This window comes from Mesorhizobium sp. C268A (assembly GCF_040324475.1).
GTDB lineage: Bacteria > Pseudomonadota > Alphaproteobacteria > Rhizobiales > Rhizobiaceae > Mesorhizobium.
Genome location: NZ_JAMYVX010000001.1, coordinates 4183315 through 4237500, shown reverse-complemented (window position 1 = coordinate 4237500; position 54186 = coordinate 4183315). Strand labels below are relative to the sequence as shown.

The following is a 54186-nucleotide window of genomic DNA, read 5'->3' as shown; positions in this document are numbered from 1 at the left end:
ACCCCGGCTTTCGCCGAGGAAATCATTCCCTTCACCAGGGACCGCGACATTGCCGAGGCTTTCGCTGATTCGGGCTATACGGGCGATGACGCCACCGGCATGGCGGAGGCGATCGGCAAGCTGCTCAACGCACCGGCGCTGAAGGCCGGAACCGTGCTGCGCGTCGGGCTCGAGGTACATGGCGACGCCGCCAAGGTCGTTCGCACCAGCGTCTATGACAAGACAACGCACATCGTCACCATCGCGCTCGACGACCGCGGCCAGTACGTGCCGGCGCAGGAACCGGAGCCGAACCCCGAATTGCTGACAGCGTTCGATGATTCGTCGGCGCCGGTGGTGGTGCGCGGCAATCTGCCGAACGTCTATGACGGCATCTACCGCGCCGCCTATTCCTATGGCATGTCGAAGAAGCTGACCCAGCAATTGGTCAAGCTCCTGGCCTCCGGCGTCGACTTCCAGTCCAGGCTCAATCCATCGGACCGCATCGACGTGCTGTTCTCGCAGCCGGACGGCGACGACCAGGCCTCCGACGAATCGGAACTGCTCTATGTCTCGTCGACCTTCGGCGGCCAGACACGCAATTTCTACCGCTTCCAGATGCAGGACGGCTCGACCGACTATTTCGACGAGGACGGATCGAGCGCCGAGCAGTTCCTGCTGCGCAATCCCCTGCCGGCCGGGAAATTCCGCTCCGGCTTCGGCGCCCGCCGACATCCGATCCTCGGTTATGTCCGCATGCATACCGGCGTCGACTGGGCGGCGCCGATCGGAACGCCGATCATCGCCGCCGGCAACGGCACCATCGAAAAGGCCGGCTGGGCCGGCGGCTACGGCAAACAGATCATCATCCGCCATGCCAATGGCTACGAGACCTCCTACAATCACCAGAGCGCCTTTGCCAAAGGCATCGAACCGGGCGTTCATGTCCGCCAGGGCCAGACCATCGGCTTCCTCGGTCAGACCGGCCTCTCCACCGGCCCGCATCTTCACTACGAGCTGATCGTCAACGGCACCAAGGTCGACCCGATGCGCGTGCGCCTGCCGGTCGGCAAGGTGCTGAAGGGCGACGACCTGGTCGCTTTCAAGCGCGAGCGCGAGCGCATCGATGAACTGCTCAAGCAGGAAGACAGCAATCCGCTGAAGGTCGCGAGCGCCAAGATCGAAGGCTAATGCATGTCGCCCAGAAGTGTGCCGCGGTTCTGGGACAACGACATGCCTCAAAACAAACACTTAAAGCGCGTCGTATGAATCCGTTTCAGCGCGACGCGCTTTAAGCCGTCACACTCGACGCCGGCGAATCATAATCGCCCCATCAGAGCATTCCGAATCGGGTCGGCTCCGAATCAGGTCGACTGCTCCTCTTCGGCTCGTGACCAAGGCAGCTTTTGCCCCGAAACGGTGGCCCAGGCGATAATAGCGGCAAGCAGGCAAAGCACGGCCGTCACTGTCGACACGGCCGCGAACGCCGCATCGCTGGCGGCGAGCCGTGTTGCATCAAGGTCTGGCGCCAGGCCGGCCAATGCCGGTTCGCCGAATCCCGGAATGCCCGGCCTAGCGCTGGTATCGAGCATCGTCGAATAGACCCAGGCCGCGAGCGAGCCCATCGCCGCCACAGCAATCAGCCCGCCAATGCGCGAAACCGCATTGTTGATGCCGGAAGCGGCGCCGGTATCCTTGTCCTCGACCGCGGTCATGACCGCCGTCGACAGCGGCGACACCACCAGCGCCATGCCGAGCCCCATCACGGCCATCAGCGGAAAGATACCGGTCCAGAAATTGTGCATGCCGGCATGAGTGAGCAAAGCCAGCCCGGCAAAGGCGATGGCAACTACCAGGCAGCCGCTGGCGATCGGAAAACGCGGACCGATGCGATCCGACCACTGGCCGACGAGACCCGACAGCAGCGCGATCGACGCCGACAGCGGCAGGAAGATGAAACCGACCTCTTTGGTGCTCAGCCCCCATCCGGCGATCAACAGCATCGGCAGGTAGAACAGATTGGCCGACAGGGCGAAATACAGGAAGAAGGTGGCGAGGTTGGCGCCGGCAAAGGCGCCGATCCGAAACAGCTTGAGATCGATCATCGGCTCGCGCTGCCGAAGCTCGAAGACGATGAAGATGATAAGCAGCACGGCGCCTGCGGCGATGCTCGGCCCCGACATCAGCCCGCTGCCTTCGGCGCTCATCGAGGTCAGTCCGTAGGCAAGCGCCCCGAAGGCAAGCGTGGCGAGAGCGGCGCCGCCGAGATCGAGGCTTCGCTTCTCCGTCGGCGCGTCGGCGGGAATCTTGGCCAGCAGGAGATAGATCGAGATCAGCCCGAGCGGCAGGTTGACGGCGAAGATCGCCCGCCAGATACCGCCGCCAAAGGCCGACAGAACGAAGCCGCCGAGCACCGGACCGAGCGCAGTCGTCAGCGCCGAGGCGGCGGCCCAGATGCCGATCGCCCGGCCGCGCTCCTTCTTCGGATAGGCCTTGGCGATGATGGCGAGGCTGCCCGGCACCATGATCGCCGCACCAATGCCCTGAATGGCGCGAAAGGCGATGAGCACCAGCGCATTCGGCGCCACCGCGCAGGCCAGCGAAGCGACGATGAACAGCGCAATGCCGGCAACGAAGGCGCGCCTGAGGCCAAACCGGTCGCCGGCGGCGCCGCCGGCCAGAATCAGCGCCGACAGCGTCAGCGCATAGGCGTTGGAAATCCACTGGACCTCGGCCAGGCTGGCGCCGAGGTCGACGCGCATTGCCGGCATGGCAATGGCCAGGATCGACCCGTCGATGAAGCCGAGCGCTGACGCCAGGATCGCCGCTACCAGCACGAACTTGCGCTGCGACTGCGGGCAAAATGTACCGTTGGAAAGCGACCTGGTCAGGGGAACGGCTGCGGCTTCGCTCGGAGACTTCATGAGCGTCTGCTTAGACTTGTTGCGGGCCGGCAACAACCAGCCAGCACCCTGCGCTCATGAATCCAGCTTTGGATATCGGCCTGCCTTATGGGCAGGCCGATATCACTGCGCTGGAGCGCTCACTTGCTCCGCAACATCATCGGCCGAGGGACCGCCGACGAACTCGACGGTGACGCCCGGCGACACCAGCTTGGCCAGTTCACGCGCATCCCAATTTGTCAGGCGCACGCAGCCATGGCTTTCGGTCTTGCCGATCTTGGAGGGATCGGGCGTGCCGTGAATGCCATAGGTCGGCTTGTCCAGCGCGATCCACACCGAGCCGACCGGGCCGTTCGGACCCGGCGGGATGGTCAGGATCTTGTCGTTCTGGCCCTGCTTGAAATTGATGCTGGGGTTGTAGGTGTAGTTCGGATCGAGCGCGACGCGCGACACCGTATGGGTGCCGGTCGGCGAGGGCGTGTCGGCTGAACCGATGGTGGCCGGATAGGCCGCGACCAGCTTGCCACCGGCGTCATAGGCGAACACCTGCTTCTTGTCCTTGTCGGCGACGATGCGGGCAACCGGCATCGCCACCAGCCTGCCGAAATTGGCGACCTTGATGATGGTGCCGGGACGGCTGAAGTCGGCCTCGGGATTGAGCCCCTTCAGGTAGTTCTCGTCCATGTGGAACCGTTCGGCCAGGGCTTCGGTGACGGAGGTGTAAGCCATGCGGTCGAGCTGCGCCTTCTGGCTGTAATCCTCCGGTATCGAGGCGACATAAGGCCCGGCCGCGTCCTCGGGCGTGATCGTATAATTGGCGAAAGCATCGCCACCGGTTTGCGCCAGCGCAGCCTGGATGCCGACCGCGTCGGTCGAGCGCAGATTGCTGCCGGTGATCTGGTTATAGGCGGCAAGCGCCTTGTCGACATTGGAGCCGAAGCGCCCGTCGACGACGCCGGGTGAAGCGCCGGCGCGGTCGAGCAGCACTTGCAAGGCGGCTACATCCTGGCGTGCGCCGAGTGAAAGCGAGGGATCGACCACGGTCTTGCCACCGGCTTTCGGCGGCAGCGCGGCCTGGTCGGCGGGCGCCGCCGGTTCGGCGGGATCGATAGAGGCTTCGTTCAGCGGCTGGCGCTTGACGGGCCGCGGTTCAGCGGATTTCGGCGCTTCCGGATAGGTGTCGCTGTCATTGGCATCATCCTGCGGAGCGGCCCCCAGGAATCTGTCGCTTTCAGGATCGTATTCATCAACCGGCGGGCCGGGGATTCGTCCCTGATCGTCCAGTTGCCTGCGGCGGAAACGCGCCATGTCTTCGGGATCGTCGAGATAGTAGCGGTCGTCGTCTTCGACCGGTGCGCGTCCAAGCTCACGTGCCCGCATTTCCCGGCGCAGCGCGCGGCGGTCGAGCCTGGTCTGCGGCGGCTGGATGGCGATGACCTTGCCGGTCTCGGCATCGACGATGACGCGGTTGCCCCTGGCGTCGTAATAGATGTCGAGATTGCCGTCCTGGGCAAGCACAATGCCGCCGCTATCGGCGGCGCGGACGGCCGGCAGTGCGTTGTCCACAGTCGGCGATCCCATGGCGCTGGACGTGAGCAGCCCGGGGCGAGCACCGAAAAGGCAAGGATCGTGCGGAACATGGTGGTCAAACTCTCCGGTACTTACAGCGCCGCGCGTCCGTTTGGACGCGCAAAGGACGCTGTAACACTTCATGTCTGCGCATGATCCTTTCCGAAAATCGAATTTCGATTTTCGGGGTCATGCGTAATTGCCGCCGCCCGGCAGTGTTCCCACCAGAACGTTCTCGCCACCGTTTGGATGCGCAAGGAACGCCCTGATCGTCAAAAGCCTGCAGGCAAACCCCTTCGCCAGCAAACCACAACATAAGCTTTCCAACATGAACCGGGCATGAAGATGGCGGATTACTGGTTGCTACAGGCCCAATTCCTTGCGCGTCTGCTTCGTCAGCTTGAGGACGACGAGGCGGTGGCTTTCGCCGAGATAGTCCTTCAGCGCATCATCATCCATGCTCTGGCTTGTCTGACGCTGGATCCATTTCATGCCGCGCGAGGCGAGATAGGGCGCCGGCCGGCAGCCGGGCTGATCCTTCAGCACGTCATAAGCCATTTCAGAGCATTTGAAGGTGACGAAGACGCCACCCTCCCGGTCATGGCCGGCGATGGTGAAGACCTTGCCACCGACTTTCCAGACATCGGCCCCGCCCCACTGCACGACATGCGTCGTCTGCGGCAGCGAGGCGCAGAAGCTGTTGTAGTCGTCCAGCGTCATCTGCACCCCCGTCAAAGGATTGTTGTTTCATAAGAAAATGCCGCGCGTCCGGTCGGACGCGCGGCGTTGGATCAGGCTGCCGCGTCGGTCGGCACCACAGTGGGCCTGGACCGGAAATTCAACCGGTCGGAGCCGGCGGTGACCTTGACGGTCGAGCCGTCGAGTATCTCGCCAAGCAGGATTTTTTCCGCCAGCGGATCTTGCAGGTCCTTCTGCATCACCCGCTTCAGCGGCCGCGCGCCATAGGCCGGGTCGTAGCCCTTCGCCGCCAGCCAGTCGATCGAATCCTGGTCTAGCGACAGTGTGATCTTGCGGTCGGCGAGCAGGCTTTCCAGCCGCTTGAGCTGGATCTCGACGATGCGGCCCATATCCTGCCGGCGCAGCCGGTGGAACAGGATCACCTCGTCGACGCGGTTGAGGAACTCCGGCCTGAACGAGGCTCTCACCACGCTCATAACCTCGTCGCGCACGGCATCGACGTCCTGCTCTTCGCCGAGATTGACCAGATATTCGGCGCCGAGGTTCGACGTCATGACGATCAGCGTGTTGCGGAAGTCGACCGTGCGGCCCTGCCCGTCGGTCAGCCGCCCGTCGTCGAGCACCTGCAACAGCACGTTGAAGACATCCGGATGCGCCTTCTCGATCTCGTCGAACAGCACGACCTGATAGGGCCGGCGCCGCACCGCTTCGGTCAGCGCACCGCCTTCCTCATAGCCGACATAACCGGGAGGCGCTCCGATCAGCCGGGCGACCGAGTGCTTCTCCATGTATTCCGACATGTCGATGCGCACCATAGCGCTCTCGTCGTCGAACAGGAAATTGGCCAGCGCCTTGGTCAGTTCGGTCTTGCCGACGCCGGTCGGTCCGAGGAACATGAACGAGCCGATCGGCCGGTTCGGATCCTGCAGCCCGGCCCGGGCACGACGCACGGCCTTGGACACCGCCTGTACCGCTTCGCCCTGGCCGACGACTCGCTTGCCGATCTCGTCTTCCATGCGCAGCAGCTTGTCGCGCTCGCCCTGCAGCATCTTGTCGACCGGAATGCCGGTCCAACGCGACACGATATGGGCGACGTGGTCGGGCGTGACCACCTCTTCGACCATGCCGGCCTTGCCGTCCTGGGCTTCGGCTTCCTTCAGCTTCTTTTCCAGTTCCGGGATCTTGCCATAGGCAAGCTCGCCGGCGCGCTGGAATTCACCCTTGCGCTGGGCAATGGCGAGGTCGTTGCGGGCCGCGTCGAGCTGCTTCTTGAGGTCAGCGGCGAGGCCAAGCTTCTGCTTCTCCGACTGCCATTTGGCGGTGATCTCGGTCGATTCCTCCTCGAGGCCGACGAGTTCCTTTTCGAGACGCGCGAGCCGGTCCTTTGACGCCTCGTCCTTCTCGACCTTCAGTGCCTCGCGCTCGATCTTGAGCTGCATGATGCGGCGATCGATCTCGTCCAGCGCCTCGGGCTTGGAATCGACCTGCATCCTCAGCCGCGACGCGGCTTCGTCGACAAGGTCGATCGCCTTGTCCGGCAGGAAACGGTCGGCGATGTAGCGGTTGGACAAGGTCGCCGCCGCGACCAGCGCCGAATCCGAGATGCGCACCTTGTGGTGCTGCTCGTACTTCTCCTTCAGGCCACGCAGGATCGACACGGTATCTTCCACCGACGGCTCGTTGACGAAGACCGGCTGGAACCGGCGGGCAAGGGCCGCGTCCTTCTCGACATGCTTCCTGTATTCATCGAGCGTGGTCGCGCCGACGCAGTGCAGTTCGCCGCGCGCCAGCGCCGGCTTCAACAGGTTCGAAGCGTCCATGGCGCCATCGGCCTTGCCGGCGCCGACCAGCGTGTGCATCTCGTCGATGAACAGGATGATGCCCCCGGCCGCCGAGGTGACTTCGTTGAGCACGGCCTTCAGCCGCTCCTCGAACTCGCCGCGATATTTGGCGCCGGCAATCAGCGCGCCCATGTCGAGCGCCATCAACTGCTTGTCCTTCAGCGATTCGGGCACGTCGCCATTGACGATGCGCAGCGCCAGACCTTCGGCGATCGCCGTTTTGCCGACGCCCGGCTCGCCGATCAGCACCGGGTTGTTCTTGGTACGCCGCGACAGCACCTGGATGGTGCGGCGGATCTCGTCGTCACGGCCAATCACAGGGTCGAGCTTGCCGGCGCGGGCATCGGCGGTGAGGTCGCGCGCGTATTTCTTCAGCGCGTCATAGCCCTGCTCGGCGCTCGCCGAATCGGCGGTACGGCCCTTGCGGACGTCGTTGATCACCTGGTTCAGCGCCTGCGCTGTGACGCCGGCCTTGGACAGGATATCGGCCGTCTTGGCCGACTTCTCCATCGCCAGCGCCTGCAGCAGCCGCTCGACCGTGACAAAACTGTCGCCGGCTTTCTTGGCCAATTCCTCGGCGGTCGAAAACACCTTGGCCAGCGGCTGCGCCAGATAAAGCTGGCCGTTGCCGCCTTCCACCTTGGGCATGGCCTCAAGGGCGGTCTCGACGCCAAGCTTGACGTCGCGCACGTTGCCGCCGGCGCGCTCGATCAGCGAGGCGGCCAGCCCCTCGTCGTCATCGACGAGGACCTTCAGCATATGTTCGGGAGTGAATTGCTGGTGATTGCGCGAGAGCGCCATGGTCTGGGCGGACTGAATGAATCCGCGGACGCGCTCGGAGTATTTCTCGAGGTTCATATCTGTCTCCTTCCATCACCGGCCCGCTTTGCGGCACCGGATCAGATTGCGGTGACGGACCCGCTCATCCGAGCCGGGTCCAGTTCACGCCAGATATGGGGCGCAAGCCATTGCCGCTCAAGACGTCCGGCTGATGATATTGCATGGCCGAGCAAACGAAAACGGCGGAGATTTCTCTCCGCCGTTTCATCGACTTATGTCTTGTGGGTCAGTTGTTGGCGTCGACGGCGAACGGGTCGCCGGCAGGGCTTTCGGCCGGCGCCGCATCCACCACGTCAACAGCGGCAGCGGTCTCGCCGGCGCCATCCACCACCTGGCCACCACCAGACTGTTCGTCACCGACCTGATCGGCATTGTTGCGCGGGCGGCGCGGACGCCGCGGGCGACGGGCAGCGCCGCTCTCGGCGGCTGCCTCATTGAGTTCGGCCCGGGCGGCAAGAGCCGCCGGCGACAGGTTTTCGTACAGCGGCGCCGGCTCGGAGAAACCGCTCTCGGCTTCGGGCTCAACGGCGGAAACGGTTTCCGCCTGTGCCGGGGTTTCGGTGAAGCGCTGCTGGTCGCCGCGCTGGCCGTTCTGCTCGCCACGCTGGGCAAAGTCGCCACGCTGGTCGTTCTGGCCATAGCCGCCATTGGGGCGGCGGTCACGGTTGCGGCCATTGTTGTCGCGGCCGTTGTTGTTGCGGCCATTATTGTCACGGCCATTATTATCACGGCCACTGTTGTTCTCGCGGCCGTTTTCCTGGCCGTATGCGAGTTCGGCCGGCGTGCCCTCAATCGTCGGCTGCGGACCGTTGCCGTGGTTCGCCATCGGCGCTTGAGTCTCGCCGCCATTGCCGCTGCCGGCATTGTCAAAATCGTCGCGATCTTCATCGTCGTCGAATTCGTCGCGGTTCTGCGGGGCATTCTGGATCGGCATCTGCGCCTGTGCGGCGGCAATGATGCGGTTGTAGTGCTCGGCGTGCTGGAGGTAATTTTCCGCCATAACCCGGTCGCCGGCGCTTTGCGCATCACGGGCCAGAGTGGCGTATTTTTCGGCGATCTGCTGAGCCGATCCACGGATTTTCACGTCCGGGCCGTTGCTCTCGTAGTTGCGCGTCAGGGGATTTGGGCCCTTGCGGTTGTTGTTGTTGTTATTGTTGTTGCCACCGCCGCCGCCATTGTTGTTGCGACCGCGCATGCGCCTGTTCTGCTGTTGTGGCCTCATAAGACTCTCTTCATTTTGAAATTTTCGAAAAACGTTTCGCGAACGGAGGCGCTCATGCAGCCAGCCGTTTCGTTTCTTCACCGGCGTTCGCCCGCATCAATTGCGTTGGCGCCACGTGTCATCCTGTTCCGGTTACATCACTTGCCGGACGATTCCCGCACGAAGCTTGGGCGTCGTTTGCGCAAGAAGGCAGCTATTTCCAAGGAAAACCGAATCGCTAAGAGCACTGCCTGCTTCGTCTCATCCGGTTAGGGCGGACCCTAGCCGCATTCCCCGGCATTGCCAAGCGCTTTTTTGCACTGCGTCAAGGCTTTCCCTGTTCAAACATAAGAACCCTGTCGTTTCCGCCAAGATCGACAAATGCCCCGGCCAGCCTGTAGCCGGCTGCCGCGAATATGTCTTTGACCTCATTGCGCTGCGTGTGGCCGATCTCGACCGCTATCTTGCCTTCTGCTTCCAGAAACTTTGCCGCCTCGGCGGCGATGATCCTGTAGGGGCCAAGACCGTCCACACCGCCATCAAGGGCTCTGTGCGGATCGAAATCGCGGACCTCGTCCTGCAGATTTCCAATGTCTCCAGACGATATATAGGGAGGGTTTGCGGCAATTACATGGTATCGGCCCGAAACTTTTTCGAACCAGTCGGACTGCAGCCCCACGAACCGGCCGGCGAGTCCGAGTTGCTCGGCATTGCGTATCGCGGTTGCCAGCGCGTCTTGTGAAATATCGACCCCGGTGGCGGTCGCGGCCGGAACCGCGCTGAGCAGCGCCAGCGCAATCGCGCCGGTACCGGTGCCGAGATCGAGGATACGGCATTCCCCCAGCCTTTTGGCCGTCGCGCCGGCAAAAGGCAGGATCGCCTCGACCAGCGTTTCGGTGTCCGGCCGCGGCTCCAGCGTTTCCGGCGACAGCGACAGCCGCAGGCCGTAAAACTCGCGAAACCCGAGGATGCGGTGCACCGGTTCGCAGGCCATGCGGCGCTGCAGAGCAGCGCCGATTGCGGCAACCGCACCCGCATCGACCGTCCGTTGCGGGTCGGCGATCGCCTGCGTACGGTCCGTGCCGGAAAAATGTTCGACGATCAGCCTGGCATCCAGCGCCGGGTCGGAAAGGCCGGCCGCGGCAAGCCGCTCCCGCGCCGCCCGCAACAACGGCCCGAGCGCGCCGGGCAACATGTCAGCCATCGAGGCCGATATCGGCGAGCAGCTTCGACTGATGGTCGGCGATCAGCGCATTGATGACCTCGTCGAGCTCGCCCATCATCACCCGGTCGAGCTTGTAGAGCGTCAGGTTGATACGATGGTCGGTAAGGCGGCCCTGCGGGAAATTGTAGGTGCGGATGCGCTCCGAACGGTCGCCCGAACCAACCTGCGATTTGCGTGACTCCGAGCGCTCCTCGTCTGCCTTGCTGCGCTCGAGGTCGTAAAGCCGCGCACGCAGGATCTGCATGGCTTTCGCCCGGTTCTGATGCTGCGACTTCTCCGCCTGCACCACCATGATACCGGTCGGCAAATGGGTGATGCGCACCGCAGAATCGGTGGTGTTGACGTGCTGGCCGCCCGAACCCGAGGCGCGCATCGTGTCGATCCGGATGTCTTCGGCGCGAATGTCGATGTCGACCTCTTCGGCCTCCGGCAGTACGGCCACCGTCGCCGCCGAAGTGTGGATGCGCCCGCTGGCCTCGGTCGCCGGCACGCGCTGCACGCGGTGCACGCCGGATTCAAATTTCAGATGGGCAAAGACTCCCCTACCGGAAATGGTGGCGATGATTTCCTTGAAGCCGCCGGCATCGCCGTCGCTGGCCGACACCGTCTCGAAGCGCCAGCCGCGTTCGGCGGCATAGCGCTCATACATGCGAAAAAGGTCGCCGGCGAACAATGCCGCCTCGTCGCCGCCGGTGCCGGCGCGGATTTCAAGGATGGCGTTCTTGTCGTCGGCCGCATCCTTGGGCAACAACAGGATCTGGATGTCCTTCTGCAGCTCTTCGATACGCGCTTCGACGCCGGGCAGATCTGCCTCCGCCAGGGCCCGCATCTCGGCATCGGTGCCCTTGTCGGCAAGCATCGCCTCGAGGTCGGCTTGCTCGCGCTCGACTGAGCGCAGTTCCCTGACCTTGGCCACCATGTCCTGCAGCTCGGCATATTCCGAGGCCATCTTCACATAGGCATCGGCCGCCGGGCCGGCCGACATCTGCGCTTCGAGCATCTCGAAACGCTTGACGACCTGATCCATACGCTCGCGGGGAAGATTGACCATGGCTAATGCTATAGCGGGATGGAGCGGTCGTCGGCGAAGGCCTGCAGCAGCGCCCGCATCGGCAGCCCTTGAGCTGGCGCCATCAGATTGTCGGCAAAGAAAGCCTCCAATTCTTCCAGTGGCAGTTCGGTCAACATCGCCTTGACCGGGCCGATCGAGGCTGGAGACATCGAGATCGAGCGGTAGCCAAGGCCGATCAGCGCCATGGCGGAAATGGGTTTTCCGGCAAGCTCGCCGCACAGCGTCACCGGCGTGTGGTTGCGAACCCCGGCGTCGGCGATCTGCTTCAGAACCCGCAGGAAAGGCGTCGAAAGCGTGTCGAAGCGGTCGGAGAGCTGCGTGTTCCCCCGATCGACCGCCATGACGAACTGGAACAGGTCGTTGGAGCCGACCGAGACGAAATCGACCGCCTTCATCAACTCGTCGAGCTGGAACAGCAGCGACGGCACTTCCAGCATGGCGCCCACCTTGAGGCTGGTCGGCAGATGGTGGGCAAAGCGGGAGAGATGCCGCACTTCGCGGTCGATGATCTCGCGCGCCTGGGCGATTTCGCCGAGTTCGGTCACCATCGGCAGCATCAGCTTCAGTTCGCGCCCGCCGCAGGCCTTCAGCAGAGCGCGGATCTGAGTCCTGAGCAGACCCGGCCGGTCGAGCGTCAGCCGGATCGCGCGCCAGCCGAGCGCAGGGTTTTCTTCCTGGATGGCGCCCTTGAAGTAGGGCAGCACCTTGTCGCCGCCGATGTCGATGGTGCGGAAGGTGACCGGCTTGCCGCGCGCCGCGTCCAGCACGTCGCGGTAGAGCCGCTCCTGCGCCTCGGCGCGCGGGAAGGTCGAGGCGACCATGAACTGCAATTCGGTGCGGAACAGGCCGATGCCGGCGGCACCCGCCTCGGCCAGCTGCGGCAGGTCGACCGCCAGGCCCGCATTCATCAGCAGGTCGACCTGGACGCCGTCCTTGGTCACCGACGGCTTCTTGCGCAGTTCCCGGTAGACTTCCTGCCGGCGCGCCCGGAAGCGCACTTTTTCGGCATAGGCGGCTTCGAGGTCCGGCTGCGGCCGCAGATGGATGGTGCCTTCCTCGCCGTCGACGATGATGGCATCGCCGTTTTCCGCCATGGAAACGGCGCCCTTCATCTGGCCGGCGACCGGAATGCCCATGGCGCGCGCGACGATGACGACATGGCTGGTGGCAGCGCCGTCTTCCAGCACCACGCCGCGCAGCTTGTCCCTGGGATAATCAAGCAGTTCGGCCGCGCCCATCGAGCGCGCGACCAGGATGGCATCCTTCGGCAGTGACGCCGCTACGTCGTCAGGCCCGCGCCCCATCAGCTGGCGCAGCAGCCGGTTGGCGAGATCGTCGAAGTCGCTCATCCTCTCGCGCAAATAAGGATCGGTCATGTGCAGCATGCGGGCGCGCATGTCGCTTTGGACCTTTTCCACCGCCGCTTCCGCTGTCAGGCCGTTGCGGATCGCCTCTTCCAGCCGACGCACCCAGCCGCGGTCGTTGGCAAACATGCGATACGCTTCGAGCACCTCGCGATGTTCGCCCTCGAAGGCGACATCGCGCCGCTCCAGCATGTCGTCGATGGAAAGCCTGAGCGAACCGAGCGACGTCTCCAGCCGGCGCACCTCTTCCTCACTGTCCTCGTTGAACAGATTGGTGACGACGATGCGTGGCTCATGCAGCACGACATGGCCGAGGCCGACGCCCTCGTTGAAGGACAGGCCGGTAAAGCTGACGGGACGGCGCAGGTCGAGTTCGAGGCCGGGCCGGGTCAGGCGCGCGAGATCCCCGGTGGCGATCATCTCGGCGATCACCATGGCGGTCGTTTCCAACGCCTCGACCTCGTCGTCGCGGTAGTGGCGCATGGTCTTGTTCTGCACCACCAGCACGCCCAGCGTGCGCCCTGCCCTGAGTACGGGCACGCCGAGGAAGGAATTGTAGATCTCTTCGCCCGTCTCCGGCAGGTAGGCGAAGGCCGGATGTTCCTGCGCATTGGAGAGGTTGAGCGGCCGCGCGCTCGCAGCAATGGTGCCGACGAGGCCCTGCCCCAGCCGCAGTTGCGCCAAATGGACGGCGTTCGGGTTCAGACCTTCGGTGGCATAGAGTTCGAGCACCGAATCGGCGCGCAGCACATAGAGCGAGCAGACCTCGGCGACCATGTTGGAGGCGATGTCGCGCACGATCCGGTCGAGCCGCTCCTGCGGCTCCAGCGGCTCCTGCATGAGCTCGCGGAGCCGTTTCAGCAGAACGCGCGGGCCACTGGCCGTATCACGCATCGCGGCTTCTTCTCCAATGGGCATTTTGCCCGCCGCAGTTTCCACTGCGACCGGCGCACACGCAACAACTCAAATCGCTCTCGCTACTGCTTATCCAGACCGTACACGGAATGCAAAGTACGAACCGCGAGTTCCGTGTAGGGACCGTCGATCAGTATCGAAATCTTGATCTCGGAGGTGGTGATGGCGCGGATGTTGATCGCCTTGTCGGCCAGCGCCTTGAAAGCGGTGGCGGCCACACCGGCATGGCTGCGCATGCCGATGCCGATGACCGAAACCTTCGACATGCCGGCTTCCGACTGCACCACGTCATAGCCGATCGAAGCCTTCAGACGCTCCAGCACGGCCAACGCCTTGTCCACGTCGCCGGACGGCACGGTGAAGGTCATGTCGGTGAACTTGCCGTCCTCTGAGATGTTCTGGACGATCATGTCGACATTGATGTTGGCCTCGGCCAGCGGGCCGAAAATGCCGGCGGCAACGCCCGGGCGGTCGCCGACGCGACGCAGAGAAATCTGCGCTTCGTCCTTGGCGTAGGCAATTCCGGTGACGACCTGCTGTTCCACGATCTCTTCCTCGTCGCAAATGAGCGTTCCCGGAGGATTGAGCAAATCCCCCATTCCGGGCGCATCGGGGTCGTCGAAGGACGACCGCACGAACGTACGCACCCTGTGCACCATGGCAAGCTCGACCGAGCGCACCTGCAAGACCTTGGCGCCGAGCGACGCCATTTCGAGCATTTCCTCGAACGAAATCTTGTTGAGCCGCCGCGCCTTCGGCTCGATGCGCGGATCGGTGGTGTAGACGCCGTCGACATCGGTGTAGATGTCGCAACGGTCGGCCTTGACCGCCGCGGCAATGGCCACCGCGCTTGTGTCGGAGCCGCCGCGGCCGAGCGTGGCGATGCGGTTGTCCGGGCCGATGCCCTGGAAGCCGGCGACGACAGCCACCTGGCCCTCGCCGAAGCGCTTGATCAGGAACGCGCCGTCAATGTCGAGGATGCGCGCCGCGCCATGCGCGTTGTCGGTCTTGATCGGGATCTGCCAGCCCTGCCAGGAGCGGGCATGGACGCCCATATTCTGCAGTGTGATCGCCAGCAGGCCGGCAGTCACCTGCTCGCCCGAGGCGACCACGGCGTCATACTCGCGCGCGTCGTGCATGGGCGAGGCTTCGCGCGTCCAGCCAACCAGTTCGTTGGTCTTGCCCGCCATCGCCGAAACCACGACAGCGACCTCATGGCCGGCATCGACCTCGCGTTTGACGTGACGCGCCACATTGCGGATGCGGGCGATGTCGGCGACGGAGGTTCCGCCGAATTTCATCACGATGCGCGCCATGGAAGCGAAATGCCTTTGACTGAAGCCGGCCCAGGACCGAAAGGGGAAGTAAGCGCTCGACAGAAGCCGGCCGCTGAATGCGCGCCTCCTTAGCCAAATGATCACGGTTTCGCAAGGCTGGCGGCGGATGCCGGCTTCAGGATCGCGGCATATTGCGTTCGGCCCCGCCGCCGCTTACCAAATGCTGCCCGCGGGAAACTCCTTTTGGTCCGGCATATCGAATGATTGTTCGCCTTCGACGCGCCATGCGGTGGCAATCGCTGCCGCTGTTCATCGGCTTCGCCGTGCTGGCGTTGATCGTCGGCACACGCGCCGTGCTGGTCGAGACCCAGAGAGCCAATCGTGAGGCCGCGCGCGAGGCGGTCGAGTATCAGGAATTGCTTTCCGGTTTGCTTGCGATGGCTCAGGAGGCCGAGACCAGCCAGCGCGGCTATCTCCTGACCGGCGAGAAATCCTACCTCCAGCCTTATCGGCAGGCGGTCGACGCCATTCCGGGCCAGCTTGCCCGCATCGACGGCATGACCGCGCCGGACGACGAACTCGTGCAGCAGATCAACCACGTCAAGGACGCGCTTTCACAAAACCAGGCCGAATTGGCTGAGACGATTGCACTCTACGATCGCGGCGATGCGGCAAAAGCTCTGGAACTGGTCCGCAGCGGCCAGGGCAAGGCCGCCATGGACCAGATCCGGGCCAGCATGGACACGATCCGGCGCATTGGCGGCGCAGCCATCGCCGCGCGCGACGCTCATACCGACCGGGTCGAAAACTGGCTGCGAATCGGCTCGATAGCGGCGCTGCTGGCGATCTTCCTGCTTGGCGCCTACACGGTTCGCCTTTCGCGCCGCCGGTTCCGCGCAGTGGCGATCGCCCAGGAAGAGCTGATGCGCAAGAACATCGAGCTCGGCAACGAAATCCAGACGCGTGAAAAGGCCGAATCGCAGATCCGCCAGATGCAGAAGATGGAGGCTGTGGGCCAGCTGACCGGCGGTATCGCCCACGATTTCAACAACATGCTGGCGGTGATCATCAGCGCCATGAACCTCGCCCAGCGCAAGCTGACGCGGGGCGAGCACGACATCATGAAATTCATCGAAGCGGCGACCGATGCGGCGACCCGGGCCGCAAACTTGACGTCACGGCTGCTTGCCTTCTCGCGCCAGCAGCCGCTCGCGCCTCAGGTTGTAGACGCCAATCGTCTGGTCGCCGGCATGTCGGACCTGCTTCGGCGGGCGCTCGGCGAAACCATCCGCATCGAAACCGTGCTGGCTGGCGGCCTGTGGAAGACCCATGCCGATTCGAGCCAGCTCGAAAATGCCATTCTCAACCTGGCGGTCAATGCGCGCGACGCCATGGGCGAGGACGGCAAGATGACCATCGAGACCGCCAACAGCCACCTCGACGAGGGCTACGCCGCCACCCATGCCGAGGTCAAAGCCGGCCAGTATGTAATGATTGCGGTCAGCGACACCGGCGCCGGCATGCCGGCGGACGTCATGGAGCGGGCTTTCGAGCCATTTTTCACCACCAAGCCGGTCGACAAGGGCACCGGCCTCGGGCTGAGCCAAGTGTTCGGCTTCGTCAAACAGTCCGGCGGACACGTCAAGATTTACTCGGAACCCGGCCAAGGCACCACGATCAGGATCTACCTGCCGCGCTTCTTCGGCCCGGAAGAGGCCGCCATATCTTCGGAACGAGCCGGAAATCCTGCCGTGCCGGTCACCGAAACCATCCTTGTCGTGGAGGACGATCCACGCGTGCGGGCTTCCACCACGGATGCCATGCGCGAACTCGGCTACACCGTCATTCATGCCGCAAGCGGCCAGGAAGCGCTGGAAAAGCTGGGCGACAACCCTGGTGTGGCGCTCATGTTCACCGATATCGTCATGCCGGTGATGAATGGCCGCAAGCTCGCGGAGGAGGCGCTGGCGCGCATGCCGAAGCTGAAGGTGATCTTCACCACCGGCTTCACCAGGAACGCCGTCGTCCACAATGGCGTGCTCGACCATGACGTGCATTTCCTGGCCAAGCCCTTCACCATCGAGCAGCTGGCGGCGAAATTGCGCGACGTGCTGGACGCAAAATGACCGAGACCCTGGAAATCGTCACCTTTCGCCTCAAGCCTGGAGCGGAAGCGGGCTTTGCCGCCGCCAACGACCTGGTCGCCGACTGGCTGGCGCGGCAACCTGGTTTCGTAAACCGCTGCCTGGCGCGGCGGGACGATGGCGGATGGGTCGATGTGGTGCGCTGGCGAAGTCGCGAGCAGGCTCTCGCCGCCGCAGGCCGGATCATGGCCGAGATCGGCGATTGCGAAGCGATGCGGGCCATCGATCCCGCAAGTGTTGCGATGGAACATGCGGCGATTGTGATCTCGAGGCCATAGGTCGACTAGCCAGCAGTCGCAAAAACGGGCCTTGACTTTCTTGCCCCGGCACCCGACTTCCTAGCGTCCGAGGAGACCCGCCCTATGCCAGAGGCCCGACGATCGACAATCGATGCCGGAGAAGTGGAACGCTTTTCCGCGCTTGCCGCCGAATGGTGGAACCCGAACGGCAAATTCCGTCCGCTGCACAAATTCAACCCGGTCCGGCTTGCCTATATCCGGGACCAGGTGGCGGCGCGCTTCGGCCGCGATCCGCGGGCGGCGCGGCCGTTCGAAGGCCTGCGTTTCCTCGATATCGGCTGCGGCGGTGGGTTGTTGTGCGAGCCGATGGCAAGGCTTGGCGCCGAAGTGGTCGGCGCCGACGCCTCGGCAACCAACATCGAGGTGGCGAAGCTGCACGCGGCCGAAGGCGGCGTGACGGTGGATTATCGCGCTACGACCGCTGAGGATTTGGCCGATTCCGGCGAGAAATTCGACGTCGTCCTCAACATGGAAGTCGTCGAGCATGTTGCCGATGTCGACCTGTTCATCGGTAAGTGCGGCGAGATGGTCAAGCCCGGCGGCATCATGTTCGTGGCCACCATCAACCGCACGCTGAAGGCACTGGGCCTGGCCATCATCGGCGCCGAATATGTGCTGCGCTGGCTGCCGCGCGGCACCCACCAGTTCGGCAAGCTGGTGCGGCCCGAAGAGCTTGAAAAGGCGCTTGGCAGCGCCGCCATGACCATCATCGACCGCACCGGCGTGACCTACAATCCTCTCGCCGACCGCTGGGCACGCTCCAAGGACATGGACGTCAACTATATGGTGCTGGCGGAAAAACGATCGGTCTGAACGAAAGGGGGCGGCCGTGGACACTATGAGGGCCCGAGAGCTGGCGCTCGATCTTCCCGAAACGGTCGAGCAATCGCATTTCGGCAAGGCTGACTTCCGCGTCCGCAACCGTATCTTCGTCTCTCTGCCCGAAGCCGACCGTGCTGTCGTCAAGCTCGACCGCGACCAGCAAGAGATGATGGCCGCGGCTGAGCCATCGGTTTTCAGGCCCGTGACAGGCGGCTGGGGCCAAAAGGGATGGACGTCGATCATGCTCGAAGCCTGCGACGAACAGACATTCCGCAGCGCCGTTCGGACGGCCTGGCGAAACGTCGTCCCGCCGGCGCTACGGAAGCGCCTCGACGCGAGCCAAATTTAAGCTTGAGCAGTTCGAGCAAAGTGTGAAGCGGTTTTCCCGGGAAAAGCGCATAGCGCTTTGCCTAGGGAATTGCGTAAACCAAAGACCCTATGCCTTCTGGCTCTGCGCCTTGGTGGTGATGATCACGCCGATGGTGATGATCACCGCGCCGGCCCAGGTCAGCAACTGGTAGTGCTCGCCGAGGAAGATGGTTCCGGCAAACAGGCCGACGGCCGCCGCCACATAGCCGATCTGGCTGAGATACACCGGACCGCCCACGGCCTGCAGCCGGAAGAAGAAGGCAAACATCGCCGAGGCCGAAGCGACTTGCGCCACGACAACCAGCGGCACGGCCCTGAGCGGGGCGAAAGCGCCGACGCCGAACAGCGCGAGAATGCCGATCAGCAGCAGCGTCGCCGAGGCCAGGTGGCTGCCGACGGCCAGTTCGATCGGACCGGTGCCTTCGGGCCAGTCGACGGTGCGATAGATATTGCCGGCGGCAAGGCTGACCGGGATCAAAAGTCCGACCAGCACCCAGTAGACATCGGCCGGCTGGCCGGCCTCGCCGCGCGTCACTGCCACCATGACGGCGCCGATGAAGCCGACGGCGATACCGATACTGCCGAGCGTATTTGGCCGTCGAACGCCGAGCAGGATCGAAAACACCAGTGTGATGACCGGCGACAGCGTGAACATGATGCCGGTATAGCCGGCGCCGAGATGCGGGATAGCCGAAAACATCAGCAGATTGGGCACGGCGTAGGACACGGCGGCGGTGATGAAGAAATAGCGCAGTCTGTGCGAGGTGAGCCGCATGCGCTCGCCGTTCGCGAGCAACGCGCACAGCAGCACGCCCCCGGCGCCGAACGAGATGACGAAGGCCCAGACCATGGCCGGAACGCCGGCAGCCGTCGCCAGCTTGCCGAACGGCAAGGTCAGGCCGAGCAGGCCGCCGGTGACGACCAGCAGGCCAAGCGCCGATTCCCAGAGAAATTTCATCGGATGGTCCCGTCACTCACTTGCGGCACTGGGTCGAAACTGTATCTTGAGGTAGCATACCACAAAGATTCTTAACGTCAAGATACTTAGCGGTGAGACAAATGGATCGCGCGGCAAAGGCGGTGGAGCAATGGAAGCGGGAACGGCCGGACCTGGAGGTGTCGCCAATGCTGGTGCTTGGGCGGCTGAACGAAGCCTCGTCGCTAATCGCCCGCGAGCGCCTCGCCCCGCTGTTTGCCCGTTTCGGACTGCAGGCCGGCGAATTCGATGTGCTGGCGACGCTGCGCCGCTCCGGCCAGCCCTACGCGCTGACACCGACCGCTCTATACGAGGCGACGATGGTGACCTCTGGGGCCATGACCAACCGGCTCGACCGGCTTGAGAAGGCCGGACTGATCCTGCGCGGCCCGCACCCCAACGACCGGCGTGGCATTGTCGTGCAACTGACCGAAAAAGGTCTGGCCTTGATCGACGAAGCCCTGACCGCCCACGTCGCCAACGAGCATGAAATCCTCGCCGGGCTCACCGGCACGGAGCGGGGGGCACTGGCTCAGTTGCTTGGCAAATTGATCGATAGCGCCAGCTGATCGCTCAATTGCGCTCCTCGGGAAAACTCGGGATCGGCATGAAATCGATGCCATCCTCGGCCAAGCTCTTGGCTTCGTCCAACGTCGCCTCGCCATAGATGCCGCGCGCATCGCTCTCGCCGAAATGGATCTTGCGCGCTTCCTCGGCAAACTTGTCGCCGACATAGTCGGCATTCTCGCGCACCTTCTCGGCCATCGCCTTCAGTTGCGCCAAAGCCTGCTTCTGGGTTTCGCCCATGGCCAGCGCAATTGTTTCCTGCTTCCGCGCGGTGGAGACGGCTGGCGCCATCAGCGCCTTTTGCACCTTGTGCGAGCCGCAGCTCGGGCAATCGACGAAGCCGCGCTTCTTCTGCGTGTCGAAATCGTCATTGCTGCGAAACCAGCCCTCGAATTCGTGCTCGTGCTCGCAGATCAGGGCAAAGCGGATCACGAAGCCGCGCCCCTGAGCCGCGGCGCTTCCACTGCGCCGGCATTGACGGCAAAATCACGCGCGTTCTTGAGATTGGGGATTTTCTTACGCGCGGCCGACGACTGCGCCGTGTCGATCTCGGCGATGATCACCTCCGGATCGTCATGGTCGGCCTCGGCGATGATGCGACCCCATGGGTCGACGATCAGCGAATGGCCATAGGTTTCGCGGCCATCCTCATGCAGGCCACCTTGTGCTGCAGCAACCACATAGGCGCCGTTCTCGATGGCACGGGCTCGCAGCAGCACATGCCAGTGCGCTTCGCCGGTCTGGCGAGTGAAGGCGGCAGGCACCGACAAGAGGTCGGCGCCGGCCATCGCCTCGGCGCGGAACAGCTGTGGAAAGCGTAGATCGTAGCAGACGGCAAAGCCCAGCCTGGCGCCGTCGATCTCGGTGACGACCGCTTCGGTGCCCGGCTCATAGGCGGCGGATTCGCGCCAGCTTTCGCCATTGTCGAGATCGACGTCGAACATGTGGATCTTGTCGTAGGTGGCGAGCGTCGCGCCGTCCGGCCCAAACAGCAGCGCCCGGTTGGCGAGCTTGCCGTCGGCGCGCAGGATGGCGGTAGAGCCAATATGCAAGAAGACGCCGAGTTCGCTGGCGAGCTTGCGCGCGGTCGCCACGACGATGTCCTTGTCTTCCGAGGTGAAGGAAGCAGCCCTGGCTTCCTTGTCGCGGATCAGCGCACCGGTCATTTCCGGGGTCTGGATGTAGGTTGCACCGAGGCCTGCGGCCTCGCGCACCAGCCGTTCGAGATCGATCGCGTTGCGCTCAGGGCTCTCGCCCGAACGCATCTGGATCGCCGCCGCCTTGAAAACACCCATCGTCACGTCCTCTTTGAGCAATTCCAGGAAAAGTGTGTAACGGTTTTCCGTCCGGAATTGCGTAAAAACAAAGACATAGAGCGGCGCTACGAACCGCTCTTTGTCGTCGAGCCGTTGGCAAGCAGCCTATCCAGCTGCCCCCGTGCCTCCAATTCGTGGAGGTCGTCGGAGCCGCCGACATGCGTGTCGCCGATGAAAATCTGCGGAAAGGTCGAGCGGCCATGCGCCCGCGAAATCATTTCCTGGCGCAATTCCGGCGAAAACGAAGCGTCATGCTCGGTGTAGGCGACGCCCTTGCGGTCGAGCAACCGCTTGGCCGCCGCGCAATAGCCGCACATCATACGGGTGTAAATCGTCACATCGAGCATCGGTCCTTGCCTTTCCTTGACCTTATATAGTCGCGGACTCGTCGGCCCGAAAGTCCCCCGGCAGGACACGCGCAAAGGTCAGCACATCGACCGCTCCGGCGCCGCCCTTCTTCAGCGCCTTGGCGACCGAGCGCACGGTAGCGCCGGTGGTGTAGACATCGTCGACCAGAAGCACGCGGCGCCCAGTGATCTCGATTTCGGCTTCCGCAGGCACACGGAAGGCGGCGCGCACATTGTCCTCTCGCTCCTGCCGCTCCAGCCCGACCTGCTGGCGCGTGAGCTTGACGCGCCGGACCGCCGAGGGCGAGAAAGGCAGCCCGCTAAGCTGCGCAACCGCCCTTGCCAACTCCGCCGACTGGTTGAACTGCCGTCGAAAGAAGCGCCGCCAGTGCAGCGGCACCGGCACGACGACATCGGCGTCTGCAACTAGCTCGGCCCCGGCGCGCAGCATCCAGCGCGCCATCCATGGCGCCAGATCGGTGCGGTCCTGGTATTTCAGCCCTTGCACCATCTGGCGGGCGACACCGGAATAGGCCACGGCCGCCCGCGCCCGCTCGAACGGCGGCGGATCGGCGATCGCCTCGGCCGACAGGAACCCCTCGCCCATATCGTGGGTGAATGGCGTGCCCATCACCGCGCACCATGGCCGCTCCAGCAGCCTCAGCTTCGGCCAGCAGGCACCGCACAAAACGCCGGGTTGCGAGACGTGCCTGCGACAGCCGGCACAGACCGGCGGGAACAGCATCCGCGCCGGCCAGTCCAACATGGCCAGTTTCAACATGATTTGAGCGAGGCTCTTGATCTCCATCACCGGATCGGCCACGTGGTTTTGTCGTCCGCGCCAGGATATCACTAGACAGACGAACAGGGATGTCTACCGTTGCAGCCGATCATCGATACTGAACTTTGGCTGGTGCGCAAGCGCAGGGCGCTGGCCCACCCCGTAGCCGGCGCGGATTTTCTGATGCGGCGGGCGGCGGAAGACCTTGCCGACCGGCTCGGCGCGGTCGAGCGGAAATTCGGCAAGGCCGCGGTGCTGTTTTGCCAGACGCCGGACGCAACGGACGTGGTCGCTGCAAGCGGCAAGGCAGCGGAGATCGTGCGCGTCGAGGCAGATCCAGCGTTTCTGGACGGCCGGCCAGGGCTGATAGCACCGCTGGAAACAGTGCCGTTCCAGCCGGAAAGCCTCGACCTCGTCGTTTCACTTCTGTCGTTGCAGGCGATGAACGACATTCCCGGCATGCTGGTGCAGATCCGCCGCGCTCTGCGGCCCGACGGGCTTTTCCTCGGCGCCTTTGCCGGCGCCGGCACGCTTTCCGAATTGCGCGAAAGCCTGCTCGCCGCCGAGACCGAACTCTATGGCGGCGCCAGCCCGCGTGTCATCCCCTTCACCGATGTTCGCGACGCCGGCGCACTGCTGCAGCGCGCCGGACTGGCGCTGCCGGTGGCCGACGTCGAAACGGTGACCGTCCGCTACGATACCCTCTTCGACCTCATTGCCGATCTCAGGGCGATGGGCGAAACCAGCGCGCTGACCGATCGCAGCCGGCGACCGGGAGCGCGAAAGCATTTTACCCGTGCCGCCGAAATCTATGCCGAACGCTTTTCGGACGCTGATGGCCGCATCAGGGCAAGCTTTTCCATCGTCTGGATGTCGGGCTGGGCGCCCGATGCCTCGCAGCAAAAGCCCTTGAAACCGGGTTCGGCGAAGGTCTCGCTGAAGACGATACTGGAAAACCCCGGCGGGCGGTGACGGCGCTCCGGATCAGTGCTCGGCGAAGGCGTTTGCGAGCCTGCTGTTGTTGTCGCTGAACAGAAACTGGATCGCATTGCTGGCCTTGCCGACACCCCCGACGATGGCAAGCGACAGCACCGCAACGATCAGGCCATATTCAATGGCCGTGGCGCCTGTTTCGTCCTGCAAAAATCGGCGCAGCAATGGCTTCATGATCGTCGATCCCTCTCATCCCCGACCATATCGCCGACCTGTTAAGAAAGGTTAACGGCACAAGCTTAACAGGCTGTGAAATGGGCCTGCGTTGAGGAAGTTCTCAAGCTGGTGTCGACCTTGTTGGTCAGCAGTCGCCGCTGCGTTGGCCGTCGGCGCGGATGATGCAGACTGAGCTCGGTGAGGGCTGCAGCACGCTTCTGCGCAGCGTATAGGTGGCCCGCGAGCCGATCGAACCCGTGCTCATCGGGTCGAGACCGCCTGCAAGAGCATCGCGGCTGGATGATCGCGTCTGGTTGTCCAGCACGGGGACCGCGATCAGCGCCAGCGCCACTGCGGCAGAGCCGAACAACAGCGTGACGCGCAATAAGCCGACGCCGGCGGCGCGAAAGCTGCGATCTGGCCGGATCGAGTCCCATTCCCTGTCGAGGCTCATGCAATCGCTCCCCGCGAACCCGCTTTGCCGCAATTTTTCACGACGAGATAAATCTTCCATTAACGCTGGCTAGATCAGACCGCGAAATGGCTTTGTATCACAACAGGTCGATGAGGAACTGGATCAGCGGCGCGTCGGCCGGCGGCATGGGATAGTCGCGCATCTGCTTTGGCCGCACCCATTTCAACGCCTGCCCTTCCCTGGGCTGCGCGATGCCGCGGAAGCGGCGGCAGACGAACAGGGGCATCAGGAGATGGAAATCATCATAGGAATGGCTGGCGAAGGTGAGCGGCGCCAGGCAAGGAATGTCAGTCTCGATGCCGATTTCTTCCTGCAGTTCGCGGATCAGGCATTGTTCCGGCGTCTCGCCTGGCTCTACCTTGCCGCCGGGAAATTCCCACAGGCCGGCAAGCTGTTTGCCCTCGGGCCGCTGCGCCAGAAGCACCCGCCCATCGGTATCGACCAGCGCGCACGCGGCGACCAGCAGCAGGCGTTTGCCGGTGATCTCGCTCATGCGCCCGGCGGCCGGCGATAGTGGTAGCGATAGACTTCGTCGAAGCCCAGCGAGCGATAGAGCGCCAGCGCCGGCGCATTGCCGGCCTCGACCTGCAGCCAGGCTTCGCGAGCGCCACGCAGCCTCGCCCACTTAAGCGCCGACAGGATCAGGTTGCGGCCATGGCCCTGATTGCGCGCCGACTTGGCGGTGGCGATCTCGAACAGGCCGGCAAGATCGCCGTCATGGACGCAGATCAGCACCGCCAGAGGGTCGGCCCCTTCCTCCAGCGCAAACAGCCCGACTTCGGGTTGGATGGCGCCGATGATTTCCGAAAGACCGGGCCGCAGCGATGCATCCGAGCCGCTAACCTTGAGCGACGCGCCGAGAAAGCGGCTGATATCCTTCAGCGGAATCTGGTCCATGGCCGGCGCCAGTTGCGCGTCCGCCAGCGGCAGCCGCATCACCAGGGATTCGTCGAATGTGCTCCAGCCCTCATTGTCGAGATGCTTGGCTAGGTCCGGCCCCGACAGCGGCGAGATGCGGAAGGTCAGCGGCCTGCCATAGGCGTCGAAGCGCCGGCTGGCGCGGCCGATGCGCTCGGCAATGTGCTGGGTGTCGCCGGGATCGAGCGGGTTGACCGAGTTCAGCCGCTTGGCCGGATGGCCGGCTGTCAGCCGCACCACCCAGGTGCCGTCATAATGCACGGCCGCCGCCGGCCAGGCGCGAAACCCCGCAGCCTCGTAGCGGCGCACGATGGCGAGCATGCTTGCCGGATGCCTGGAAGCCAACTCCATCAGCTCCGGTAATCGCCATTGATGGCGACATATTCCTTGGTGAGGTCGCAGGTCCACACCGTCGCCTTGCCGCGGCCGATACCGATATCGGCGCGGATGCGAATGTCGTCGCGCTTCATATAGGCCGAGGTCGCTTCCTCGGAGTAGCCCGGGTCGCGTTCGCCCTCATGCGCCAGACGGTTGTCGCCGAACCAGATCGACAGCCGGTCGCGATCGGCCGGCTCGCCGGCCTTGCCGACGGCCATGACGACGCGGCCCCAATTGGCGTCCTCGCCGGCAACCGCCGTCTTGACCAGCGGCGAATTGGCGATGGACAGCGCGATGCGCTTGGCCGAGCGCGCCGATTTGGCGCCGGTAACGGTGACTTCGACCTGCTTGCGGGCGCCCTCGCCGTCGCGCACCACTTGCAGCGCCAGCGATTTGAGCACCTTGCCCAGCGCCCGGCGGAACGCGCCGAGACGCGCATCCTTGGGATCGCTGATGGCGGGCGCGCCGCGCTCGGCAGCGGCTCCGGTGGCGAACAACAGCAGCGTGTCGCTGGTCGAGGTGTCGCTGTCGACGGTGACGGCGTTGAAGGTCTTGGCCGTGCCGCGCGACAACAAGTCCTGCAGCACGGGGGCGGCGATCGGCGCATCGGTGGCGATGAAGGACAGCATAGTCGCCATATCGGGCGCGATCATGCCGGCGCCCTTGGAGATGCCATTGATGATGACGTCGGTGTCGCCGAGCTTGACCGTCGCTGTCGCCACTTTCGGATAGGTGTCGGTGGTCATGATGGCCTTTGCGGCCTCGGTCCACAGATCCGGCTTGCCGTCCTTGACCAGTCCGGCGAGCAAATGGCTGAATTTGGTGGTGTCGAGCGGCTCGCCGATTACCCCGGTAGAAGCGAGGAACACTTCGCCTGGCGTGCAGCCTGCGGCCTTGGCCGCGGCCTCGCCGGTCAGTTCGGTGGAGGCGCGGCCCTTCTTGCCGGTGAAGGCGTTGGCGTTGCCGGAATTGACGACCAGCACCCGCGCCTTGCCGGCGCCAAGGTTCTCGCGGCAGAAGTCGACCGGCGCCGAGGGGCATTTCGACTTCGTGAACACGCCGGCAACCGCTGTGCCGGCATCGAAGACCATGGCCAAGAGGTCGGTACGGTTCTTGTACTTGATCCCGGCCTCTGCGGTGGCGATGCGCACGCCCTCAATGGCAGGCATTTTGGGATATTTCTTCGGCGCGAGCGGCGAAATCGTTGCGGACATTGGGGACCTCGGGCGACGGAAAAACGCTAGGCGAAGGCCGGTTTGCCCGATAGCACGGCCCGGCGCAAGGGCGTTTTCTTGGCCGCCGCTGTCGGCAAGCCACCAGGGATTAAGCTTGCATTTCAAATCCGTTGGCGTCACCGGGGCCTCTGGCGTTATGATATCGGCCATGGGCAGGCTGGTGATCTTGGCGGTGGCGTGTATGGGGCTTTTGCTCCTGAGCGCCGATGCGCAGCCGGAACGGCGCGTGGCGCTGGTCATCGGCAATGGCACCTATGCCGAAGCCGGCACGCTCACCAATCCGGTCAACGATGCCCTCGATATTGCCGGCAAGCTGCGCTCGATCGGCTTCGACGTCATCGAGGGCAACGATCTCGGCAAGCGCGAACTCGAGCGCAAGATCGGCGAATTTTCCGATGCGCTGGAAGGTGCGGGCGTCGGGCTTTTCTATTACGCCGGCCACGGCCTGCAGGTGGAAGGGCGCAACTACATCGTGCCGGTCGACGCCCAGCTCGACATGCCGGTCAAGCTGCAGCTCGAAGCCGTGCCGATCGACGAAGTCCTCGACATCATGGAGCAGCAGACCAAGGTCAGCCTGGTCTTTCTCGATGCCTGCCGCAACAATCCCTTTGCCCGCAGCCTGAGCCGCACCGCCACCACGCGCTCGGCAACGGCGCTTGCCGGTCTGGCGCAGTTCGATTCGACGCGCGGCTCCTTCATCGCCTTCTCGACGGCGCCAGGCGCTGTCGCCATGGACGGCACCGGACGCAATTCGCCGTTCGCCGCCGCCCTGCTGCGGCACATGGCCGAGCCCGGCCAGAGCATCAACGACATGATGATCGCGGTGCGCCGCGACGTGGTCTCCGAAACCCGCGAGGGACAGCGCCCATGGGAACAGGGTTCGCTGCTCGAACGGTTTGAGTTTGTGCCCGGCGGCGAAACGGTTGCACAGCCGAAGCCCGCCGTCCCCCCGGCGCCCGAAACAAAGGTTGCGGCACTCGAACGGTCTGTAGGCGACGACAAGACCGCAATCGAGAAATTCCTGCGCGACGACTATCTTGCGCCCGATGCCGCGGCGATCGGCGAGACCGTCAAGCGGCTCTATGCGCCTTCCGCTACCATCTTCGGCACGCGCTATGACAGCGACGCTGTCGTCAAGCTCAAGACGGACTGGTTCGCGCAATTTGCATCCTGGTCGTTCAGTCTCGAGCCCGGCAGCCTCGAGGTGACGCCGCAGGGCGAGAACCGCGCCGAAGCCGTGTTCGCGATGAGCTACGACTATATGTCGAAAGACAAATCGGCGGCGCGCATGACCGGCAAGGCACGAGTCACGCTTGGGCTGGTGAAGAGCGACGGCCAGTGGCGTATCGCCTCGGAAACCTCGCAAGCGATGAACTGAAAATCCCCGCGCAGGGCGAATGTGAGGCCTGCTTCTACAAGCGCTGGAAACGGGCCGTTTCGTTTGCCTGCCAGCTCACCTATATTGCCGGCGAGATTGTTGGCCAGGATTGCCGGCGAGATTGTTGGCGAGGACAGACATGGGCGAGGATCCGGCGCGCAGATCGATCGGGGCGCGGCGCAACCCAGACAGCGCCGAGGCCATTCTCGAGGCCGCGGAGGCGGTGCTGGTCGAGGCCGGCTATGCCGGCTTCTCCATAGAGGCCGTGGCGCGGCGGGCGCGCGCCGGCAAACCCACGATCTATCGCTGGTGGCCGAGCAAGGCGGCCTTGCTGTTAGAGGTCTACAAGCGGCAAAAGCGTGTCGACGTCCCCGATACCGGCAGTCTCGAAGACGACCTCGTCGGTTTCCTGAGGAACCTCTTCGCGCATTGGCGCGACACATCCTCGGGCAGCGTATTCCGCTCGCTGATCGCCGAGGCCCAGTCGGACGAAGCGGCGGCCGCGGCCCTGACTGGCTATGCCGATGGGCGCGTGTCCCACACCGCTCGGATCATCGAGCGCGCCAAGGCGCGCGGCGAGGTTGCGGCCGATATCGACGCAGCGCTGGTCGCCGACCTCATCGCTTCCTATGCCTGGAAACACCTTTTGACCAACCGGCTGGACGAAGATGAGGCGACAATCCGTGCCACTGTCCGCTATGTGATGTCAGGCATCTCCCGCAATTGAAAAGGGCGCCGAACGGCGCCCTTTGCATGTTTTTTCGGTGCCGGCCTTACTTGCCGGCTTCCATCGTGTCGACGGCCTTCTTCAGATTGGCGTCGGGGATTTCGACCTTGGCGGCGCCGCGCAACTGCTTGACCAGTGCGAAATACTTGTCGCGGATCACCGCCTGCTTGGCCTGGTCCTTGACGTCGTCGAAGGCCGGCGGCTGTTTGGTGCGCTTGTCCTCGAGCTTGATGACGTGCCAGCCGAATTGCGTCTGCACCGGCTCCTTGGTGTATTTGCCGATTTCGAGCGCAACTGCCGCCTTGTCGAATTCCGGCACCATCTGCCCCGGGCCGAACCAGCCGAGATCGCCGCCATTGGTTTTGCCCGAGGGATCGCTGGTGTGCTCGTTGGCGAGCTTCTGGAAGTCGGCGCCGCCATCGAGCTGCTTGATGATCGCCTCGGCCTCCTCCTTCGTCTTCACGAGGATGTGACGGGCATGAATCTCATTGACCGGCGGCGTGCTGGCGATTTCCTGATCGTAGCGGGCGCGCACCTCGGCATCGGTAACCTTGTCGACGACGCCCTTCTCGACCATCTCGCCATGCAGCGCGCGCTGCTGCAGGAACGCCATGCGGCGCTGGAATTCGGGATCCTTGTCGAGCCCAGTAGCGACCGCCTGGGCGGCCATGACGCGGATTTCGATGGCCGCCGAAAGGGCGGCGGCGCGGCGCTGCTCGGGTGGCAACTGCGAGAACTGCTGCGACAGCTCGCCCTCGGCAAGCCCAAGGTCCGCCTCGGTCAGCTTCTGGCCATTGACGGTAGCGATGACGGCGTTCGGATCGACGGGGGCTGCCGCCGGCGCTGCTGCGGCATCGGCCGGGGCGGGAGCGGCTTCCTGGGCCATCAGCGGAGACAGCGACAGGGCCGACAGGCCGAAAGCCAGGCCAAGGCTGGCGAGCGACGCACGGCGAAACAGTAAGGACATCAAGATTAACTCCAAGGGGGGATTGGTAGGGCTTGCAGATCAGCCGGATTGTGGCGGAATTTGGCGCTGCCCATAGGGCTAACGCGGCGTTGACATCAGTTGAGCCCCCTCTTATCTGTCCAACGACTTTGCGTCCAGAACCGTTTTCCGGGCGCTTTTTGTGTTTGTCCGCGTTTCACGCGGAATTGATGGGGCCGGCCGGCGCTCATCTCAAAATTGAGAATTCTATCGAAAGGACCATCGGATGGTCAGTCTCGGCGGTCTCGCCCGTAAGGTTTTCGGTTCCTCCAACGATCGTCGCGTAAAATCGACCCGGCCGCGTGTCGAGGCGATCAACGCCATGGAAAACGAGATGCAGGCGCTGTCCGACGCCGAGCTTCAGGCCCGCACGGAAAAATTCCGCCAGGATATCGCCAACGGCGCTACGCTCGATGACCTGCTGGTGCCGGCCTTCGCCACCGTCCGCGAGGCATCCCGCCGCGTGCTCGGCATGCGCCCGTTCGACGTGCAGCTGATCGGCGGCATGGTGCTGCACAATGGCGGCATCGCCGAAATGCGTACCGGCGAGGGCAAGACCCTGGTCGCCACCCTGCCCGTTTATCTCAACGCGCTTGCCGGCAAGGGCGTCCATGTCGTCACCGTCAACGACTACCTTGCCACCCGCGACTCCGAATGGATGGGCCGCGTCTACAAATTCCTCGGCCTCTCGGTTGGCGTCATCGTCCATGGCCTGTCCGACGAGGAACGCCGCGTCGCCTACGCGTCCGACGTTACCTATGCCACCAACAACGAGCTCGGCTTCGACTATCTGCGCGACAACATGAAGTATGAGCGCGCGCAGATGGTGCAGCGCGGCCACAATTACGCGATCGTCGACGAAGTCGATTCCATCCTGGTCGACGAGGCGCGCACGCCGCTGATTATTTCCGGTCCGCTTGAGGACCGTTCGGAAATGTACAACACCATCGATGCCTTCATGCTGCAGCTCGGCCCAGCCGACTACGAGATCGACGAGAAGCAGAAGACCTCGATCTTCACCGAGGAAGGCACCGAGAAGCTGGAAAACCTGCTGCGCGCGGCCGGCCTGCTCAAGGGCGAGTCGCTCTATGACGTCGAGAACGTCGCCATCGTCCACCACGTCAACAACGCGCTGAAGGCGCACCGGCTGTTCCAGAAGGACAAGGACTACATCGTCCGCAACGACGAGATCGTCATCATCGACGAATTCACCGGCCGCATGATGCCGGGCCGCCGCTATTCGGAAGGCCTGCACCAGGCGCTCGAAGCCAAGGAGCATGTGGCGATCCAGCCGGAAAACCAGACGCTGGCCTCCGTCACCTTCCAGAACTACTTCCGCCTCTACAAGAAGCTTTCCGGCATGACCGGCACGGCGCTGACCGAGGCCGAGGAGTTCGGCAACATTTACGGCCTCGAAGTCACCGAGATCCCGACCAATCTGCCGGTCATCCGCAAGGACGAGGACGACGAGGTCTACCGGACGGTCGAGGAGAAGTACAAGGCGATCGTCAAGGAGATCAAGGAAGCGCGCGCCAAGGGCCAGCCGACGCTGGTCGGCACCACCTCCATTGAAAAATCCGAGCAACTGGCCGAGCGCCTGCGCAAGGAAGGGTTCAAGGATTTCGAGGTGTTGAACGCCCGCCACCACGAGCGCGAGGCCGCCATCGTCGCCCAGGCTGGCAAACCCGGCGCCATCACCATCGCCACCAACATGGCGGGACGCGGCACCGACATCAAGCTCGGCGGCAACGCCGAGATGCGCATCGAGGACGAACTGGGCGACATGCCTGCTGGTCCCGAGCGAGAGGCGCGCGAAAAGGAAATCATTGCCGATGTCGAGCGCCTGAAGGAAAAGGCGCTAGCCGCCGGCGGCCTCTACGTGCTCGCCACCGAGCGCCATGAATCGCGCCGCATCGACAACCAGCTCCGCGGCCGCTCCGGCCGCCAGGGCGACCCCGGCCGTTCGAAATTCTTCCTGTCGCTGCAGGACGATCTGATGCGCATCTTCGGCTCCGAGCGCATGGACGGCATGCTGCAGAAGCTTGGCCTCAAGGAAGACGAGGCCATCATCCATCCGTGGATCAACAAGGCGCTGGAAAAGGCGCAGAAGAAGGTCGAAGCGCGCAACTTCGACATCCGCAAGAACCTGTTGAAATACGACGACGTCTCGAACGACCAGCGCAAGGTGGTGTTCGAGCAGCGCATCGAATTGATGGACGGCGAAGGCCTGTCCGAGACGATCGCCGAGATGCGCGAAGGCGTCATCGAGGAGATCGTCACCAAGAACATCCCCGAAAACGCCTATGCCGAGCAGTGGAACGTCGCCGGCCTCAAGGCCGAGGTCGCCGAATTCCTCAATCTCGACCTGCCGGTCGAGGACTGGGTCAAGGAAGAAGGCATTGCCGAGGACGACATCCGCGAGCGCCTGACCAAGGCCGCCGACGACGCCGCCAAGGAGCGCGCCGAGCGCTTCGGCCCAGACGTGATGAGCTATGTCGAACGCTCGGTGGTGTTGCAGACGCTCGATCATCTGTGGCGCGAGCACATCGTCAACCTCGACCATCTGCGTTCGGTCGTCGGCTTCCGCGGCTACGCCCAGCGCGACCCGCTGCAGGAATACAAGAGCGAGGCGTTCGAGCTGTTCCAGGCGCTGCTCGGCAATCTGCGCCAGGCCGTCACCGCGCAATTGATGCGCGTCGAACTGGTCCGCCAGGCCGCCGAAGCGCCGCCGCCCGAAGCGCCTGAAATGTTCGGCAGCCACATTGACGGCACCACGGGCGAGGACGATTTCGAGGGTGGCGAGACCGCACTTCTGGTCCGCCAGGAGAGCAACGCCATCGTCGCTCCAGAAGACCGCGATCCGAACAACCAGGCGACCTGGGGCAAGATCGGCCGCAACGAAGCCTGCCCCTGCGGCTCCGGCAAGAAATACAAGCACTGCCACGGCGCGTTTGCCTGATTTCGAAGGCTAGGTCGGCGGGACAGCACCCCCCTCTGGCCTGCCGGCCTCCCCCTCAAGGGGGGAGATCAGCAGCTTCGGCGCCGTAACTTCTTTCAATTTCGACAATTGGCGAAAGCCACAGTGACAGCCAATCTCCCCCCTTGAGGGGGAGATGTCCGGCAGGACAGAGGGGGGTGCGAAGGATCGCGACCTCTCGGTCCAACCCTCGTCAAAACCTCACAACAACCCCGAATCGCGCGCGGTCGCTGTCGCCTCGCCGCGCGACACCGCATCCAGCTTGCCCAGCACCGCCGAGACATGGTGATCGACCGTCTTTGGCGAAATCGTCAATTGCTCGGCGATCCGCTTGTTGGAGAGGCCGCGTTCGATCAGCTGCAGCACCTGCATCTGGCGCAAGGTGAGGCCGGCGAGGTTGGCGCGCGTCGAGCGGCGCGGGCCGCGGGCGATGCCGCCAACGCCGTTCTTGCGCATGATATCGCGCAGGCGCTGGGCTGCCGGCCTTGCCCCCAGGCCGTCAAAAATATCCAATGCCAGCCGCTGCCCCTCGTCGTCGCCGAGGATGAGCGCCAGTCCGCGCTCGTATGGCGCATTCAATTCGGCCCAGAGTGCCGAAGCCGAACGCCAGTCGCCGGTTAGAAGCAGCCGGTATGGTGTCGCCATGTCGGCGGTGTCGCCGGCCGGCATATCGGGAGAGAGCAATGTTCGCCACAGCGCCAGCTCCCCGACATGGGCACGCGAGCGCACCGGCGTTTCGGCGCGGGTGATCAGCGCCAACGCCTCTTGCCTGTCGGCCAGGCCCAGCCATGCCTGCTCCGCCATCAGCGCCGCGTAAGAGCTCAGCATCTGCAGGTCGCCGCCGCTTCCGACCAGGCGCGCCATTTCGGCGAACAGCGGCTCGGCCGAGGGATCGCCGCGCCTCAGGCGCAGTTTCGCCAATGCCAGCAGCGCCGGAAACCGGCCCACGGTGGTTGTCCGCTCATTGTCGATGACATCGCTTGCCGTCGCGGCGGCCTCATCCCATTGGCCCTGGCGCAGCTGCACATCGGCCAGCATGCCCCTGAGATAGTCGCGCCAGGTGCCGAGGTCGTTTTCGGTGCAATAGTGGATCCCGCTCTCGAGCACCGGACGCGCCGCGTCGTAGCTCATCTGGGTGATCTCGAAACAGGCGCGGTTGGTGAAGGCGCGCGCGGCATGTTCCTGGAAATTGCCTTGGAGCGCAATTTCAAGGCTTTGGTCGAGGCGCAGGCGTCCGGCATCCGGGTTGAGCCACTGCTCGACGCAGCCGACATTGTTGAGGGCATGCGAGGCGATGTCGGGACGGTTCATGCGCGCAGCCAGCGCCGCTGCCTTCTCGCCATAGAACAGCGTGTCCTCCACCCTCTCCGACAGCATCGCCAGATGTGAAAGGTTCGAATAGGCCATGGCGAGTTCCGGACCGGCGGGCGCCGCTTCCAGCATCGCCACCGCCTCGGCGCCGAAGGCGGCCGCCGCCTCGCGGTCATCGCCCATTTCGCTCAGCCGGGAGAGCCATCTCAGGCTGTCGCCCTCCTTCAGCCTGTTGCCGTCGGCCTGATGCAACCGGCGCGCCTCGCCCTGCGCCGCAAGCGCGTCGTCGATCTTGCCGATGAGATGGCACTCGAAGGCATGGCTTTCGTAGAGCGCGGCGCGCTCGATCACCGGCAGGCTGTCGGCCTGCTGCAAGGCGATCTCGTAATAGCCGGCGGCATCGCGATGGGCGCCGACGCGCGACGCCTCGCGCGCGGCGATTGGCGCAAGTTCGCGCACCGCCGCCAGATTGTGCGCCTCGACCGCATGATGCACCAGGCGGCCTGTGGAGACGTCGCCATTTTCGAGCAGTGCCGCCAGCGCACGCTGGTTGAACTGCCGCCTGTGCGACGTCGTCAGCATCATTTCGATGGCGCGTCGCGCGATGTCGTGGCGGAAGGCGTAGCCGTCGCCCAGATCGTCAAGCAGGCCGTTGGCGACACACTCGGCCAACTGGCCGGCGCTGGCGACGCCGCACAGGCCTTGCAAGGCCCAGGCGTCGGCGCGGCGCGGAAACACCGACACCGCGTCGAGCATTGCGCGGGCGCCTGGCGACAGCCGTTCAGCCCGCGCCAACACGGCGTCGCGCACGCTTGCCGGCAGCGCCGTTTCGTTTTCCGCCGACAGCAATTCGGTGACGAAGAAGGCATTGCCGGCGGTCGCCCGGTAGATGGCGTCGCCGTCGCGTCCGGCCGCATCGGCGAGCGACAGCACGGCCGCCTCGCTGAGCAGCGGCACGTCCATGCGCGCCACGCTGCCGGTCGGGATTTCGCCAAGGGCGCGGCGCACGCGCATCTGTCCTTCGCTGCGGTCGGTGCGCGCCGTGAGCAACAGCAGGATGTGGGTGTTGGTGATACGCCGGCCGAGGAAGCGCACGAAATCGAGCGTCGCATCGTCGGCCCAGTGCAGGTCTTCGATCACCAGCAGGCTCGGTCCCTTGGCCGCAAAGGCGTCGAGCGCATCGGAAAACAGCGGCAGTCTCTGCCCATGCCGGGCGTCGATTGCGCGCGGCAGCGCCCATTGCGCCTCACGGGCCAGATCGTAGAGCGGCCCCAGCGGATCTGGGATCGACAGGTCCTCGCAAGCGCTGCGCAACATTGCCGCGCTTTGCCCGACACGGGCCGCGAATGCCTCAACAAGCGCCGTCTTGCCGGCGCCGGCCTCCCCGGCCAGCACGGCGATGCGGCCATGGCCGCGTATTGCATCGCCAAGCAGTGTCTCCAGCTGCTGCAGCTGCATCTGCCGTTCCAGAAGCATCATTGTCATCGTCTCACAGGATCGGAGTTTTCCCACCATGGCGGGCCGCTCACGATTAGCCCGTGAAGAAAGCGCCGCAATGTGACTTTGCACACATTGCCGTGCCTCTTTCCACAAAGAACGACGCCAATATAGGGAATCGTCCCGCCAAATATGGGGAATCGTTCCGATGCGCGGGCCGGGCCGGCGTGGTCAACGTCCAGCAGCGCTCCGATCGAGCGTGAACCAATGGAAAAGGAAACCTTCCATGCCTCGCTACCTGATTGAACGCACATTTCCGGACGGCCTCAACATTCCGATGACCGACATCGGCGCCAGCGCGGTGGGCGGCGTCGTCATGCGCAATGCCGAAAAGGGCGTCACCTGGATCCAGTCCTTCGTCACGCCCGACAAGAAGCACAGCTTCTGCATCTACGACGCGCCGACGCCCGAAGCGATCCGCAGCACCGCTCAGAAAAACTCGCTGCCGGTCGACAAGATCACGGAGGTGCGGGTTCTTGACCCTTACTTTTACCTCTGATCCTGCGTTCGGTCGCCACGATGATGAGCATCAAACTGTCCTTCGCGGCCATGGCGAACTGCCTGATGGCCTGCCGCTCGGTGGAATCGGGCCTGTCCTGGGAAAGACCGGCCGGCCAACCTCCGTGCTCGGCCGTCTATGGCGGTTCGCGTCGAAGCTGCCTGCGTATCTGTCTGAAAGGCGGCGCCTGCCGCCGGAAGGCGACTATCTGAGGCGCGACATCGGGCTCTCGGAGCGAGAGATCCCGCATGAGTATTGGCAATACTATTTTTGGGATCGTTGATTTTGCACGGTTTTTAAGGGCTGCGGCCAAAGCCCGGCAACGGAAGCCGCATCGCATGAACCGGGACGGACAAACCAAATCCTAAACCAACGCCGCAGCGTTTCGGGCAGCCTGATCGGCCGCCGTCGCCTTAAGCGTCAACAAACGGACGGAAGACCATGACCATAACTCTTTGGACGACACGCTTCGCGGCTTTCGCCGCCATCTCGATCGCGGCGGGTGCGGCCGCCCAGGCGCACGACGCCAATCCGCTGGCCGAAAAGGTGCGCGCCGCCAACAGCCGCTTCGAAAATGTGGCAGCCGCCACTGCCGAAGGCTATGCCCCCATCCCTTGCGCCAGCGGCATCACCGGCGGCGCCATGGGCATCCACTATGTCAACGGCGCCTATCTCAAGGACGATGCCGTCGATGTCGCCAAGCCCGAAGCGGTGATGTACGAGCCGACGGCCGACGGCAGCCTGAAGCTGATAGCGGTCGAATACATCACCTCGAAGGGCCCGGCCTCGCTCGAAGGCCAGCTGTTCAACTTCAACAGCGCCCCCAATCGCTACGGCCTCGGCCCGTTCTACGAACTGCACGTCTGGGCATGGAAACAGAACCCGACGGGCGCCTTTGCCGACATGAACCCGAACGTGTCGTGCGACGCCATGAAGGGGATGTAACGCCTCACATGTGACACCTCGGGCACCGGACATCCGGTGCCTGGCCATCCCCCTTGGCGGGGGAGGGGCGAGCGAAACGCCGACCGGCTCCCCAGTCTTCCCCGGCGTTCGCTCGCCTTTTATTATGCCCCGGCATACGATGACGCACCTTGCACACGCGGCCGTCCTTGGCCCCTCGGCGCACCCGCACCTGCCCACCCTTTCTTAAGGTGTTTCGGATACATCGAAAGCTTGGAAACAGGCGGAAAACGGAGAGACATCGGGGTGCGCTTTTCCGCGGCGACGACGGCCGGGCGGTTCTTGCCGCAGCGCTTGGCGTTGCGCATGGGGCCGCTGCTTGGCCGGATCGATGCGGTGCTGTTCACCGCCGACGAGCGCGGCGAAGCCGGGCGCATGTCGCTGATCGCCTTTGCCATCCGCATCGTCAGCGCCGTCATCGCCTTCATCAGCCAGGTGCTGATGGCGCGCTGGATGGGCTCGTTCGAATACGGAATCTTCGTCCTCGTCTGGGTGACGATGGTCATCGTCGGCAACCTCGCCTGCCTCGGCTTCCACACTTCGGTGATCCGCTTCATCCCCGAATACCGCGAACGCAACATGCTCGCCGAACTGCGCGGCATCGTGGTCGCCAGCCGCCTGTTCGTGCTGATTGCCTCGACCGCGATCGCCGGGCTTGGCGCACTGGGCGTCTGGCTGTGCGCGAACTGGATCGAGAGCTACTATGTAATGCCCTTCATCCTCGGCCTGTTCTGCCTGCCGATGATCGCCATGGGCGATCTGCTGCAAGGCCAGTCACGCGCCAATTCCTGGGCGTTGTTTGCGTTGTCGCCGACCTATCTGGTGCGGCCGGTGCTGATCCTGGCGCTGATGGCGCTGATGCTGGCAATGGGCTATGCGCCCGACGCCAGGACAGCGATCTTCGCCTCGATCGCCGCCACCTACGCCACCACGCTCGGCCAGCTCATCGGCGTGACCACGCGCATGGGCAGGAATATCCCGTCCGGGCCGATGAACGTGCATTTCGCCGAGTGGTTCATCGTCTCGCTGCCGATCTTCCTGGTCGAAAGCTTCTTCTTCCTGCTCACCAACGCCGACGTGCTGATGGTCGGCGCCTATCTCCAGCCCAATGACGTCGCCGTCTATTTCGCCACCGTCAAAACGCTGGCGCTGGTGCATTTCGTTTATTTCTCCGTCAAGGCCGGCGTCGCCCAGCGTTATGCGCAGTTCACCCATGGCGAACCGGAAAAGCTCGCCGCCTTCGCCCGCGAGACCGTGTCGTGGACGTTCTGGCCGTCGCTGCTGATGGCGCTGCTGGTGCTGGCGCTCGGCGAACCGATGCTGGTGCTGTTCGGGCCCGAATTCACCGACGGCTATCCGCTGCTGTTCCTGCTGGTGTTCGGCGTCGTGGCGCGCGCCGCCGTCGGCCCTTGCGAAAGCCTGTTGACGATGAGCGGCAACCAGAACATCTGCGCCGCCGTCTATGCCATGACGCTGGCCTTCAACATCGGCCTCAACGTGGTGCTGATCCCGCTCTTTGGCCTGTGGGGGGCGGCGATCGCCACCAGCCTCGCCATGGTCTTCGAGGCCAGCGCCCTGTCCTTCACCGTCTGGCGCAAGCTCGGCATCGTCATGCTGATCTTCGTGCCCGCTGCCGAGGAAGCCGCCTGATGGCCGCCATCCCGCTGATCGAGGAAACCAGCGGCGGCCCGGCCGGCGCCATGGTGTCCGGCCTTGCCGGCCTGGCGCGCGACGCCGATCCGGCGCACCTTGAGATCCTCGCCAACAACCGGCCGCTGCGCAAGCTGGCGATCTATCCGGCTTCGGCCGGCTTCGAACTGGTCGAGGAACTCGACTATCTGTGCACCCGCACGATCGAGCCCAACGTTTTCTTCAACCCGCGCTTTCTGGCGCCGGCCATGCCCAGGCTGGAAGATCGCGAGGTCAAGCTGGCGGTGATCCGCGACGGCGACGAATACCGCAACCGGCTGCGCCTGCTGGTGCCGTTCTCGGTCGAACGGCCGGCCGTGCCGCTCGGCGTTCCGGTGATGCGCACCTGGTCGAGCCCGTTCGGCCCGATCGGCACGCCGCTGGTCGACCATGACGACCCGATCGGCGTCGTCGAGGATTTCTTCGGCATGCTGTCGCGGCCGCATCTGAAGCTGCCGAAGGTCTTCGTGCTGCCCGACATGCGCCTCGACGGCCCGTTGGCCAGCGTGCTGGCCACCGTTGCCGAGACGCGCGGCCTGACAATGGTCACCACCGGCAAGGCGGACCGGCCGGTGCTCGAAAGCACCCTCGACGGCGAGGCCTATTTGAAAGCATCGCTGCGCGCGCACCACTACCGCGAATTCCGCCGCCTGAAACGGCGCCTGGGGGATCTCGGCAGGCTGGAACATATCGTGGCGCGGGGACCGGACGAAATCCGCCACGCCATCGAAAGTTTCCTGACGCTGGAGGCGGCCGGCTGGAAGGGCCGCGAGCGCACCGCCATGGCCATCGACCGCTACCGCGCCGCCTTTGCCCGCGAAGCCGTGCACCGGCTGGCCGAGCACGACATGTGCCGCATCCATTCGCTGACGCTGGACGGCCGCACGATCGCCTGCCTGGTCGTCTTCGTCGAAGCCGGCGTCGCCTACACCTGGAAGACCGCCTATGACGAGACGCTGGCGACCTATTCGCCGGGCACGCTGCTGATGATCGAGGTGACCAGGCAGCATCTCGACGACCCCAACATCATGATGACGGATTCCTGCGCCGTGCCCGACCACCCGGTGATGAGCCGGCTGTGGAGCGAGCGCAAGCCGATGGGCTCGCTGGTGATCGGACTGACGCCGGATGCCGACCGCCTCGCCCGCCAGGCCGCCTCGCAGCTGCATCTCTACCGCGAGACCCGCAACATGGCCCGTCTGCTGCGCAACCGCGTGAAGAGTTTGCTGGGACGGCGATAGCCACTGGATCAACGGCAAGACACCAGCTATGGCTCCGGCGGCAATTTCGGCCGGCCTTCACGACAAGCCATCCTGATGATCAGAACCTTTTTGCGTCACGCCGGTCCCCGTGCGGCCTTTTTGCTGCTTGCGCTGCTGCCTGTCCGCGCCTGGGCCGATAGCTGTCCCGAGGATTGCAGCGAGCCCGCGCCGTCCATCAACATCTACAGCCACACCGCCGCCAGCCATCTCAGCCCGGCCACGCTGGGTGCACTGCCGCGCGTCTATGTGCCGAACCGCTCCTCCAACAGCGTCACGGTGATCGACACCATGACACTCAAGGAAGTCGACAGGTTCCCGGTCGGCAGCAAACCGCAGCACGTCGTGCCGTCCTGGGACCTGAAGACGCTCTGGGTCGCCAACAATGGCACCGGCAAGAACGGCAGCCTGACGCCGATCGACCCGATGACCGGCAAGCCCGGCCCGCAGATCGCCGTGGACGATCCCTACAATTTGTATTTCATGCCGGGCGCGGCCATCGTCGTCGACGAAGCCCTGGAGCGGCTCGATTTCCGCGATCCTCACACCATGGCGCTAATGTCGAGCCTGCCGACGCCCACTTGCCCCGGCATCAACCACGCCGAATTCTCGGTCGACGGGGCCTACGCGATCTTCACCTGCGAATACGGCAATGGCGGATTGGCAAAGATCGACCTGAAGAACCAGAAGGTGCTTGGCCATCTCGACTTCTCGAAAATGGGCATGCCGCAGGACATCCGCCTCTCGCCCGACGGCAAGGTTTTTTACGTCGCCGACATGATGAATGACGGCGTGTTCCTCGTCGATGGCGACAGTTTCAAGGAAATCGGCTTCATCCCGACCGGCATCGGCGCCCATGGCTTCGTCGTCAGCCGCGACGGCAAGCGGCTCTATGTCTCGAACCGGGGCTCGCACAAGATGGAGCAGGGCCAGGCAAAGGGACCGGGCAGCGTGACGGTGATCGACTTCGCTACCCGCGCGGTCGTCACGCAATGGCCGATCCCCGGCGGCGGCAGCCCCGACATGGGCAACGTCAGCGCCGACGGCAAACAACTATGGCTGTCCGGCCGCTTCGACAGTGCCGCCTACATGATCGACACGACATCAGGCGCGGTGACCAAGTTTCGGGTTGGCTCAGAGCCGCACGGCCTGACGGTGTGGCCACAGCCGGGGCGGTATTCGCAAGGGCATACGGGGAATATGCGCTAAGTCCGTGTTCGAGGCGCGGCTCGAACGCAAAAGGTCGCAAGGGCAACCGCCCATCGGCCGGGACCCGGAACGAGCAGGGGCTTTCCTTGGAAACCGCGAAGCTGTAGCTCCACACACTGGTTTCGGATACTGCCAGAAGATGAACCTTCGCCGCATCGTCCTCATCGTCGCGCTTCTCAATCTTGCCTATTTCGGGATCGAGTTCGCTGTGGCGCTCGCCATTGGATCAGTGTCCCTGTTCGCCGACAGCATCGACTTTCTTGAAGATGCTTCCGTGAACCTCCTTATCCTGCTCGCACTTGGGTGGTCTGTGCGCTCCCGTGCGCGGGTGGGGATGGCATTGGCGCTCATCCTTCTCATGCCGGGTCTGGCAACGCTCTGGACGGCTTGGGAGAAGTTCAACGTGCCGGTGCCGCCGCAGCCCATCGCCTTGACCTTGGCGGGACTTGGCGCTCTCGCCGTCAACCTGTCCTGTGCCTACATGCTGGCCGCGCACCGGCATCGTGGCGGCAGCCTCACAAAGGCGGCCTTCCTGTCGGCCCGCAACGACGCCTTGGCCAACATCGCCATTATTGCCGCAGGGTTGGTCACGGCCTTGCTCTGGCATTCCGCGTGGCCCGATTTGGCGGTGGGATTGGGGATCGCGGTCATGAACGCCGACGCGGCCCGCGAAGTGTGGGAAGCTGCCCGTGAAGAACACCGTGCGGCGGCCTGAGAGCACGTAGAGCGGGGCTACCGGCCGCCGCTGATTGGCGCTATCGCTGTCATCCTCAGCAGCCGCGGTTGGCTCTGTGTTCGAGGCACTGTTCGAACCCGGAGGGTTCGCAAGGGCGACCGCCCGTCGGCCGGTCAGGCCGCCCCATCGGAGCCCGTGAGCGAAGCGAACTGGCGTGAGATAAAAAATGGTGCCCCTAGCCGGAATCGAACCAGCACTCCTTGCGGAACTCGATTTTGAGTCGAGCGCGTCTACCAATTCCGCCATAGGGGCTCAGGCCCAAAGGCCTGGATGGGCGCGGACTATACGGTTGGAGGCCTGTTCGTCAACTGGCCAAATGCGCCGCCGTGCCCTGCTTGCGGCAAAAGCCCGCCTTTCTGTTTCATGAAGCTCCTGCCATTGTGCGGCGCGGGAAATCTTTCTAGACAGACGCGCATCAACGCGCGTTGCGTGTGGCAACCTGCATCCAGGAGAGCCGATGCTTCGCGGACTTTACGACTGGACCTTGTCGCTGGCGGCCCGCAAATCCGCCGAATGGTGGCTGGCCTTCATCGCTTTCGTCGAAAGCTCGGTGTTTTTCATACCTGCCGACGTCTTGTACCTGCCCATGGCGTTGGCGCGGCCCGAACGCGCCTATCGCTACGCGCTGACCGCTACTGTCGCGTCGGTGCTGGGCGGCATTGCCGGCTGGCTGATCGGTTACTATGCCTACGACACGATAGCACGGCCGATGCTGGAGCACTTTGGCGGCCTTGACGCGTTCGAGAGGTGGCAGTCAGCCGGCACCGGGCTGATGCTGGTGCTGCTCGTCACATCGGGTGCCGCCCACCTGCCGCCGATCAAGGTGGTCACCATTCTGGCAGGCGCCCTCCACGTCAATCTTTTCGTCTTCATCGTCTCCGCCATCCTGGCGCGTGGCGCTCGTTTCCTGCTTCTTGCCTGGCTGCTGCGCCGCTATGGCGAAGAGATCAAGGAATTCATCGAGAAGCGTTTGGGATTGATCGTCGGCGCCGGCGCCGCCGCCCTGATTTTGCTCTATATCGTCGTCAAATACGCCTTCTGACCGCCCAAGGCGGGCGGTGGGTCAGGACTATGCCGGCGGACGGCGAATTCAACGGACGAAACATGACAGCCACGATGACAGCCGATACCGGACGCCAGCGGACGCGCACCGCTTTGTTTCTCGCCGTCGCCATGGCCGCCACGGTCGGCTCCGCGCTCGCCTTCCAGCACATAGGCGGCTACATCCCCTGCCATCTGTGCCTGGAGCAGCGCACGCCCTATTATATCGGCGCCCCGCTGATGCTGCTGGCGGTGATCGCCTCGATGTTCAGCGCACCCGCATGGCTGACGCGCGGCCTGCTTGCCGTCGGCGGCCTGCTGATGCTCTACGGGCTCTATCTCGGCGTCTATCATTCGGGCGTCGAATGGGCCTGGTGGCAGGGCCCGGCCGATTGCACGGCCGGCGCCGGCCCGGTCGACACCGGCGGCAAGGGCGTGCTCGACGCACTCGACAAATTCGTGCCGCCATCCTGCGACAAGGCAGCCCTTCGTATCCTCGGCCTGTCGCTGGCCGGCTGGAACGCCATCGCCAGCTTCATCCTCGCCGCCGTCGCCTTTCGCGGCGCGCTGGCCCGCGATTAATCAAGTGCGAGGTCGCGCCATGCGGCCAGTCTCTAAATGTTGGCACCGCCCCTCATTGCCCTGCCGGGCATTTCTCCCCGTATAGTGACGGGGAGAAAGACGCAGTCATCAATGGTTTCGCCAATCCCGAACGCTGAAAGAAGGGCGCCAAATTTGCAGCCAATTCCCTTCTCCCCGTCACTATACGGGGAGAAGGTGGCGGCAGCCGGATGAGGGGCAGCACCTGACATCGGCGATTGCCCTGGCAAGGCCGATCGCGCCAATCCCTACGGCTCCAACTCCACATCCCAGTAGAGATAATCCATCCAGCTTTCATGCAGATGGTTGGGCGGGAACAGCCGGCCATTGTTGTGCAGGTCGTGCACGGTCGGCTGGTATGGCTTCTGCAGCGGCCACATCTTGGCGTGCGCCGGCATCATGCCGCCCTTCCTCAGATTGCAGGGTGAACAGGCGGCCACGACATTCTCCCACGTCGTGGCCCCGCCGCGATGGCGCGGGATGACGTGGTCGAAGGTCAGATCCTCGGGCGTGCCGCAATACTGGCACTGGAAGCGGTCGCGCAGGAACACGTTGAAGCGGGTGAATGCCGGGTGCCTCGACGGCTTCACATAGGCCTTCAGGCTGACGACGCTGGGCAGCTTCATCGAAAAGGTCGGCGAAGACACCGCATGCTCGTATTCGGCGACGATGTTGACCCGGTCGAGGAACACCGCCTTGATGGCGTCCTGCCAGGACCAGAGCGACAAGGGGTAATAGCTGAGCGGACGGTAATCCGCATTCAGCACCAGCGCAGGAAGCCCATCCGGAGATACGGCAACCGTCACCTTGTTGACCTCCTCGTTCTAGAACCGATCGGCGCGGATACTGTAAGCCCGACATGACAGGGATGTGAAGCGGATTGTCATCAGCCAAAAGCGGCAAAAATGCAGGATTTTCATGCTTTTTTACGGTTTCAGGCCGGAGGTGCTGCGTCCCGGCCCCTGGTTTCGCGATAATAGGACCAGAAAAGCCGCGATGCGACGCCTCGCCACGGGCTCCATGATTCGGCCAGAGCGATCAGCGTTTTCTCCGGCGGACGCGGCTCTATGCCGAGCGCGTGGCCAACCGCGCTCTGCAGCGCGACGTCGCGCGCGGGGAAAATATCGGGGTGGCCGGCGGCAAACAGGAGATAGACTTCCGCCGTCCACGGGCCGATGCCCGGCACCGCGATCATAGCCGCGATCGCCTCTTCGGCGTCGAGCGAACAGAGGTGATGCAGGTCGAGCCCCTCAACCACGGCCTGCGCAACCGCGATCAGACCGCGCTGCTTCGGCCGCGACAGCCCAGCCTCACGAAACATGTCCTCGCCGGCGGCAAGGATCGCCTGCGGCGTTAGCGGATCGACCAGTTTCACCAGCCGGCCGAAAATGGCATCGGCGCTCGCACGGGATACTTGTTGCGAAACGATAATGGAGGCCAGGCTTCGAAAGCCGGGCTCCGACAGCCGCAGCGGCACCTCGCCGGCCATGCCGCGCACCTTTTCCAGGCGCGGATCGATTGCGCAAAGCGCATCCAGCCCGCGCGCAATATCGTCCAGTGTCGCGATGCGTTGCATGTTTTCTTGTTCCTGAACCGACCTCACGGTAGCAATTGGCAAAACCGCTGCACAACCCGATTGCCGCTTGTGAGATGACGCTCCTGACATTCCGCTTCGCGCCGAGCCCGAATGGCGAACTGCATCTCGGCCATGCCTATTCGGCACTGCTCAACCAGCAACTGGCGCGTGCGGCCGGCGGCCGCCTGCTGCTGCGCATCGAGGACATCGACACGATCCGCTGCACGCCTGAATTCGAGGCCGGCATCTTTCGCGACCTCGGATGGTTAGGTCTCGAATGGGAACAGCCGGTGCGGCGCCAGGCCGAGCATTTCACCGACTATCAGGCCGTGCTCGACCGGCTGGTCCGCGAAGAACTCGTCTACCCTGCCTTTATGAGCCGTGGCGAGATCAGGGCCTTCATCGCCGACAGCGAAAAGCGCGGCCGCGACTGGCCGCGCGACCCGGACGGCGTGCCGCTTTATCCCGGCGCCGACAAGGCGCTGCCGATCAGCGAACGCAACCGCCGCATCGCCGAAAATGCGCCCTTCGCCTGGCGCCTCGACATTGATGCAGCGCTGGCGCGCGTCGGCACGGATTTGTCCTGGCGCGAATTCACCAACGAGACGCTTTCGGCGACGCAGCGCGTCGAGGCGCGTCCGCAGGACTGGGGCGACGTCATTCTGGCGCGCCGCGACATCCCGACCAGCTATCACTTGGCCGTCGTCGTCGACGACGCTCTGCAAGGCGTCAGCCATGTCGTGCGTGGCCGCGACCTTTATTCCGCGACCGGCATCCAGCGCCTGCTGCAGGAACTGCTCGGCCTCGGCCAGCCGCAGTATTTCCACCACCGTCTCATACTCGGACCGGATGGGCGCAAACTGTCGAAGAGTTTTGCTGATACCGGCCTTGCCGCGCTGAGGCAGGCAGGCATGTTGCCGGACGATGTCAGGCGGCTGGTCGGGCTCTGACTAAAGCCGGGCCAGCCCCGCCTTGAGCAGCGCCAACGCGCCTATAAACGCGAAGGCGCCGCCCAGTCCCCAGGCAACCGCGAGCTTCAGATCTCTCAGGACGATGCCATGTTCGTTCGCGGCCATGACCGCGGCGAAAAAGCCGAGCGTGAACAGCAATGTGTTGCCGGTCGACCCAAAACCGTCCTCCTGCATGATGGCGTCGAGCGCTGAACCGAAGAAGAAGCCAAACACGGCCACACTGGCCACCGTCATCAAAGCCAGCTTGTATCGAGATGCAACAGCATGCGCGCTCCCTGTCGAAGCCAAAACGCCATGTCGCCGGATCGATCGACAGAAGTCGATTGCCCTGACGCCGCCCTTTGAATTCGGCCACCTCCTACATCAGGATGAGCTTATGTACCAATTGTTTCACTTTGCTTGCCGGATTGAACCGCATTAGAGCAATTGCCGTATTTGTCTCTTCACCGAATCGGACCTCTCCACCGGAAACGGCTTCCCCGAAATGCACAGTCTCAAGCGGTTCATCCCCGCCTCGTTTGTCGTCCTGTGGGCGACAGGTTTCATCGGCGCGCGCTACGCCATGCCCTGGGCGGAGCCCTTCACCTTTCTGGCAGCCCGCTTTGTCATCGCCGCCTTGCTGCTTGCCGGGCTGATGCTCGTGCTTGGCTCGAAGCGAGCCACAAGGGCAGAAGCGCTTCACGCCACGGTCGCCGGCATCCTCATGCATGGCATCTATCTCGGCGCCGTGTTCTGGGCGATCCACAGGGGCATGCCCGCCGGGCTTTCGGCGCTGATCGTCGGCCTGCAACCGCTGATCACCGCCGTGCTTGCCGGCCGGTTCCTCGGCGAGGACATCCTGCCGCGCCACTGGGCCGGCCTTGCCGTCGGCCTTGTGGGAGTGATCATCGTGCTGTGGCCGAAGCTCGGCGCTCTCGGCGGCGGCGTTACGCCCGAAACCCTGACGGCGTCGCTGGTCTCGGTGCTGGGCATGAGCGCCGGGACCATCTGGCAGAAGCGCTATGCCTCGGGTGGCGACCTGGTGGCGGCGACGATGTGGCAATATATCGGCGGCGGCTCGCTGATGATCCTGGCTTCGCTGGCACTGGAGACCCACACGGTGATCATCAACGGCGAACTGATCTTCGCCATGGCCTGGCTGGTCCTGGTGCTGTCGATCGGCGCCATCTTCCTGCTGATGGTGATGATCCGCGACGGCGAGATGTCGAAGGTCGCGTCGCTGTTCTACCTGGTGCCGGCCGTCACCGCTGTCATCGCCTGGGCGCTGTTCGGCGAACAGCTCAGCCTCGTGCAGATCGTCGGCATGGCAATCGCGACGCTCGGCGTCGGGCTGGCCACGGCTCGGCCAGCCAAAACCTAGCTGCCGACCCGTGCGCGCGCTTCGAGAAAGCGGCTGATCGCCGCATTGAGTTCGCCGCCGAGGATGAAGATCGCCGACAGCATATAGAGGAAAACCACGGCGATCATGATCGAGGCGAGGCCGGCATAGGTCGTCACATAGGACGAGAAATGGTCGAGGTAGGTCGCGAACATCGTCGAGCCGACAAGCCACGCAGCCAGAGTGAAGATGATGCCAGGCACCAGCGAGACAAAGCGGCGCTTGCCCGCCGGCAGCCAGTAGTGGACGGCAAACAAGCCACCAATGATGACGGTTGAGGCGATGACGTAGCGCCACAGCGTGATCGTGCCCGTATAGGGTTTGATCCACTCGAAATGAGCTTCCGCCAGCCGCGCCAGCAAAGGCGCAAAGACCAGGAGCACGCTGATCGCCAGGAAACCGGCCGTCGCGATCAGCACGAAGAAAATGCTCTGCACCCGGCGGTAGATGATGCCGCGCGTTTCGGCGACGCGGTAGGCGCGGTTGAGCGAGGTGCGCAGCGCCTCGATGCCGTTGGAGGCGAAATAGGCCGCCAGAAGCACGCCGTAGGTCAAAAGATCGGTGCGCCGCACGGTCAGCACGTTGAGCACCTCGCGCGCGATAGGCTTGGCGATCTGTTCGGGCCAGGTGTCGAAGACCAGGTGCACGGCAGTATCGGCGAACGCCTGCGCGCCGAGGAAGCTCGCCAGCGTGGTGGCGAAGATCAGGAACGGGAACAGCGCCATGAGCGAAGTGATCGCCAGATGGCTGGCCATGGCCCAGCCGTCATCGGTGTTGAAATGGCCAAGCGCGTCATAGAGCACGCGGCGCAGCACGACGATATTCCGCATCAAGAGCCGCGTTCCCTTCGATTGTCTCGACGCCGCGAATATGGGAAGGGATTGTGGCAAATGGCAACCCTTGCTCAAACCACGATGCCGCCTGCCAAAGAGTTGCGCACCATCATCGTCACCGGCGCCTCGTCCGGGATAGGCGCCCACTGCGCCCGTGCGCTGAAGGCGGATGGCTGGCGCGTGTTTGCAACGGCGCGCAAGCCGGATGACATAGCCGCACTTGAAGCCGACGGCATCGAGGCCTTTTATCTCGACTACCGTGAGCCGGATTCCATCGCAGCACTTGCGGCATCGGTGCTGGAGCGGACAGGCGGGCGCCTCGACGCCCTGTTCAACAACGGCGCCCATGCACAGCCCGGCGCCGTGGAAGACCTGCCGGTTGCGGCATTGCGCGAGCAGTTCGAGGCCAATTTCTTCGGCTGGCACGACCTCACCCGACGCATCGTACCGGTAATGCATCGCCAGGGACATGGCCGCCTCGTTCATTGTTCCTCGATCCTTGGGCTAGCGCCGGTGCCTTTTCGCGGCGCCTACTCAGCCTCCAAGCACGCGCTCGAAGGCCTGATGCTGTGCATGCAGCAGGAACTCAGGGGCAGCGGCATCCATGTCTCGCTGATCGAACCGGGGCCGGTGACCTCGAAAATCGCCAGCAACGGGCTGTTCTGGTTCCTGAAAAACATCGACCACGAGAATTCCGTCCACCACGTCGCCTATGCCGCGCAGCTGGCGCGGCTTCGGGCCGGCGGCAGCTCATCACGGCTGAAAAAGGGGCCGGAGGTGGTCTATGCGGCCTTGCGCCATGCACTTCTGTCGCGGCGCCCGCGCCCGCACTATGTGGTAACAGTGCCGGCCAGGATTGGCGTGATGCTCAAGCGCATCCTGCCGGCATCGATGCTCTACCGCGTTCTGGCCGGACGCGCCTGATCGCAACAGAACTGGGAACAGATCATGGCAACCGTCATCAAAGTCCTCCTCGTCCTCGTCATGGTCGCCGTGGTGATCGTGCTTGTCCGCGGCCTCATCAACATGATGCGCGGCGGCTCCGGTGTGAGCTCGAACAAGCTGATGCAGGCACGCGTGCTGCTACAGGCGCTGGCGTTGGCACTGATCCTGCTGGTGGTGTATTTCACCCGCAAGTGACGGCCGTTCGGGAGGCGACGTGGTCAAGCTCAACAAGATCTACACCCGCACCGGCGATGACGGCACCACTGGCCTCGGCACCGGTGAACGCAGGCTGAAATCCGACCTGCGCGTCGATGCCTACGGCACCGTCGATGAAGCCAATGCCTGCATCGGCATCGCCCGCCTGCACACAGCGGCAAGTTATCCCGCCATCGACGCCATGCTGTCCCGCATCCAGAACGATCTGTTCGACCTCGGCGCCGATCTCGCCGTGCCCGACGACGGCAAGCCGCTCGGCTACGAGCCGCTGCGCATCATCGCCTCGCAGACCGACCGCGTCGAAAAGGATATCGACCTTCTCAACAAGGATCTGCAGCCGCTCAAATCCTTCGTGCTCAATGGCGGCACGCCGGCGGCGGCAGCACTTCATCTTGCCCGCACCGTGGCGCGACGGGCCGAGCGGATCATGGTGGCGCTGGCGCAGGACCCGGCCGAACATGTCAATCGCGAGGGGCTGAAATACATAAACCGCGTCTCCGACTTTCTGTTCGTCGCCGCCCGTGCGGTCAATGACAACGGAAATGCCGACGTGTTATGGGTGCCCGGCAAGAACCGCTGAATTTTCTCGAAGGCGGGAAAGGGCTTGGGGCATGTTCATCCCGCTTTACGACTCCAACAGGTTGCGCCACATCCGGCTGCAATATGTGACGATCGGCCTGATCGCGGCCAACGCGTTGGTCTTTCTCATCACCACGATCGGCGGCGAAAATTTCAACAATGCCGCCGTGCTCGGCCTCGGCTTTATTCCTTCCGTTGTCCACGATACGGCAGAACTCTCGCCCCAATTCGTCGTCATTCCGGAGAGCCTGAGTTACCTCACCTATGCCTTCCTGCATGCCGATATCTTTCATCTCGGCGGCAACATGCTGTTCCTGTGGGTGTTCGGCGATAATGTCGAGGACGCACTCGGCCACATCCGCTACCTCATCTTCTACCTGCTTTGCGCCATCGCCGGCGCCTTCTTGCAGGGGCTCGTCGCCTGGAGTTCGGAGGTTCCGCTGATCGGCGCCTCCGGCGCCATTGCCGGCGTCGTCGCCGCCTATCTGGTCCTCTACCCCCGGGTGAAAGTGTGGGTGCTGGTCTTTGCCCGGATTCCGCTGCGTATCCCGGCCTTCATCCCGCTGATCCTGTGGATCGGCTTCCAGGTGGTGATGTTTGCCGCCGGCGGCGAAAACCAGATATCCTGGGCCTGCCATATTGGCGGCATCATTGCCGGTGGCGTGCTGGTGCTCATCATGCGCAGCCGCGGCGTGCCGCTGCTCGCCGGTGGCGACGGCGAGCCGCAACCCGCCGATCAGCCAGCCGCTTCTACTGGGCCGGCGCCAGCCGGTCCCGCTCCCGTGCAACCTGAGACGCGTTGGGGCCGGGGTGGCGCTTCCGGTCACAAGTGAACCGATTTGGGTGGTTTGGCCGCTGCCGTGGCATATTGACGTGTTGCGTCGCCACAACTACGGAGAGCGCCACCGCTAGGCGGCAGAAGACCAGAATTCGTCCGGCCAGGATTCCGTTTGGCCGGAATTCAGTCAGGAATGTCGGCTTTCGACAACTCTGCGGAGGCGCACGCTGCTATAGCGCGCCCGGATATCTCAGGAGAGGTGACAGACAATGAAGATCCTTGTGCCCGTGAAGCGGGTTGTGGATGCGAACGTCAAGGTTCGCGTCAAGGCCGATGGTTCGGCGGTGGAACTCGCCAACGTCAAGATGGCGATGAACCCGTTCGACGAGATCGCGGTGGAAGAGGCGCTCCGGCTGAAGGAAGCCGGCAAGGCCGAAGAGATCATCGTCGTTTCGGTCGGCCCGCAGCAGGCGCAGGAAACGCTCCGCACCGCGCTCGCCATGGGCGCCGACCGCGCCATCCTGGTCAAGACCGACGAGCAGACCGAGCCGCTCGGCGTCGCCAAGGTGCTGAAGGGCGTCGTTGACGCCGAACAGCCCGGTCTCGTGATCCTCGGCAAGCAGGCGATCGATGATGACTCGAACCAGACCGGCCAGATGCTGGCCGCCCTGCTCGGCTGGGCACAGGGCACTTTCGCCTCCAAGGTCGTGCTCGACGGCGACAAGGCCAAGGTGACGCGCGAAGTCGACGGCGGCCTGCAGACGGTGGAACTGAAGATGCCGGCGATCATCACCGCCGATCTTCGCCTCAACCAGCCGCGCTATGCCTCGCTGCCCAACATCATGAAGGCCAAGAAGAAGCCGCTCGACGAAAAGAGCCCGGCCGATTACGGCGCCGACGTCAGGCCGCGCCTGAAGGTGCTCAAGACCGAGGAGCCCAGCGGCCGCAAGGCAGGCGTGAAGGTCAACAGTGTCGCCGAACTGGTCGACAAGCTCAAGAACGAAGCCGGCGTGCTCTGAGACTGGAAGGAACAGATAAAATGACCATTCTCCTCATCGCAGAACACGACAACGCCAGCCTTTCCGACCAGACCGCGAAGGCGCTCTCGGCGGCGCTGCAGATCGGTTCGGACGTGCATGTGCTGGTCGCCGGCAAAGGCGCCAAGGGCGCGGCCGACGCCGCTGCCAAGCTCGAGGGCGTGAGCAAGGTGCTGCTGGCCGAGGCCGACGAACTGGCCGAGCGCCTCGCCGAACCGCTCGCCGCACTCGTTGTCTCGCTGGCCGGCGCCTACGACACCATAATCGCGCCGGCGACCTCGTCGGGCAAGAATGTCGCGCCGCGCGTGGCGGCCCTGCTCGATGTCGCGCAAGTCTCCGAGATCATCGAAGTGGTTTCACCAGACACGTTCAAACGGCCGATCTATGCCGGCAACGCCATCCAGACGGTGCAGTCGAGCGACGCCAAGAAGGTCATCACTGTGCGCACCGCCTCCTTCCAGGCTGCCCCGGAGGGCGGCTCGGCAGCTGTCGAGACGGTCAAGGCCGCGGCCAATCCCGGCCTCTCCACTTTCGTCGAGAACAAACTCTCGGAAACCGACCGTCCGGAGCTGACCTCGGCCAAGATCATCATTTCGGGCGGCCGCGCGCTCGGTTCCTCGGAAAAGTTCCAGGAAGTCATCCTGCCGGTCGCCGACAAGCTCGGTGCAGCCGTCGGCGCCTCGCGCGCTGCCGTCGACGCCGGCTACGCCCCGAATGACTGGCAGGTCGGCCAGACCGGCAAGGTCGTGGCGCCTGACCTCTATATTGCCGTCGGCATTTCCGGCGCCATCCAGCACCTTGCCGGCATGAAGGATTCGAAGGTCATCGTCGCCATCAACAAGGACGAAGAGGCGCCGATCTTCCAGGTTGCCGATTATGGCCTGGTCGGCGACCTGTTCGTCATCCTGCCGGAACTGCAAAAGGCGCTTTGACGCTTTCTGCCAAAGCGTATTAAATTGTGAAAGGGTGGGGTAGACGAAGCTGCCCCACCCTTTTAGTTTGCACTGCACAAAAAGCAGGCCGCAAAGGCCTTTTCGACGGGATCGCTGCAAATGGCCAAGATCGAGACGATCGGCATCATCGGCGCCGGCCAGATGGGCGGCGGCATCGCGCATGTATCAGCACTTTCGGGTTTCAAGGTGCTGATCTACGACGTCTCGCCCGACCGTATCGAGAAGGGCATTGCCACGGTCAGCGGCAACATGGCCCGCCAGGTCGGCTCCGGCAAGCTTGAGGAAAAGCTGCGTAACGAAGCGATGGCGCGCATTTCCGCAGCCCCCACCATGGCTGATCTCGCCGGTGCCGATCTGGTTATCGAGGCGGCGACCGAGGACGAGACGGTCAAGCGCAAGATTTACGCGCAGCTCTGTCCCCAGCTCAACCCGGAAGCCATTCTGGCGACCAACACCTCGTCGATTTCGATCACCCGGCTTGCCGCGCAGACCGACCGTCCTGAGCGTTTCATCGGCATACATTTCATGAACCCCGTGCCGCTGATGAAGCTGGTCGAACTGGTGCGCGGCATCGCTACCGAGGATCAGACCTTCGAGGCGGCCAAGGCCTATGTGAAACAGCTCGACAAGACCATCACCGTCTCTGAAGATTTTCCGGCCTTCATCGTCAACCGCATTCTGTTGCCGATGATCAACGAGGCGATCTACACGCTCTATGAGGGGGTCGGCTCGGTCGATGCCATCGACACCGCCATGCGGCTCGGCGCCAACCATCCGATGGGACCGCTGCAGCTCGCCGATTTCATCGGCCTCGACACCTGCCTGTCGATTATGCAGGTGCTGCATGACGGCCTGTCGGATTCGAAATATCGCCCCTGCCCGCTGCTGGTGAAATATGTCGAGGCCGGCTGGCTCGGCCGCAAGACCGGGCGCGGCTTCTACGACTATCGCGGCGAGCATCCGGTTCCGACGCGCTAACCACCAGAACGAAAGTTCCGTGCTCCCTCAGGACGCCGCTGCAAGCGGCGGCTCTGCTTGGCCTCTTGACCCGGTATCGTCAGGCGCCACGGAAACACAGCCGCGGCCGGCGGCCTTGGCCGCATAGCAGGCAGCATCGGCCCGGGCGATGATCTCGTCGACTTCACCGCTGTTGCTGTGGATTGGCGCCAGCCCGATGCTGGCATCGATCGCATGCGGCCGGCCGTCCCAGCTGAACTGCAGGCCGCGGATGGCGTCGATGACAGAGCGTGCGGCAATCCTGGCGCCGGCGCTCGGCCCGGCTTTCAGGATGACCGCGAATTCGTCGCCGCCGAGGCGGGCCACGATATCCTCCGGCCCAAGCGCACCGCGAATGGCCTCGGCAACCCGCTTCAGCAAGGCGTCGCCGG

At 64.0% G+C, this 54186-nt stretch carries 53 protein-coding genes, 1 tRNA gene and 1 pseudogene (2 of these 55 cut by a window edge); 28 read left to right on the top strand and 27 right to left on the bottom strand.

The features are described 5' to 3' along the window. A protein-coding gene (locus tag NKL06_RS20705) for a M23 family metallopeptidase (RefSeq protein ID WP_023693987.1) crosses the window boundary here: on the top strand, positions 1–1170 show its 3' portion. The gene continues 801 nt to the left of window position 1, outside the view; the window shows 1170 of its 1971 coding nt (coding positions 802–1971); its start codon lies beyond the left edge, outside the window; it ends in the stop codon at positions 1168–1170. A 173-nt stretch (positions 1171–1343) separates the two neighbouring features. Here NKL06_RS20705 and NKL06_RS20700 read toward each other — a convergent pair whose 3' ends face one another. The 9 genes and pseudogenes from NKL06_RS20700 to NKL06_RS20660 form a co-directional block, all read right to left on the bottom strand. Further along, positions 1344–2903, bottom strand: a complete 1560-nt coding sequence (locus NKL06_RS20700) for an MFS transporter (RefSeq protein ID WP_023693988.1) — start codon at positions 2901–2903, stop codon at positions 1344–1346. A 102-nt stretch (positions 2904–3005) separates the two neighbouring features. Beyond that, positions 3006–4522, bottom strand: a pseudogene (locus NKL06_RS20695) (L,D-transpeptidase family protein). Positions 4523–4814: 292 nt separating this feature from the next. After that, on the bottom strand, positions 4815–5171 hold the full coding sequence (locus NKL06_RS20690; protein ID WP_023685771.1) for an MmcQ/YjbR family DNA-binding protein: 357 nt from the start codon (positions 5169–5171) through the stop codon (positions 4815–4817). Positions 5172–5242: 71 nt separating this feature from the next. Next, a complete protein-coding gene (clpB, locus tag NKL06_RS20685) occupies positions 5243–7849 on the bottom strand; it encodes an ATP-dependent chaperone ClpB (RefSeq protein WP_023672968.1) in 2607 nt (868 codons plus the stop codon). 208 nt (positions 7850–8057) lie between these two features. Beyond that, positions 8058–9053 (bottom strand): DUF4167 domain-containing protein, encoded by a 996-nt coding sequence (locus NKL06_RS20680; protein WP_023693990.1) that lies wholly within the window; start codon positions 9051–9053, stop codon positions 8058–8060. 304 nt (positions 9054–9357) lie between these two features. Beyond that, entirely contained in the window at positions 9358–10236 is an 879-nt protein-coding gene (prmC, locus tag NKL06_RS20675; protein WP_023693991.1) for a peptide chain release factor N(5)-glutamine methyltransferase, read from the bottom strand. Next, the gene (gene prfA / locus NKL06_RS20670) at positions 10229–11308 is read right to left on the bottom strand and encodes a peptide chain release factor 1 (RefSeq protein ID WP_023672971.1); all 1080 of its coding nucleotides are present in this window, start codon (positions 11306–11308) and stop codon (positions 10229–10231) included. The genes prmC and prfA overlap by 8 nt, the downstream gene beginning before the upstream one ends. 8 nt (positions 11309–11316) lie before the next feature. Further along, complete coding sequence (ptsP, locus tag NKL06_RS20665) at positions 11317–13587, bottom strand: phosphoenolpyruvate--protein phosphotransferase (protein WP_023693992.1); 2271 nt, start codon at positions 13585–13587, stop codon at positions 11317–11319. An 83-nt stretch (positions 13588–13670) separates the two neighbouring features. Continuing rightward, a complete protein-coding gene (locus tag NKL06_RS20660; protein WP_023685777.1) occupies positions 13671–14924 on the bottom strand; it encodes an aspartate kinase in 1254 nt (417 codons plus the stop codon). Positions 14925–15169: 245 nt separating this feature from the next. Between NKL06_RS20660 and NKL06_RS20655 the strand changes: the two genes are divergently transcribed. From NKL06_RS20655 to NKL06_RS20640, 4 genes are all read left to right on the top strand, one after another. Beyond that, on the top strand, positions 15170–17011 hold the full coding sequence (locus NKL06_RS20655; protein ID WP_023693993.1) for a CHASE3 domain-containing protein: 1842 nt from the start codon (positions 15170–15172) through the stop codon (positions 17009–17011). Next, positions 17008–17307 carry an antibiotic biosynthesis monooxygenase family protein gene (locus NKL06_RS20650; protein ID WP_023693994.1) on the top strand — a complete coding sequence of 100 codons (300 nt, stop codon included), beginning with the start codon at positions 17008–17010 and terminating at the stop codon, positions 17305–17307. The genes NKL06_RS20655 and NKL06_RS20650 overlap by 4 nt, the downstream gene beginning before the upstream one ends. Positions 17308–17391: 84 nt before the next feature. Continuing rightward, positions 17392–18141, top strand: a complete 750-nt coding sequence (gene ubiG, locus NKL06_RS20645; protein ID WP_023672976.1) for a bifunctional 2-polyprenyl-6-hydroxyphenol methylase/3-demethylubiquinol 3-O-methyltransferase UbiG — start codon at positions 17392–17394, stop codon at positions 18139–18141. A 25-nt stretch (positions 18142–18166) separates the two neighbouring features. Continuing rightward, positions 18167–18499, top strand: coding sequence for an MmcQ/YjbR family DNA-binding protein (locus NKL06_RS20640; protein WP_023693995.1), 333 nt, complete (start codon positions 18167–18169; stop codon positions 18497–18499). 87 nt (positions 18500–18586) lie between these two features. Here NKL06_RS20640 and NKL06_RS20635 read toward each other — a convergent pair whose 3' ends face one another. Beyond that, positions 18587–19477, bottom strand: coding sequence for a DMT family transporter (locus NKL06_RS20635; protein ID WP_023693996.1), 891 nt, complete (start codon positions 19475–19477; stop codon positions 18587–18589). 101 nt (positions 19478–19578) lie between these two features. On the opposite strand from NKL06_RS20635, the gene NKL06_RS20630 reads away from it, so the two are divergent. After that, positions 19579–20064, top strand: a complete 486-nt coding sequence (locus tag NKL06_RS20630) for a MarR family winged helix-turn-helix transcriptional regulator (RefSeq protein WP_023672979.1) — start codon at positions 19579–19581, stop codon at positions 20062–20064. Between the two features lie 4 nt (positions 20065–20068). On the opposite strand, the gene NKL06_RS20625 is transcribed toward NKL06_RS20630, so the two are convergent. The 4 genes from NKL06_RS20625 to NKL06_RS20610 all read right to left on the bottom strand — a co-directional run bounded on the left by NKL06_RS20625 (position 20069) and on the right by NKL06_RS20610 (position 22533). Continuing rightward, positions 20069–20494 (bottom strand): DUF1178 family protein, encoded by a 426-nt coding sequence (locus NKL06_RS20625; RefSeq protein WP_023672980.1) that lies wholly within the window; start codon positions 20492–20494, stop codon positions 20069–20071. Further along, positions 20491–21357 carry a carbon-nitrogen hydrolase family protein gene (locus tag NKL06_RS20620; protein WP_023693997.1) on the bottom strand — a complete coding sequence of 289 codons (867 nt, stop codon included), beginning with the start codon at positions 21355–21357 and terminating at the stop codon, positions 20491–20493. Before NKL06_RS20620 ends, NKL06_RS20625 begins: the two co-directional genes overlap by 4 nt. Before the next feature lie 86 nt (positions 21358–21443). Continuing rightward, positions 21444–21725 (bottom strand): glutaredoxin 3, encoded by a 282-nt coding sequence (gene grxC, locus NKL06_RS20615; protein WP_023672982.1) that lies wholly within the window; start codon positions 21723–21725, stop codon positions 21444–21446. Positions 21726–21747: 22 nt separating this feature from the next. Continuing rightward, entirely contained in the window at positions 21748–22533 is a 786-nt protein-coding gene (locus NKL06_RS20610; protein ID WP_196814130.1) for a ComF family protein, read from the bottom strand. 72 nt (positions 22534–22605) lie between these two features. Between NKL06_RS20610 and NKL06_RS20605 the strand changes: the two genes are divergently transcribed. Beyond that, complete coding sequence (locus tag NKL06_RS20605; protein ID WP_023693999.1) at positions 22606–23478, top strand: methyltransferase domain-containing protein; 873 nt, start codon at positions 22606–22608, stop codon at positions 23476–23478. A 12-nt stretch (positions 23479–23490) separates the two neighbouring features. On the opposite strand, the gene NKL06_RS20600 is transcribed toward NKL06_RS20605, so the two are convergent. The 5 genes from NKL06_RS20600 to argJ all read right to left on the bottom strand — a co-directional run bounded on the left by NKL06_RS20600 (position 23491) and on the right by argJ (position 26640). Next, entirely contained in the window at positions 23491–23673 is a 183-nt protein-coding gene (locus NKL06_RS20600) for a Flp family type IVb pilin (RefSeq protein ID WP_023672984.1), read from the bottom strand. 127 nt (positions 23674–23800) lie between these two features. Further along, positions 23801–24109, bottom strand: coding sequence for a hypothetical protein (locus NKL06_RS20595; protein ID WP_023694000.1), 309 nt, complete (start codon positions 24107–24109; stop codon positions 23801–23803). Between the two features lie 97 nt (positions 24110–24206). Continuing rightward, positions 24207–24623, bottom strand: coding sequence for an 8-oxo-dGTP diphosphatase MutT (gene mutT / locus NKL06_RS20590; RefSeq protein ID WP_023685791.1), 417 nt, complete (start codon positions 24621–24623; stop codon positions 24207–24209). Continuing rightward, positions 24620–25369 carry a GNAT family N-acetyltransferase gene (locus NKL06_RS20585; RefSeq protein WP_023713717.1) on the bottom strand — a complete coding sequence of 250 codons (750 nt, stop codon included), beginning with the start codon at positions 25367–25369 and terminating at the stop codon, positions 24620–24622. The genes mutT and NKL06_RS20585 overlap by 4 nt, the downstream gene beginning before the upstream one ends. 29 nt (positions 25370–25398) lie before the next feature. Next, a complete protein-coding gene (argJ, locus tag NKL06_RS20580; RefSeq protein WP_023694001.1) occupies positions 25399–26640 on the bottom strand; it encodes a bifunctional glutamate N-acetyltransferase/amino-acid acetyltransferase ArgJ in 1242 nt (413 codons plus the stop codon). A gap of 169 nt (positions 26641–26809) precedes the next feature. Here argJ and NKL06_RS20575 point away from each other — a divergent pair, with 169 nt between their 5' ends. Further along, entirely contained in the window at positions 26810–28039 is a 1230-nt protein-coding gene (locus NKL06_RS20575) for a caspase family protein (RefSeq protein ID WP_023694002.1), read from the top strand. Positions 28040–28178: 139 nt separating this feature from the next. Beyond that, positions 28179–28766, top strand: a complete 588-nt coding sequence (locus NKL06_RS20570; RefSeq protein WP_023694003.1) for a TetR/AcrR family transcriptional regulator — start codon at positions 28179–28181, stop codon at positions 28764–28766. Between the two features lie 46 nt (positions 28767–28812). On the opposite strand, the gene NKL06_RS20565 is transcribed toward NKL06_RS20570, so the two are convergent. Beyond that, a complete protein-coding gene (locus NKL06_RS20565) occupies positions 28813–29733 on the bottom strand; it encodes a peptidylprolyl isomerase (protein WP_023686683.1) in 921 nt (306 codons plus the stop codon). A 244-nt stretch (positions 29734–29977) separates the two neighbouring features. Between NKL06_RS20565 and secA the strand changes: the two genes are divergently transcribed. Then, complete coding sequence (gene secA, locus NKL06_RS20560) at positions 29978–32710, top strand: preprotein translocase subunit SecA (protein WP_023694004.1); 2733 nt, start codon at positions 29978–29980, stop codon at positions 32708–32710. 219 nt (positions 32711–32929) lie between these two features. On the opposite strand, the gene NKL06_RS20555 is transcribed toward secA, so the two are convergent. Beyond that, positions 32930–35518, bottom strand: coding sequence for a helix-turn-helix transcriptional regulator (locus tag NKL06_RS20555; protein ID WP_031208853.1), 2589 nt, complete (start codon positions 35516–35518; stop codon positions 32930–32932). Between the two features lie 244 nt (positions 35519–35762). On the opposite strand from NKL06_RS20555, the gene NKL06_RS20550 reads away from it, so the two are divergent. The 7 genes from NKL06_RS20550 (at position 35763) to NKL06_RS20520 (ending at position 41870) form a co-directional block, all read left to right on the top strand. Beyond that, complete coding sequence (locus NKL06_RS20550) at positions 35763–36035, top strand: DUF4242 domain-containing protein (protein ID WP_023673765.1); 273 nt, start codon at positions 35763–35765, stop codon at positions 36033–36035. Continuing rightward, positions 36013–36318, top strand: coding sequence for a hypothetical protein (locus NKL06_RS20545; protein ID WP_081725564.1), 306 nt, complete (start codon positions 36013–36015; stop codon positions 36316–36318). The genes NKL06_RS20550 and NKL06_RS20545 overlap by 23 nt, the downstream gene beginning before the upstream one ends. Positions 36319–36476: 158 nt before the next feature. Beyond that, the gene (locus tag NKL06_RS20540; protein ID WP_023694007.1) at positions 36477–36980 is read left to right on the top strand and encodes a hypothetical protein; all 504 of its coding nucleotides are present in this window, start codon (positions 36477–36479) and stop codon (positions 36978–36980) included. A gap of 264 nt (positions 36981–37244) precedes the next feature. After that, a complete protein-coding gene (locus tag NKL06_RS20535) occupies positions 37245–38648 on the top strand; it encodes a lipopolysaccharide biosynthesis protein (protein WP_023694008.1) in 1404 nt (467 codons plus the stop codon). Then, positions 38648–39928: a GNAT family N-acetyltransferase gene (locus NKL06_RS20530; RefSeq protein WP_023673759.1), complete on the top strand. Its 1281-nt coding sequence runs from the start codon at positions 38648–38650 to the stop codon at positions 39926–39928. Before NKL06_RS20535 ends, NKL06_RS20530 begins: the two co-directional genes overlap by 1 nt. A gap of 75 nt (positions 39929–40003) precedes the next feature. Beyond that, the gene (locus tag NKL06_RS20525) at positions 40004–41155 is read left to right on the top strand and encodes a YncE family protein (RefSeq protein ID WP_023694009.1); all 1152 of its coding nucleotides are present in this window, start codon (positions 40004–40006) and stop codon (positions 41153–41155) included. A gap of 139 nt (positions 41156–41294) precedes the next feature. After that, positions 41295–41870 carry a cation efflux transmembrane domain-containing protein gene (locus NKL06_RS20520; RefSeq protein ID WP_023673757.1) on the top strand — a complete coding sequence of 192 codons (576 nt, stop codon included), beginning with the start codon at positions 41295–41297 and terminating at the stop codon, positions 41868–41870. A gap of 188 nt (positions 41871–42058) precedes the next feature. Here NKL06_RS20520 and NKL06_RS20515 read toward each other — a convergent pair. Continuing rightward, positions 42059–42143, bottom strand: a tRNA-Leu gene (locus tag NKL06_RS20515). A 205-nt stretch (positions 42144–42348) separates the two neighbouring features. On the opposite strand from NKL06_RS20515, the gene NKL06_RS20510 reads away from it, so the two are divergent. Both NKL06_RS20510 and NKL06_RS20505 read left to right on the top strand, forming a co-directional pair. Continuing rightward, entirely contained in the window at positions 42349–42933 is a 585-nt protein-coding gene (locus tag NKL06_RS20510; RefSeq protein ID WP_023673756.1) for a YqaA family protein, read from the top strand. Positions 42934–42995: 62 nt separating this feature from the next. Next, the gene (locus tag NKL06_RS20505; protein ID WP_023686688.1) at positions 42996–43514 is read left to right on the top strand and encodes a disulfide bond formation protein B; all 519 of its coding nucleotides are present in this window, start codon (positions 42996–42998) and stop codon (positions 43512–43514) included. 266 nt (positions 43515–43780) lie between these two features. Here the strand turns inward: NKL06_RS20505 and NKL06_RS20500 are convergent, their stop codons facing one another. Next, positions 43781–44338 carry an HNH endonuclease gene (locus NKL06_RS20500; RefSeq protein ID WP_008874122.1) on the bottom strand — a complete coding sequence of 186 codons (558 nt, stop codon included), beginning with the start codon at positions 44336–44338 and terminating at the stop codon, positions 43781–43783. Positions 44339–44466: 128 nt separating this feature from the next. Beyond that, entirely contained in the window at positions 44467–45108 is a 642-nt protein-coding gene (locus NKL06_RS20495; RefSeq protein ID WP_023685318.1) for a DNA-3-methyladenine glycosylase family protein, read from the bottom strand. 74 nt (positions 45109–45182) lie between these two features. Here NKL06_RS20495 and gluQRS point away from each other — a divergent pair, with 74 nt between their 5' ends. Continuing rightward, positions 45183–46058 (top strand): tRNA glutamyl-Q(34) synthetase GluQRS, encoded by an 876-nt coding sequence (gene gluQRS / locus NKL06_RS20490; protein WP_023694010.1) that lies wholly within the window; start codon positions 45183–45185, stop codon positions 46056–46058. Here gluQRS and NKL06_RS20485 read toward each other — a convergent pair whose 3' ends face one another. Next, entirely contained in the window at positions 46059–46316 is a 258-nt protein-coding gene (locus NKL06_RS20485) for a hypothetical protein (RefSeq protein ID WP_352580822.1), read from the bottom strand. Between the two features lie 247 nt (positions 46317–46563). Here NKL06_RS20485 and NKL06_RS20480 point away from each other — a divergent pair, with 247 nt between their 5' ends. After that, positions 46564–47439, top strand: coding sequence for a DMT family transporter (locus tag NKL06_RS20480; RefSeq protein ID WP_031195766.1), 876 nt, complete (start codon positions 46564–46566; stop codon positions 47437–47439). Here NKL06_RS20480 and NKL06_RS20475 read toward each other — a convergent pair. Then, the gene (locus tag NKL06_RS20475) at positions 47436–48287 is read right to left on the bottom strand and encodes a YihY/virulence factor BrkB family protein (protein ID WP_023671675.1); all 852 of its coding nucleotides are present in this window, start codon (positions 48285–48287) and stop codon (positions 47436–47438) included. The two genes, NKL06_RS20480 and NKL06_RS20475, sit on opposite strands and share 4 nt — an antisense overlap. A gap of 60 nt (positions 48288–48347) precedes the next feature. On the opposite strand from NKL06_RS20475, the gene NKL06_RS20470 reads away from it, so the two are divergent. The 7 genes from NKL06_RS20470 (at position 48348) to NKL06_RS20440 (ending at position 53776) form a co-directional block, all read left to right on the top strand. Next, entirely contained in the window at positions 48348–49214 is an 867-nt protein-coding gene (locus NKL06_RS20470; protein ID WP_081725566.1) for an SDR family oxidoreductase, read from the top strand. Positions 49215–49238: 24 nt separating this feature from the next. Next, positions 49239–49430: a twin transmembrane helix small protein gene (locus NKL06_RS20465; protein WP_023671673.1), complete on the top strand. Its 192-nt coding sequence runs from the start codon at positions 49239–49241 to the stop codon at positions 49428–49430. A 19-nt stretch (positions 49431–49449) separates the two neighbouring features. Continuing rightward, positions 49450–50031 (top strand): cob(I)yrinic acid a,c-diamide adenosyltransferase, encoded by a 582-nt coding sequence (locus NKL06_RS20460; RefSeq protein ID WP_023671672.1) that lies wholly within the window; start codon positions 49450–49452, stop codon positions 50029–50031. A 31-nt stretch (positions 50032–50062) separates the two neighbouring features. After that, the gene (locus NKL06_RS20455; protein ID WP_023694012.1) at positions 50063–50863 is read left to right on the top strand and encodes a rhomboid family intramembrane serine protease; all 801 of its coding nucleotides are present in this window, start codon (positions 50063–50065) and stop codon (positions 50861–50863) included. A 214-nt stretch (positions 50864–51077) separates the two neighbouring features. Further along, a complete protein-coding gene (locus NKL06_RS20450) occupies positions 51078–51827 on the top strand; it encodes an electron transfer flavoprotein subunit beta/FixA family protein (RefSeq protein ID WP_023694013.1) in 750 nt (249 codons plus the stop codon). A 20-nt stretch (positions 51828–51847) separates the two neighbouring features. Further along, positions 51848–52777, top strand: a complete 930-nt coding sequence (locus NKL06_RS20445; protein WP_023685323.1) for an electron transfer flavoprotein subunit alpha/FixB family protein — start codon at positions 51848–51850, stop codon at positions 52775–52777. 120 nt (positions 52778–52897) lie between these two features. Further along, positions 52898–53776: a 3-hydroxybutyryl-CoA dehydrogenase gene (locus tag NKL06_RS20440; RefSeq protein WP_023671668.1), complete on the top strand. Its 879-nt coding sequence runs from the start codon at positions 52898–52900 to the stop codon at positions 53774–53776. A gap of 27 nt (positions 53777–53803) precedes the next feature. Here the strand turns inward: NKL06_RS20440 and NKL06_RS20435 are convergent, their stop codons facing one another. Further along, positions 53804–54186, bottom strand: partial view of a PAS domain S-box protein gene (locus tag NKL06_RS20435; RefSeq protein WP_050587141.1) — the 3' end only. 1552 nt of this gene lie beyond the right edge of the window; only the last 383 of its 1935 coding nucleotides appear in the window; the start codon falls outside the window, past its right edge; the stop codon is at positions 53804–53806.

What these genes read in the sequence shown, in the direction of transcription:
- NKL06_RS20610 (WP_196814130.1), bottom strand. Translation starts at nt 22,533, where the DNA reads ATGGAGATCAAGAGCCTCGCTCAAATCATGTTGAAACTGGCCATGTTG.
- NKL06_RS20495 (WP_023685318.1), bottom strand. Translation starts at nt 45,108, where the DNA reads ATGCAACGCATCGCGACACTGGACGATATTGCGCGCGGGCTGGATGCG.
- NKL06_RS20700 (WP_023693988.1), bottom strand. Translation starts at nt 2,903, where the DNA reads ATGAAGTCTCCGAGCGAAGCCGCAGCCGTTCCCCTGACCAGGTCGCTT.
- NKL06_RS20550 (WP_023673765.1), top strand. Translation starts at nt 35,763, where the DNA reads ATGCCTCGCTACCTGATTGAACGCACATTTCCGGACGGCCTCAACATT.
- gluQRS (WP_023694010.1), top strand. Translation starts at nt 45,183, where the DNA reads ATGACGCTCCTGACATTCCGCTTCGCGCCGAGCCCGAATGGCGAACTG.
- NKL06_RS20680 (WP_023693990.1), bottom strand. Translation starts at nt 9,053, where the DNA reads ATGAGGCCACAACAGCAGAACAGGCGCATGCGCGGTCGCAACAACAAT.
- NKL06_RS20630 (WP_023672979.1), top strand. Translation starts at nt 19,579, where the DNA reads ATGGATCGCGCGGCAAAGGCGGTGGAGCAATGGAAGCGGGAACGGCCG.
- NKL06_RS20510 (WP_023673756.1), top strand. Translation starts at nt 42,349, where the DNA reads ATGCTTCGCGGACTTTACGACTGGACCTTGTCGCTGGCGGCCCGCAAA.
- argJ (WP_023694001.1), bottom strand. Translation starts at nt 26,640, where the DNA reads ATGTCCGCAACGATTTCGCCGCTCGCGCCGAAGAAATATCCCAAAATG.
- NKL06_RS20540 (WP_023694007.1), top strand. Translation starts at nt 36,477, where the DNA reads ATGACCATAACTCTTTGGACGACACGCTTCGCGGCTTTCGCCGCCATC.
- NKL06_RS20570 (WP_023694003.1), top strand. Translation starts at nt 28,179, where the DNA reads ATGGGCGAGGATCCGGCGCGCAGATCGATCGGGGCGCGGCGCAACCCA.
- NKL06_RS20455 (WP_023694012.1), top strand. Translation starts at nt 50,063, where the DNA reads ATGTTCATCCCGCTTTACGACTCCAACAGGTTGCGCCACATCCGGCTG.
- NKL06_RS20505 (WP_023686688.1), top strand. Translation starts at nt 42,996, where the DNA reads ATGACAGCCACGATGACAGCCGATACCGGACGCCAGCGGACGCGCACC.
- NKL06_RS20585 (WP_023713717.1), bottom strand. Translation starts at nt 25,369, where the DNA reads ATGCTCGCCATCGTGCGCCGCTACGAGGCTGCGGGGTTTCGCGCCTGG.
- NKL06_RS20575 (WP_023694002.1), top strand. Translation starts at nt 26,810, where the DNA reads ATGGGCAGGCTGGTGATCTTGGCGGTGGCGTGTATGGGGCTTTTGCTC.
- NKL06_RS20520 (WP_023673757.1), top strand. Translation starts at nt 41,295, where the DNA reads ATGAACCTTCGCCGCATCGTCCTCATCGTCGCGCTTCTCAATCTTGCC.
- NKL06_RS20620 (WP_023693997.1), bottom strand. Translation starts at nt 21,357, where the DNA reads ATGGGTGTTTTCAAGGCGGCGGCGATCCAGATGCGTTCGGGCGAGAGC.
- grxC (WP_023672982.1), bottom strand. Translation starts at nt 21,725, where the DNA reads ATGCTCGATGTGACGATTTACACCCGTATGATGTGCGGCTATTGCGCG.
- secA (WP_023694004.1), top strand. Translation starts at nt 29,978, where the DNA reads ATGGTCAGTCTCGGCGGTCTCGCCCGTAAGGTTTTCGGTTCCTCCAAC.
- prfA (WP_023672971.1), bottom strand. Translation starts at nt 11,308, where the DNA reads ATGGTCAATCTTCCCCGCGAGCGTATGGATCAGGTCGTCAAGCGTTTC.
- prmC (WP_023693991.1), bottom strand. Translation starts at nt 10,236, where the DNA reads ATGGCTGACATGTTGCCCGGCGCGCTCGGGCCGTTGTTGCGGGCGGCG.
- NKL06_RS20445 (WP_023685323.1), top strand. Translation starts at nt 51,848, where the DNA reads ATGACCATTCTCCTCATCGCAGAACACGACAACGCCAGCCTTTCCGAC.
- NKL06_RS20650 (WP_023693994.1), top strand. Translation starts at nt 17,008, where the DNA reads ATGACCGAGACCCTGGAAATCGTCACCTTTCGCCTCAAGCCTGGAGCG.
- NKL06_RS20635 (WP_023693996.1), bottom strand. Translation starts at nt 19,477, where the DNA reads ATGAAATTTCTCTGGGAATCGGCGCTTGGCCTGCTGGTCGTCACCGGC.
- NKL06_RS20565 (WP_023686683.1), bottom strand. Translation starts at nt 29,733, where the DNA reads ATGTCCTTACTGTTTCGCCGTGCGTCGCTCGCCAGCCTTGGCCTGGCT.
- NKL06_RS20640 (WP_023693995.1), top strand. Translation starts at nt 18,167, where the DNA reads ATGAGGGCCCGAGAGCTGGCGCTCGATCTTCCCGAAACGGTCGAGCAA.
- NKL06_RS20530 (WP_023673759.1), top strand. Translation starts at nt 38,648, where the DNA reads ATGGCCGCCATCCCGCTGATCGAGGAAACCAGCGGCGGCCCGGCCGGC.
- NKL06_RS20480 (WP_031195766.1), top strand. Translation starts at nt 46,564, where the DNA reads ATGCACAGTCTCAAGCGGTTCATCCCCGCCTCGTTTGTCGTCCTGTGG.
- NKL06_RS20440 (WP_023671668.1), top strand. Translation starts at nt 52,898, where the DNA reads ATGGCCAAGATCGAGACGATCGGCATCATCGGCGCCGGCCAGATGGGC.
- NKL06_RS20555 (WP_031208853.1), bottom strand. Translation starts at nt 35,518, where the DNA reads ATGATGCTTCTGGAACGGCAGATGCAGCTGCAGCAGCTGGAGACACTG.
- ubiG (WP_023672976.1), top strand. Translation starts at nt 17,392, where the DNA reads ATGCCAGAGGCCCGACGATCGACAATCGATGCCGGAGAAGTGGAACGC.
- mutT (WP_023685791.1), bottom strand. Translation starts at nt 24,623, where the DNA reads ATGAGCGAGATCACCGGCAAACGCCTGCTGCTGGTCGCCGCGTGCGCG.
- NKL06_RS20600 (WP_023672984.1), bottom strand. Translation starts at nt 23,673, where the DNA reads ATGAAGCCATTGCTGCGCCGATTTTTGCAGGACGAAACAGGCGCCACG.
- NKL06_RS20660 (WP_023685777.1), bottom strand. Translation starts at nt 14,924, where the DNA reads ATGGCGCGCATCGTGATGAAATTCGGCGGAACCTCCGTCGCCGACATC.
- NKL06_RS20465 (WP_023671673.1), top strand. Translation starts at nt 49,239, where the DNA reads ATGGCAACCGTCATCAAAGTCCTCCTCGTCCTCGTCATGGTCGCCGTG.
- NKL06_RS20450 (WP_023694013.1), top strand. Translation starts at nt 51,078, where the DNA reads ATGAAGATCCTTGTGCCCGTGAAGCGGGTTGTGGATGCGAACGTCAAG.
- NKL06_RS20525 (WP_023694009.1), top strand. Translation starts at nt 40,004, where the DNA reads ATGATCAGAACCTTTTTGCGTCACGCCGGTCCCCGTGCGGCCTTTTTG.
- NKL06_RS20690 (WP_023685771.1), bottom strand. Translation starts at nt 5,171, where the DNA reads ATGACGCTGGACGACTACAACAGCTTCTGCGCCTCGCTGCCGCAGACG.
- NKL06_RS20655 (WP_023693993.1), top strand. Translation starts at nt 15,170, where the DNA reads ATGCGGTGGCAATCGCTGCCGCTGTTCATCGGCTTCGCCGTGCTGGCG.
- ptsP (WP_023693992.1), bottom strand. Translation starts at nt 13,587, where the DNA reads ATGCGTGATACGGCCAGTGGCCCGCGCGTTCTGCTGAAACGGCTCCGC.
- clpB (WP_023672968.1), bottom strand. Translation starts at nt 7,849, where the DNA reads ATGAACCTCGAGAAATACTCCGAGCGCGTCCGCGGATTCATTCAGTCC.
- NKL06_RS20470 (WP_081725566.1), top strand. Translation starts at nt 48,348, where the DNA reads ATGGCAACCCTTGCTCAAACCACGATGCCGCCTGCCAAAGAGTTGCGC.
- NKL06_RS20475 (WP_023671675.1), bottom strand. Translation starts at nt 48,287, where the DNA reads ATGCGGAATATCGTCGTGCTGCGCCGCGTGCTCTATGACGCGCTTGGC.
- NKL06_RS20595 (WP_023694000.1), bottom strand. Translation starts at nt 24,109, where the DNA reads ATGAGCCTCGACAGGGAATGGGACTCGATCCGGCCAGATCGCAGCTTT.